The sequence below is a fragment of the Aquabacter albus genome, from assembly GCF_040049275.1.
In the GTDB taxonomy this organism is placed as follows: Bacteria; Pseudomonadota; Alphaproteobacteria; order Rhizobiales; family Xanthobacteraceae; genus Aquabacter.
Window position 1 is genome coordinate 1 of record NZ_JBDZDT010000016.1, and the last position, 52238, is coordinate 52238.

The window sequence follows — 52238 nt, forward strand, 5'->3', positions numbered from 1 at the left end:
CGCCGCCGGCGCTCCACCGAGGTGATCACCTCCACTCGCGACAGGGTCAAATGACTACTCCTAGGATTATCCCTAGGACTTCACGTCAGCGCCTCAACCCGCAAGGCGGCCCGCGCCGGAGGGGTACGCAACATGCGGATGATGCATCTTTGATAAGCCGAGCCCACGGCGCGACGCCAGAGCGCTGCTGGTCGATACGGCGCCGATGAGAGCCGACCTTCCGACGATCCTGGGCATTAGAGCGGGCTGAACTGACCCGTCGGCTTGAACGGATACACCAATCTCCAGGCTTCACAGGAAAGGCTCCCGGCGGCCCGAGCCGCTGGAACATGTAACGGAGTGAGAGTGGGGGCGGTGCGGCCCGATCTGGTAGTGGAGGTGCGCTTTGATCATGTCACCGGCAATCGGTTTCGTCACGGCACGAAGCTGATCCGATGGCGCCCGGATAAGGCGCCTCGGCAATACACGCGCAAGCAGATTGCGCCTCTGTCGGGGGGCCGCGTGTCGAGAGTGCGTCGGGCTGAACGTCGCCATAGTTGACGGAAGCGCGGCGCTTTTTCCCCTCCTGGATCAGCTTCTCCCGCCGTCGAAATCACACCGTGCAGCTTGAGTTTCCCAATTGGCTTAGAATACCGGAATTTTATTTTCTTCCGCCCAGCGCGAAATATTGATTGAGGATAATTACAACGCCTCGGCCCCAAAGTATCGTAGTGGATGTGAGGCGCCATCATGGAACCGTTGGTATTAGGCAGTGTGCTAGCTGCCGGCGCGATATGCTGTGCTTTAATGATGTGGGTCGCACTTACACGATGAGGTGTGTTCGTGAGGTGTGTTTAACGGCCTCTTGAAGCTAGCTTCTTTACTTTGAGCATTACACCTCTTGGCATCCGCTGCGGGCAGAAATCTCTATGACCCGCGGAAGCGCATGCCCGGAATCTCGTAATCCGACCCGCCTGTTCATCTGGATCAATTCACGGGCGAAAATTTTGCAAAGTTCACAACAATCGCCTCTACGCTAATGGAGAATAAAATGGCTGAAAAGAATCTTGAGAGCCTATTTCAAGATACACTCAAGGATATCTATTATGCCGAGCGCAAGATCCTGAAAGCACTTCCGAAAATGGCGCGCGGTGCACAGTCGCCGGAGTTGAAGGCAGCCTTTGTGAAGCACCGCGACGAGACCGAAATACATGTCGAGCGTTTGCAAGAGGTCTTTGAGCGGCTTGGCAAGCGCCCCCAGGGCAAGACCTGCCCGGCGATCGAGGGAATCCTTGAGGAAGGGGAAGAAATCCTCGAGGAGTACAAGGGAGCGCCGGCTCTGGACGCTGGCTTGGTCTCGGCCGCACAGGCTGTCGAGCACTATGAGATTGCGCGCTATGGAACTCTCCGGCGCTGGGCTGAAGAACTTGGTCTAAATGATGCCGCCTCCCTTCTGGCCCTGACCTTGGACGAAGAGGTCAAGACCGACGAGGCGCTTACCGCCCTCGCAGAAACAGCGGCCAATCAAAAAGCAAAGGCGGCCTAACAAACGCGAAGCCGTCTCTCGGCGTGCTGTGGTTCCGCGGAGAGACGGAGGGTTCGTGATAGTAGCCGCGCGGGTGGATGGTGGATCCTATACCCCGAGCCGCCGCACGCTTCATTGATGTCTGCGGACCGTTATGGTGACGCTGAGCGGTCCGATTCTCCGAGGGCCAGGACCCAAATCCGACCAAGGGGACCGAACATGACGACCCGCGCCCCTTGAAGATTCTCAACCCCACTTGGTCGAAAACCCGTCTCGCGCGTTGAACTCGCGAATGCGCAAGGGAGAGCGCCATGACCAAACGCGAGCTTATCGATACCGGCAGCGATAAACGCTACGTCCGCCGCGACGAGAAGGGCCAATTCAAGGAATCCGACGACGTCGGCAAATCGCTGGCGCAGGATGTGCGCAAATCGGCCAAGACGAAGGTGAAGGCCGGCGAGGGCGACAAGGGCGATCGGAAACGTTAGCTCTGCCGTGATGAAGATCGGGACCTTCAACGTCAACGGCGTGAATGGCCGGATGCCCGTGCTGCTGCGATGGCTGGCCGAGGCGGAGCCCGATGTCGTCTGTCTCCAGGAGCTGAAGTCGCCGGACGCGCGTTTCCCGCACCGGGAGATCGAGAAGGCGGGCTATGGCGCGATCTGGCACGGCCAGAAAAGCTGGAACGGCGTGGCCATCCTTGCGCGCGACTCGGAGCCGATAGAGACCCGGCGCGGTCTTCCGGGGGATCCGGATGACAGCCACAGCCGCTATATCGAGGCGGCAATCGGCGGCCTGCTCATCGGGTGTCTGTACCTGCCCAATGGCAATCCCGCACCCGGGCCGAAGTTCGACTATAAGCTCCGCTGGTTCGAGCGCCTCACCAGCTACGCGTCAGAGCTGCTGGAGCTCGACGTCCCGGTGATGCTGGTTGGCGACTACAATGTCATGCCGACCGACCTCGACGTCTATAAACCGGAGCGCTGGCGCGACGATGCGCTCTTCCGGCCCGAGGTCCGAAGTGCCTTCCACACGCTGGTCGAGCAGGGGTGGACCGACGCGCTGCGCATACTGCACCCGGACGAGCGCATCTACACTTTCTGGGACTACTTCCGGAATGCGTGGGGCCGCAATGCAGGCTTGCGGCTCGACCACTTGCTCCTGAGCCCTGCCATCGCCGGCCGTCTCAAGGCCGCCGATGTGGATCGGGCCGTGCGCGGCTGGGAGAAGGCGAGCGATCATGCGCCCGTCTGGATTGAGCTCACCGACACGGATGCGAGATAGCGCACTATGAACGTCTCCGACCCCTATGACTTGCCGCGCTTCAGAACGGCACAACAGCCTGTCTTTGAGGCGGCCCTCGCCGAACTGCGTGCCGGTCGCAAGCAGACACACTGGATGTGGTTCATCTTCCCCCAAATGCGAGGTCTCGGGCACTCGCCGACTGCGCAGTTCTACGGGATATCCTCCATCGACGAGGCCCACGCCTATCTTGAAGACCCGATCCTCGGGGAACGCTTGCGACTCGCCACCGCGGCAGCGCTCGTGGTCGAAGGTCGCTCGGCGCACGCAATCTTCGGCTCGCCCGACGATACGAAATTTCGATCCTCGATGACGCTGTTCGGCCTCGCCGCGGAAGGAACGGCCGCCTCTCCGTTCCAGGCGGCGTTGGATCGATTTTTCGAGGGCGAACCAGACCCTCAGACGCTCGACCTCCTCGAGAGACGAAAGCTCTGATGGCCGGATAAGGCCTGGTCGTGATGAGCAGGGAGCTCTTGCCAGTTCAATACGGAACCTGTTCTCACGCCTCGCATTCTTGGCTGAGGGGCGATGCCCTGAAGCCCGAGGTCACTCATGCCAAACGACAAGCTCACGACCTACAAGGCCAAGCGGGATTTCCGGCAGACGCAGGAGCCGAGCGGTCAGGGGAACGTGACTTCGTCGAACCGCCGTCGGTTCGTCATCCAGAAGCACGACGCGACCCGGCTCCATTACGATCTGCGGCTCGAGCTCGACGGCGTCTTCAAATCCTGGGCTGTGACGAAAGGCCCTTCGCTCGACCCCCATGACAAACGCCTCGCGGTGGAGGTCGAAGATCATCCCCTCGACTATGGCGACTTCGAAGGCACGATTCCCAAGGGACAATACGGCGGCGGCACGGTGATGCTATGGGACCGCGGCTATTGGGAGCCGGAGGGAAACAAGAGCCCCGAGCAGGCCCTGGCGAAGGGCGATTTCAAGTTCACGCTCGACGGCGAACGGCTGCATGGCAGCTTCGTCCTGGTCCGGATGGCCAACGATCGGGAGCGCGGAAAGCGCACCAACTGGCTGCTGATCAAGCATCGCGATGCGTTCGCGGTCGAAGCGAACGGCGCTGCGATCCTCGACGAGAAAGCCACCTCAGTGGCATCCGGCCGAGCGATGGACGCAATCGCGGCTGGAAAGGGCCGCAAACCGAAGCCCTTCATGCTTCGTGGGGGAAAGGTCGAGGCGGATGCCGTATGGGACAGCCGCACGGGCCTCGCTGCCCAAGAGCGCAAGGCAGAGGCTGCCGGGAAGAAGCCTGTCGCGACCGCCGACCTCCCGGATTTCATCGCGCCACAGCTTTGCGAAACCCTTGACCGCCCGCCATCCGCGCACGGGTGGATCCACGAGATCAAGTTCGATGGCTACCGCATCCAGATGCGCGTCCAGGACGGCGAGGTGACCTTGAAGACCCGCAAGGGCCTCGATTGGACCGCCAAATACCCGGCGATCGCCCGCGCCGCCGGCAAGCTCCCGGACGCCATCATCGACGGTGAGATATGCGCCCTGGACGAGAACGGCGCACCGGACTTCGCGGCCCTCCAGGCGGCGCTCTCGGAAGGCAAGACTGACGCACTGGTCTATTTCGCCTTCGACCTGCTGTTCTCGGGCGGTGACGACCTGCGGGCCCTTCCGGTGGCCGATCGAAAGGCACGATTGAAGCAATTTCTCTCCGAGGCCGGGGAGGACGCCCGTCTTCGCTTCGTCGAGCATTTCGAGAATGGCGGGGAAGCCGTCCTGCGCTCAGCCTGCCGGCTGTCATTGGAAGGCATCGTGTCGAAGCGCGGCGATGCGCCTTATGTCTCCGGCCGCACCGACACCTGGGCGAAGTCGAAGTGCCGCGCGGGCCATGAAGTCGTGATCGGCGCCTACGCGACAACGCAAGGCATATTCCGGTCGCTTCTCGTCGGCGTCAATCGCGGGGACAACTTCGTCTATGTCGGGCGGGTCGGGACCGGCTACGGGGCGGAGAAGGTCAAGGCGCTGCTGCCGAAGCTGCGCACGATCGAGACGGCGAAGTCCCCCTTCACCGGCATCGGCGCCCCGAAGAAGGAAGCCGGCGTCGAGTGGCTCAAGCCAGAACTCGTGGCCGAGATCGAGTTCGCTGGTTGGACGGCGGACGGTCTCGTCCGCCAGGCGGCGTTCAAAGGCTTGCGTGAAGACAAGCCGGCGGCCGAGGTGGAGGCTGAAAAGCCGGCGCCCCCGACGAAGACAGACGTTCCTCAACCGGCCGTTCCGGCGTCATCGAAGCCCGCCCGCCGCGGTGGGAAAGTCGATGTCATGGGCGTGCTGATCTCCAACCCCGACAAGCCGCTCTGGCCGGACGCTAACGACGGCAAGCCGGTCACGAAGGAGGATCTGGCCCGCTATTATGAGGCGGTCGGGCCCTGGCTGATCGAACACATCCGAGGGCGGCCGTGTTCGATCATCCGCGCACCGGACGGGATCGGCGGGGAGGAGTTCTTCCAGCGACACGCCATGCCCGGCTCTTCAAACCTGTTGGAGTTGGTGACGGTCTTCGGTGACAAGAAGCCCTATCTCCAGATTGACCGGGTGGAAGGCCTTGCCGCCGTCGCCCAGGTCGCCGCCCTCGAACTGCATCCCTGGAACTGCGAGCCTCATCAGCCGGACGTCCCGGGACGGCTCGTCTTCGATCTCGATCCCGGCCCGGACGTCCCGTTCTCGGCCGTGATAGAGGCCGCACGGGAGATGCGCGACCGCCTCGACGAACTCGGTCTCGTCAGCTTCTGCAAGACGACGGGCGGGAAGGGACTGCACGTGGTCACGCCGCTGGCAGTCGCCAAGCGGAACAAGCTTTCGTGGCCGGAGGCAAAGGGCTTCGCGCATGACGTCTGCATGAAGATGGCTCGAGACAACCCGGACCTCTATTTGATCAAGATGACGAAGAGCCTTCGGGGCGGCCGCATCTTCCTGGACTATCTGCGCAATGATCGCATGGCGACGGCGGTGGCCCCGCTCTCTCCCCGTGCCCGGCCCGGCGCCACCGTGTCGATGCCGTTGACCTGGTCACAGGTCAAATCCGGCCTCGACCCCAAGCGTTTCACGATCCGCACCGTGCCCAAATTGCTCGCGAAGACCACCGCCTGGCAGGACTATGGCGATGCTTATCGCCCGTTGGAGCAGGCGATCAAGCGGCTGTCGAAGTCGATGAAGCAGGCGGCCTGATCGGACATCCGGTCCCGGCGGCTCCGCGAACCCGCCAGCTTGGTGACCGCCGCCTAGCGCTTGCGGGGACGATCCTCCGCCTCAACGGACTTTCGCAGCGCATCCATGATGTTGATGACGTTGTTCGGTGTGGCTTTCGGCTCGGATGACTTCGCCTTCGTCGGCCGCTTGGTCTTCTTCCGTTTGGCCTCGATGATCTCCAGGAGCTTGTCCTGAACCGGGTCCGCCACCAGCTTGGGGTCCCAATGGCGGGTCTGTTTCTTGATCAACTGCTGGATGAGCGGCATTACCTGGGAATCGGATGGGGCATCGTCGATGCCGGAGAAATAGGCCTCCTCGTCCCGCACCTCATCGCCGTAGCGTAGCGTCCAGAGGACGATGCCCTTCCCGCGCGGCTCGAGCATGACCGCGCGCTCGCGCCGTGAGATCACGAGGCTGGAAATTCCGACCATGTCCTCGGCGGCCATGGCGTCGCGGATGACCGAGAACGCTTCCTGGCCCACTGGATCGTCGGGAGACAGGTAATAGGGGGTGTCGAGCCAAATCCACTCGACGGAATCGCGCGGCGAGAAGACGTCGATGTCGATGGTCTTCGTGCTGTCGAGCGCGACGTTCTCCAGCTCTTCGTCCTCGAGAATGATGTAGTCGTCCTCGCCGCGCTGATAGCCCTTGACCTCGTCTTCGTCCTTGACCTCCCTGCCCGTGACGGCGTCCACATAATGGCTGACGACGCGATTGTGCGTGGCGCGATTAAGCGTATGGAAGCGGACCTTTTCGTTCTCCGATGTTGCCGGCATCATCTGAACGGGACAGGTGACGAGCGAGAGCTTGAGATAGCCTTTCCAGTACGGACGCAAAGCCATGACGCCCTCCGATTAAGCTGCTCGTTTGGAGCGGGAGGGTCGCTTTGCCTTCGGTGGGCCATCGCCGGCATCGGCCTTTGCGGAGGCGCGCTTCGGCTTTGCCGGCGACTTCATTCCCGCGCTCTGCCGCAGCGCTTGGAGAAGGTCGCTCTGCTTCGATGGCGGCGGTGCCTTCCTCTTCGGTAAGCTGCGACCTTCGATCTTCGCCTTGACGAGCTCCGCGACGGCGGCGTCATACCGGTCGTCGAAGGCCTTGGCGTCGAACGAACCCTTCTTCGTGGTGATGATGTGCTTTGCTAGATCGAGCATCTCGCCTCCGATCTTCAAATCCGGCAGATCATCAAAGGCCTCCTGCGAAGAGCGCACCTCATAATCGAAGTTCAGCGTCGTCCCAATCAGGCCGTTCCCATGAGGGCGGATCAGGACCGTGCGCAGTCGCCGGAACAGGACGGTCTGCGCCAACGCGGCGACCTTCGCTTGGCGCATGCCATCACGAAGCAGCCTGAAGGCATCCGTACCCATTTTGTCGGGCGCCAGATAATAAGGTTTGTCGAAATAGACGTCGTCGATCTCGTTGCAGGGGATGAATGCGTCAATCCTCAGGGTCTTGTCGCTGTCCGGGATCGCGGCCGCGATTTCCTCGGGCTCCAGCACGACATAATTGCCGTTCTCGACCTCATACCCTTTGACCTGCTCGTCGCGCTCGACCGGATCGCCGGTCTCGCTGTCGACGAACTCGCGGCGGACACGGTTTCCGGTGGCGCGGTTCAGAGTGTTGAATGCGATGCGTTCGGACGATGAGGCGGCCGTGTAAAGTCCCACCGCGAATGCGACTTCGCCGAACTTGATGAAGCCTTTCCAGTTTGCCCGCGCTGTCGCCATCTCCCGCTCCGATGCAACTATCGCGAGTCAACCAACCGCTTTGGCAGCATCCTTGTTCCGGGACAAAACGAATCTGCATTCAAGGACTTAACCAGTTACGCAGGCTGTGCATTCGCCCCACACACCGGCGTAGCCCTAGCTGCAGCCATATCCAGGGGACCGCGACGCCAACGATGTACCCTCTGCCGACTTCGCTCTTTATGCTCAGCGCGCCGCGAGCAGAGGCCAACGATCCCGCAGCGGTCCGAGTCCGCCGAAGTCGGGCCAACCCGCGCGCCGATTGCCGGCATCATGCCGACCTGGTGGCTACCAAAGCTCGCGCAGGCGCGAGCGGATGGCAGCATCACTATCCGCCTCGCGCTGGTACTGGAAGCTCGACCGATCCACCCCGATTAGCCTGCAGGCCCGGCGCTCCGAGTAGCCGTGATCATCCATCACGCGCTCCGCCCAGACGGCTTTGGAAGAAGAAGCTTAGGTCACCCCGCGGGGTGGCGCGCCATCGAGGCCTTGCCCAGGCAAGTAGACACACCGAGGTGGAGCGCGACTATTTGATTTTCCTTCTTCTTTTTCTCTTTTTCTTTTTCTTTTTCCCTTTCCCTCTAACTTTGGAGAACGCTGGGGGAGGCCGTCTTGCGGAGCAAGGCTTCGCCGGTCCGGCGGCGAAGCCTTGGATGCCGAAGGTTGGTCAAGGTTTCTAACCCCGGAGCCACGCCGTCGTCAGCCGTCAGATCGGAGGTGCAACCTTGTTACAGGCAGGCCGGGGCTGGGCTGTCGGCCTTTCCGCACCGCTTCCGCTCGCGAGAGCGCCAGCGCGGACGGACTTCGCCCTTCCGATCTGTAGTGGGCTCGGTCGTCCAGGAGGGTTGGGGCTACCCGTTCCTCCATCCTGCGGATCAACGATCCGCTTGCTTCCGGTGCCTTCCGGAAATTGACCCGGTATTCTCCGCCCCGCCTGGCTAGCGGTGGAGACTCGGATGCCCATGAGGGGTCTGGCTATTGCCAAATGGGGACTGACCACCTGTAGAGCAGATAGGGCCGGCCGCTATGGGGAGGTCCGCCGAGCGCCAGAAGCGGAAGTTCACCGCGGTGGCAATCAATGTCTGCTTTGGGGTGGGAATCGGACAGTCAGTTTATGGTCGGAGCGAGAATAAAGCTGCCGCTTGAAGGTACCAAGCCAGAGCCAGCCCCGACACTCTTCACAACAGGTTAAGTTATCAAAGGATGATGGTCATGCACGCGTGTACCTCGGAAACCAGCCTATCGACTTCCTGTGTGGAGGTGGGAAAACTGCCTGCAGTGTGAGCGTATTTGTTACGAGGGTGGGCGATGGAGGTAGAAAAGGCGAGGGCTCCGGAGTGGTTCAGATAGCCACGCGTCGCAGGGGGCAGGGTGCGCAGTTGGTGGAGCATCTGCCCGATCCCGGACTGCGGAGTCTTGCCGTGAGCGCGAAGTATCGACCCGAGGCAGGTGTCGAAAGCCCGGCTGGCATGAATAACCTGAAGGAGGCGTTGACGCGTCACCGGCTGGAGCCGAAGGCATCGACCGAGTTCTTGGAGTTCTCTGTCCACCGCCTGCATAAGGGGGTCTGTAGTATAAGTCGGAGCGCCTCTCACCAGGGCCTGCATTAGCAGATGGCGGGACTTTCGAGCGCTCACTTCAGCCTCGCATATCGTTCGATCAGTACGGCGACATCGTCAAGGGACCTCATAGATCGTGACGGTGCCAGAACCCAGCCCGCGAACGCGGCGGCTCGGAGCGCCTTGTCGGGATCGCCCCTGACTTCCGGATAGTCGGGCACGAAAATCGCGCTGGCCGTCACATTTCGCGGTTCCGCCTCGCCATCGACGATATCATACCACCGCCCAGCTTCCGACATCGCTAGGCTGTTCATGGCCGCCAGGGTGGGCGTCGCCAAGAAAAACGCGGCGTCCACCCCATTACCGATCCGATCACGCAACGGGTTACGCGAGGCCGGCCCTCCGCGTTCCTGCCCTTCTTTCGCCTCGAAACCGCGTCGCAGAACCCGGGCGAGGCGGTAGGTGTTTGCGAAGCGCTCTTCCGATCGTTTCTGGGCCTTCTCGGCGCGGTCCCGATGTCGGGAGTGCGCGGGGGCGTTCGCGATGCTAAGGAGCGCCGGCTGGGTGCCACGAGCGCCAAGTTCGAGTTCGGCGGCGAACGCATTGTCCGCTCCGGAGGGTTCATCGTCTTCGTGCACGAGTCTCACGAAAGTGGTGTGCGGGGGAAGCGCCATCATGTTCAGTGCCAGTCGCGCGGCGAATAATGCAGGCTGGCGACGTTCCTCCGCGGTCGACATCATGACTGCGGTCAGACCGGACCGTCCTCCGATTAACAAATCCACCGAGCGCAACACCAGCGGGTGGTCCGGTGCCGCGACGACCACAAAGTCATTGGTCAAGGACTGCGCCAGTCGCCGTGCGAGCTCATTACGACGTTCCACAACCGACGGGGCCATAAGCTCCTCCTGTTCGATTACTTCTCATGACACGGCATGTTCGTCGGGTGAAGAGGGTGGCGCTCGGCGACGCAAACGGCGTTGGAACCCAAGATCGCCTACCTCGCACTCTGACTTTCGGCCAATTCCAAAAGGCTGGCATGGATGGGTTCCGCTGGTCCGATATTGAGTTGCATCGCGTGGAAGTGGATTTCATCTCCGTACCCGCTCACAACCCATGGGGGAAGTTCAGAAGGTCCGCCGGTGGGCGCCTTGATATGCCCGCTACGGGCGAATGGCCAAAGCTGCCGGACCGCCTTTAAGAGCGCTACTGATTAAATTGGACGGCCAATGTTTCGCGTCTGAGCGTCAGCACCGGGACCTAAGCACTTATGAAAGCGTTCGCGTACGCGACTTCAGAACCGTCGACTGAAAGCGGCGCTTACATGGTTCGGAAGTCCAGTGTCGCCGTCCGCGGCTATATCGTTAGCGGATTTCCGACGAGCGCGGATTAGAACATCCAGAATTGTTTAGTGCACGATAGGGGACGACGTTGGTTAAGGGAAGCGGAGGGGCGTCGTCCGGGACGCCAAGAGCTGGAAGCAAGGCTAAGCCTAGCCGTAATTCACCCTGCTGGTGCAACTCCGGCAAGAAGTACAAATACTGTCATTACCACTCGGATCGCGACCGTATCGTCAGCATAGATGCCGGATTACATCCGCCCGGTACTCCATCTCAAATTAACTACAAAAATGATTTCGCGAACATCATGGCATCCTTCCATGGCCCGCTGCATCGTTTTTGTCAGGAAAACGATTTCTACTTGTTTGGATCGACACTGACCGTCGGCGACATGGAGACCGCCTACAATCATTTGATGGCCGGCACGCTCACCAAACAGGAACTGCTGGACGCCGTCATTAAGCGCTCACTCCGGCACGTAGTTGAGGGATACGTCAAGGACGCTTGTGCGAAGTTCAGCAGCTTCGCGGGTCGCGAAAAGATCCTGCTCGACGCAGTCGAAGCGCACTTCGCAGGCAAATATACGTTGTCCGTGCCAGTGTTTTTTGCTCAACTTGAAGGCATCCTGCGCCAGATCGGAGCTCTGACTTACAAGGACAACATCAAGCCAACCATCAAAAGGGACATTTGGGGCAACCGCCTCCTCTTTGCGATAGAGGACGCCGTGGGGGCTTTCAATGCCTTCATATCGAAACTGTACGAAGGGCAAAAGAACGACGGCTTCAACCGTAACCCGGTGCTGCACGGGATGAACCTGACCTACGACACCGAGGAATATTCGCTCATTTTGCTGCTCGCGATCTGTGAGGTGAGAATCTTTCTCTGGTTCGAAGAGAACACCAAACGGGTCGTGTAGGCGTCGGCCAACTTCTGATAGCGGGTACTGTTCACCTGGCCTAACTGCTCGACCACGTTGCGCTCCCAGGTCTCCTCCGGCTAGGCCGGTTCGGCGAAGCACGACGCCAGCTCTCGTTTGGCTCCCAATATTGGCTTTCGCGAAATGTCGTAACCGGCCTAGGTGACCGCCATGGGCACGCTGCTGAATGTCGGTCTCTGCCGAGGGGACACCGACAGTAATCCACCCCCCGAGCCGAAGATATCGTTCGGCAAGTGAATGGCTGCTTTCGGCTAGACGTGCCGGCGATCTGTACGGCGCAAATGGGGTCGCAAGCCGACATAATGAGAGAGCAGCCGAATGGCCGCTATGGGTCAGAAAACGACGTTCACAAGCAGAAGAATTCGTCATTGCTGCGCTGCGGTTCGAATGCGTCTCGGCTTGCACTCAGTTTAAGTGGCGGGGCGGGCTGCGCCGTTGCCGCGACAAAGCAATCCTATGTCGAAGTTAAGATCTATAGCCTCAATACCCTTCTTCAGCTGATCGAGGGTCGCGCCCTTATTATAGCGTGCGGTTTCTCCGGGCGTGGCGTGGCCCGTCAGTTGATCTATCAGTGCGTTCTCCACACCGGCCTGGCTCAGTAGCGTCGTAGCCGTGTGACGAAATGAATGAAAATCCAACTTCTCCCGATAGAGATCTACATCTCGGCGATATCGCGTAAACCACTTAGTATAGCCGTGACCTAGTCGACCGTCGGCACCACCGGGCTCGAGCTCCGGAAAAAGCCTTTCAGAATTCGCCGCCTTCATGGAGACGACATAGTCAAGTAAGCCGAGCTCAACAAGCTTGGAATGTATCGGCACTCGCCTCATCGCATTGGCATTCTTCAGCTTGCGGGGAGGGGCTTCATTGATGTCGATATAGTCGATACCGCTTTCGCGGCGAATGTCGCTGACATGAAGCTGGCAGATCTCCTCCTGCCGCATGCCGGTAAACACAGCCACCAACGGCAACCAGAACTTGGCGTCCTTGATGATCTCGTCACCGGGCGCTGACCTGCGAGCGTATGAGCGGCAGCCTGTCCAAACCGGCGAGGCAAAGAGGGCCTTCAGTTCGGCGGTGGTCCACATGTCGCGCTGTTCACGCGCCTTCTTTGCATTCGCGAAGCGGAACCCGGAGAAGATGTTATTGGCCACTTCCTCAGAAGGAACCTTGGCCGCCCAAAGCGCCGAGAGAGCGGAGAAATGCCGTTTGACGGTGGTCTGCGAGATCACGCCACCGCGCGTGTCAGGCGATGCAGCACCGAAGACCGCCAGGATCTGTGCGACAGTCATGCTTTTGTAAGCGGCTGCCTTGCCATAATCGCTTGGGAGGCGTTCGATCTGCTCCCGGAATTTGCCCGCATCCGCGCGCGTATATTCCGCAAGAGGTTTATCCCCGCATACTTCGATGAACAGCCGGTAGGTGGCTCTTGCCTGTAATGCGGTTTGTGCGTCCCATGCTTTCGTGAGGACCTGTGCCTCGCGAAACGTCTCCCCCACCTTTGACAGTGGCTCCCCAAGGGCAGGCTTCGGTGCGGGCCCGGTAACTTCAACGAGGTCTTTCTGGGGAGGGCTGGCTGCGTCGGCCGCTTTGAGCTCCTGCCGAAGGAGCTTGTCCTTGGGCTCGTAGTTGAAGTCGCCGTTGTAGCGCGCGGTCAGGGCCTCCGCGAGGTCGATACCAGCACGCAGCACCGCCTGCTGAGCTTGGGCGCGTTCAACCCGGTCGAGTTCAGCCACCGTCATGCCCTGCTTGTGGAGCATCGCTTCGGTAACCACGCGGCCGGCATCAAGCCGGTTGCTGCCTAGGTCGGATCGAGCTCTTTCTGCGACATTCGCATAATAGTCGCGCCGCTTGATCCGGGATTCGTCGTCAAGATAGCCCTGATTGAGCCGGGCGAGGTTTTCCCGGTCCAGGATGGTCCGATAAAAGTCCTGCACCAGACGGGCAAGCTGGTCGTCGTTGAGCATAGGCGTCGAGCGAATCTTCGCAAAAAGGGTTTCCGACGCGACATATAGCTGAGCCGCCCCGAGCTTGGCACTGCAGCTCTCACGCGTACGCAGGCTCACCATCAACTCACGGCGCCGCATTTGCCGACGAAGCGCTTCCGGAACGGCCCGCCTGAAGTGATAGACGCCGCCCCGGCGCGTCACATTCGCAATCGCACTCATGCTGCTCCCAATGAGCCCGCCGAGGGCGGGCTTTGTAGCAGCGGATTGTAGCAACAGGCCCAATCCGCAGGTGCGGACCGGCCGAAGTGTTGGCAACGAAGGCTTCGTGGAAAGCTGGCTGGGGGACTAGGATTCGAACCTAGATTGACGGAGTCAGAGTCCGCAGTTCTACCGTTGAACTATCCCCCAAGCGGGCCCGAGCAGGGCAGCCGGAGGCCCGCGGGCGCGAGGCCGGCGGGCGAGGGCGCTCTATACGCAATTCGAGCCTGCGGGTCCAGAGGTCATGTGAAAGAGTTTGGGGGCAATTCCTGCCGGCTATGGAAAGGGGAGGGCCACGCCCCCGCTGACGTGCGTTCCAGCGTGGTTAAACGATTCCTACCTTGGTCGGCGGTATACCACGCCCGCAATGGTGCCATGCACAATCGTCTATGTTGCAATGCAAACTCTTCCCTTATGTAAGAGGACGAAAGACGGAGGCACCTATGACCACGATGACTGCACACCCGGTTCGCGAAACCAGCCTGTTCGGCCGGTTCGGCACGTTGGTGTCGGATTTCGTCGCTGCGGTCGGCGAGGCCCGCACCATGGCGGCCCGCTACGAACACCTCTCGCGGCTGTCCGACGCCGATCTGGCGCGTATCGGCATCGCCCGCGATGAGATCCCGCAGGCGATCGTCCGCGCCCACTGAGGCAAAAAGGCTCCGGCACCACGGGATAGACCGCGCACGCGCGGCCCCTCCCGGCCGGAGGAGTTAGTTCAGGGTCCGGCTTGTTCCGGGTCCGCAGGCACGCTTCCGGGCACCGGCAGCAGGACCCGTGCGCGCAACACGTGAATATGCCGCCGCCCGATGCGGGCGATGAGACGGCGCTCCGCCGCCAATCCGGCGGGATGGCCGCCGATGCGCTCATAATGCCGCTTCGAGATCAAAAGCCCCTGGCCCGGACGCGGCCGGCCGAGCACCGCAAGGCGCGCCGCCGCCACAGCTTCCCCGAGGCGCGGGCCGAATCCATAGCCGTCCACGGACAGGCGGAAGGTCGCCGTCGCGCGATCGCCCATTCCGCACCGCTCCACCATTTCCAGGAAACTCGACACTTCGCGCGCCCAGCCTTCCTCCAGGATGGAGGCCGGGCTGAGGAATAGCAGCCAGCGCCCGCGCCCCTGCGCCGCGCCCTGCCGCAGGCGCACGCCGGGATCATTGATTCCCGGTAGGAAAACGCAGCCCGCCGCATCTGCGATGGCGGCCGTGTCGTCGCTCGACCCGCCATCCGCCAGAATCACGTCGCGCAGAATGCCGCCCGTCACCCCCTGCACCAAAGCGGCGAGGGTCGGGACCAACTGGCGTTCCGAATTCTGCGTGGGGATGACGATGGAGATCAAGCGGCAGCAACCCTTACTTACCTAAGCTATAATGCCCTGGGGATCGCGCGTCGATCCTTGCAGCGCAAGAGTTTTGCCCCGGCCGAAGAAGCCGGCGGCCATCAGGGAGGGGCCGAAGATGGCGTTCGAGGACTGGGACAAGGACGAGGCGGGCCGGCTGAAGGTGTGGCCGCTCCAGGCTTTTACAACGGCGGTATTCGACGGTAGGGCCGGGGGCATACGGTTCGAGGTCGGGCTGCCGCGCGGCCCTGGGCTGCCCTCGCCCGCGGTGCAGATCTCGCTTGATCCCCAGCAGCTTCGCGCGCTCGCCGAGGCGCTGAACGAGGTGGCCGAGCATATCGAGAAGGGCACGCGGCCGAGCTGAGGAGGGTCAGATGCGCGCGCGGACCGCTTCGGGACACGGCAGCCTGCCACCGCGCGCATGGGGCGCGTGCGCGCTGCTCGCGGGCTTGCTTTTCGCCGGCCTGCCGGCACGGGCGCAGGATGCGCCCATTTCCAATCTGTCGCAGCTCGGCGCCAGCTTCCAGGCCTGCTGGAAGGCGCCGCCGGGCTCGGCAGGCTCGCGCATCACCTTGCGCTTCGGCCTCACGGCCAAGGGCGAGCTGAAGGGCGCTCCGCGTGCCACCTATTCCCAACTGATGGGGGACCGGGATGCGCAGCGCGCCTTCGTGGCCGCAGCGCTGACCGCACTGTCGAGCTGCACGCCGGTGCGGATGAGCCCGGATCTGGGGCGCGTGGTGGCCTCGCGGGTGCTCACCGTCACCTATGCGTCGGGGGGCGGGCCGAAGGGCGTCGACATCTGAGCGGCGTACAGGCTGTGAATGGTGCGCAGAGGCTGCGTGGTTCGCTTGACAGTGTAGGGGTCGGGACTCTAAATGGCGCCTCCCACGGTTCGGGGCCGTAGCTCAGATGGGAGAGCGCTGCAATCGCACTGCAGAGGTCAGGGGTTCGATTCCCCTCGGCTCCACCAGCAACTTTCCATATCGTTCTGATATGTTTGCCTTTCCTATAGCGGCGACAGAGCGCTGAGGATCCAGAGTCGGCTCTGGCGGCGTGTGACGACGTCTCATCACATCACGGTTGCGCCGCTTACGCGGCAGCAGGAACGGCCAGCGCCTCGCTTTGCCGCACGCCATCCATAGCCGCGTCCGTCGGGCAGATGAGGACGACAGAGTTGGGAATGGCCTGCTGCAGCTTCGTGGTCATTGCGTTGATCCGCTGCTGCACGCATCCCATGGCGAGCTCGGGGTTATAACCCAGCATCAACTCGATGAAGTTGACCCCACCGGCACGGCGGGTACGGATGCCGTGGAGCGCATCATAGTCGTCGTAATGGTTGGCCAGCACGCGCAGGAGGGCAAGCTGAAGGCGTTCTTCGAGCGCCCGGTCGAGGAGGTCGCAAACCGACCCCGACACATGCCCCAGACATGGAAGACGAAGAAGCCGCAGAGCGCGATGGCGGTGAGCGGGTCGATATAGGCTGCCCAGTTATAATCCTTGAACCAGGTTCCGAGCGAGATGGGAATGACGAGGGTCAGGCTGTCGGCGATGCCCATCAGATAGAAGCGGCGTTGGGCGTCGATCACCGGCGATTGCTGGGCTTTATCAACCTGCCGGACCCGCCACCACATCCAGGCGAAGAGGGCGACCGACGCGGTGTTGAGGATGATGGCGGCGGTTGTGCCCTCCAGCGGCACCGGCCGCCTCAGCCCTTTGATCGCCTGCGCCAGGACCAGCCCCACGAACACGAGATTGGCGAGCGCCAATCCAACGGCCAGAAGGTTCTCGAGCTTGTCAAAACCGTAATTGTAGTTTTCGGTGCGACCGTGTTCGAGCCGCCGAACCACCAGCCATGAAAGGAACATGGCGCAAGTATCCATCCCCAGGCCGAGAACATCGGCAAACACGGCAGATGAGTTGCTGACGATCGCGGCATAAGTCATGGGAACCAGCAAAGCTAAGCTGGCAAATAAGTCCTGTCGCGTCAGTCGATCTTTTTCGCTGATGGACGCCATTTTCGCCGATTACCAAGTTTGAGCTTGGCGGTAACTCTTGGTTCCGATCCGTGTCACCTCAATGACCTTGACCTGACGCGGCCATAAATCGCCATCCCCGAGATGGCTGGCTTATCCCGTCCGGGCCACCGCGCTCCCCGACGGTCTTCGCGAGGAAACCGGCCTATGTCGCTCGCGCCACAAGGATATCCCGCTCGATCGCCGCAGATCCTGCGCTCGACCGGACGATGGGGCGGGGCAGGACGCCGGAATTCTGCCCGCCGGCGCTAAGGGAAGCTCATTTGACAGGGCTGGCTCGCGACGTAACTATACAGTTAGATAAATGCCAAACTCCGCTGTCCAGGTTGCGCATCGGGCCTGCGAAGCGGCTGAGGGGCGGCTATCATGGAAGGGAAGGGCAACCCTTCGAGACGACGTCCCACCGCGCCAAAGGTGGGGCGGAGAAGCACCAGAGAACGAGACGCGCTTCAGGCGCGCCGCCATCATCACGGGAGGAAGACATGAGGCTGAAAGCAAGGCTCGGCGGGTTGCTGTGTGGCGCCGCGGCGCTTCTCGCAAGCACCCTGGCGGCATCCGCCGCCGACAAGGTGACGCTGCTGCTCAACTGGTACAATTATGGTGAGCACGCGCCCTTCTATCTCGGCATCGAGAAGGGCTATTTCGCGAAGAACGGCATCGAGCTGGAAGTCCAGGAAGGGCGCGGCTCGGGCATCACGGTGCAGGCCACCGCGGCCGGCTCGGCCACTTTCGGCTATGCGGATTTCGGCACCATGGTGAAGGCCGCCGTGAAGGGTGCGCCCATCAAGGCGGTCGGCATCATGCTCCAGAAGAGTCCCATGGCGGTGGAGGGCTTCGCGGACAAGAACATCCGCACCCCTAAGGACATGATCGGCAAGACCGTGGTCTATACGCCGGGCGACAGCTTCTCTCAGCTGTGGCCGGCTCTGCTGAAGGTGAACGGCCTCCAGGAGAACCAGGTCAAGGTGATCTCCGGCGATGCGGCCACCAAGCGCAATGCGGTGATTTCCGGCCAGGCGGACTTCCTTCTGGGCAATGTGAACGACCAGAAGCCGCTGATCGAGGAGGCCACCGGCAAGCCGGTCTATGCCATGCTGTTCGCGGACTATGGCGTGAACACCGTGAACGGGGCCTTCATCGTGAAGCCGGACCTTCTCGCCAGCAATCCGGACCTCGTGAAGCGCTTCCTGAGCGCCGTGCAGGCCTCGGTGGAGGACGCGAAGAAGAACCCGGAAGCAGCGGTGGATGCCATGCTGAAGGTGAACCCGAAGGCCGGCAAGCGCGAGACGCTGCTGGCGAGCTGGACGGTGACGCTGCCGCTGCTCCACACGGCCCTCACCGAGAACAAGCCGCCGCTCTGGACCGACCCCAAGGACATTTCCGGCACGCTGGACATCCTGTCCAAATATAGCGGCGTGGAAGTGGACCCCGCGCAGGGCGACAAGTTCTACACGAATGACTTCCTGCCGAAGTAAGGGGCGGTTCCGAGGCAGGCTGTCTCATCTCCGTACACCAGTCGTCATGGCCGGGCTTGTCCCGGCCATCCACGTGGCTCCGCCGGGCCGGAGCCAATGGACAAGCGTGGATGCCCGGGCCGAGCCCGGGCATGACGGCTGTGTCAGGCGACGGTCGTCGCTTCTCCGCGAAGGGGCGCCGGGCAAATTGACAGGCCGGGCACACCCCCTTAAACACCTAACTAGATAGTTAATAAGGAAGCGCGCCATGGTCGCCGGCACTGCCCGTCTCTTTGCCATCATCGGTGATCCCGTCGGCCATGTGCGCACCCCTATCGTGTTCAACGCCTATTTCGCCGAGCACGGCATCGACGCCGTCTGCGTGCCGATCCATATCCGGCCCGAGGACCTTGAGGCGGGGATCGCCGGCCTCAAGGCCATCGCCAATCTCGACGGCTTCATCGTCACCGCCCCCCACAAGGCGCGGGTGATGCAGATGATGGACCAGCTCGGCCTCGACGGGGAGCTTGTGGGCGCGGTGAACACCGTGCGCCGGGAGCAGGACGGCTCCTATACCGGCACCATGCTGGATGGCCACGGCTTCGTCACCGGGCTCGCGCGGGCGGGCTATGAGGTGCGCGGCAAGCGCGTCTACATGGCCGGCGCCGGGGGCGCCTCGAGCGCGCTTGCGTTCGCGCTGGCGGGATCCGGCATCAAGGCGCTGACCATCTTCAACCGCACGCGGGAACGGGGTGAGGAGTTGCTGGCGCGCGTGAAGGCCGCGTTTCCCGCGGTGGAGGTGGCGTTCGGCACCCGCGACCCGCGCGGCCATGACCTTGCGGTGAATGCAACGCCCCTCGGCCTTGAGCCCCAGGACGGCTTCTCCTTCGACGTGGAGAAGGCGGAGCCGCCCATGCTGGTGGCCGAGGTGCTTATGAAGCCTGAGACCACCGCTCTGCTCCATGCGGCCGCCGCGAAGGGCTGCCGCATCCACCAGGGCAAGCACATGCTCGACGGCCAGCGCGATCTGATGATGGCCTATTTCGGCCTCGCCCGCCCCGCCGCTGCGGCCTGATCTTTCCAAACGAGATTTGCCCAAGCGAGATTTGCCATGGCCTATGTCGTCACCGAGAACTGTATCCGCTGCAAATACACCGACTGCGTGGAGGTCTGCCCGGTCGATTGCTTCTATGAAGGCGAGAACATGCTCGTCATCCACCCCGACGAATGCATCGATTGTGGGGTGTGCGAGCCGGAATGCCCGGCGGACGCCATCAAGGCCGAGGGCGATGAGGGCCATGCGGAATGGCTGGACCACAACCGCACCTTCGCCGCCCAATGGCCGAACCTGACCAAGCGCCTGCCGGCGCCGGGCGATGCGGACATCTGGAACGGCGCCCCGGATAAAGCAGGCGAGTTCAACCCCGCGCCGGCGCCGCGATGAGCCCGGACGCCGTTCGCGCCCTCGCGGCGCAGCTCCATGCAGCGCGCCGCGCCGCGGTCTGGGCGACCGTGGGCGATAGGGTGCCCGCGAACCCGGATGAAGCCTATGCCGTCCAGGCCGAGATCGTGCGGCTGTCTGGCGAAAAGGTGCGCGGCTGGAAGGTGACGGCGCTGAAGCCGGCCGACCAGAGCGCCTATGGCGGCGAGCGCCCCGTGGCGGGGCCGCTGCTGGCGGGGGCGGTGTACGCGGCGCCGACAGAGCTGGCCCTTTCCCATTTTCTCGCCCCCATTCTCGAATGCGAATTCGCCTTCCTGCTGGGGCGCGATTTGCCCGCGCGGGCGGCGCCTTACACGCTGGACGAGGTGGCGGATGCGGTGGCGGCCATGGTCCCGGCCTTCGAGATCGCGGACGGCCGCGTGCCATCCCAGGCGCCGGGCGCGCTGCGGCTTGCGGACAGCATGGGAAACGGCGCGTTCGTTTACGGCGCGCCGCTGAGGGACTGGCGCAGCTTCGACCGGGCAGGGACGGTCTCGCTGAGTCTCGACGGCGTGTTCGTGGGGGAGGGGAGTGGCGGGCGCATCCTTGGCGACCCGCTGAAGGCGGTGCAGGCGCTGGCCAATGCGCAGCCTCTGTCGAGCCCGCTTCTGGCCGGCCAGATCGTCACCACCGGCTCCGCGACGATGCCCTTGCGGGTCGACAAGCCTTGCCTCGCAATGGCCGATTTCGGGCCGCTGGGGATGATTTCGCTGAGACTGACAGCATGACCGAGGCCGCAGCCGGATTCCCTCTCCCGGTTGCGGGAGAGGGTTAGGGAGGGGGAAGGAGGCGGCCGTCCTAGGTGCCGAGCGTTGGTCTGCTTCACGGCCCCCCCTCCCCAGCCCTCCCCCGCAAGCGGGAGAGGGGCAAACAGCACCGAAACCTACTCCCCGAACTTCGCCGTGCGCTTCTCCTGGAAGGCGGCGATGCCCTCATGGCGGCCGCGATCGGACATGCAGATGACGTGCAACTCGTTCTCGTGGCGGATGCCCGCTTCCAGCGGCATGGAGAGGGCGGCGCGGGTGGCGGCCTTCACCGTCTGGGTGGCGATGGGGCTGAAGCTCGCCATGCGCTGGGCCAGCGCCATCACATGGGCGTCCAGGTCCGCATCCTCCACCACCTCTTCCACGAGGCCGATGCGCAATGCCTGGGCGGCGTCGATGGTGTCGCCGGATAGCAGCAGGCGCATGGCCTGGCCGTAGCCCACAAGGCGCGGCAGCATCTGCGAGGCGCCCCCGCCGCCGACCCAGCCACGCGTCACTTCCGGCGCGCCGAGCTTGGCGCTGGCCCCGGCGATGCGGATGTCCGCGCCAAGCGCGATCTCAAGCCCGCCGCCCAGCACCCAGCCGCGCAGGGAAGCGATGACGGGCTTCCTCATGTCCCGCACCACGGCGGCATATTCCACGCGGTTGCGGAACGCCCAGAGGTCAGTGATCTCGCCCAGCGCATTCATGTCCGAGCCGGCGGAAAAGGCCCGCTCGCCGCCGCCGGTGATGATGACGATGCGCACCGCCTCGTCCGCATCCAAGGCGGCGCAGCTCTCCCCCAGGCTGCGGGCCATGGGCGGCGTGATGGCGTTGTGCTTGCGGGGGCGGTCGATGACGATGCGGGCCACATGCCCGTCCGTTTCCACCCGCACCACGCCGTCGGTGTTCTCGGCCATCTGAATTCTCCTATGGGCGCGCGGAGCGCCGCGCCACTTCCTCGAACACGGCAGAGACGTCGCGGTCCGTCCCGCCATTGGCCATCATGTCCGCGAAGATGTCGGTCATGGTGTCGAGCAGGGTCAAAGACAGGCCGAGATCAGCCGCCAATGCCTGCGCCGTGCGCAGATCCTTCAGTTGATACTGCGCCGGGGAGCCGGGCACGAAATCCCCCGTCGCCATGCGGGCGCCGTGGATGTTCAGCACCTTCGAATCCCCGAAGCCACCCATGAGCGCCGTGCGCAGCCCCACAAGGTCCGCGCCCCCCTTGGCGGCGAAGTTGAACGCCTCGGCAATGCCCACCATTGCGGCGCCGACGATGATCTGGTTGGCGAGCTTGGCGAGCTGGCCCGTGCCCACCGGGCCGATGCGGGTCGGCCGCCCGAGCGGCGCGAAGAGAGGCGCGAGGGCAGCGATCACCTCCGGTTCCCCCCCGGCCATGATGGCAAGCGTGCCCTCGCGCGCGCCCACTTCTCCCCCGGAGACGGGCGCATCCACATAAGCAATATCCCGGGCGGCGCAGATGGCCGCCTGGGCGCGGCAGGTCTCCACGGGAATGGAGCTCATCACCACCAGCGTTCCACCGGGCCCGAGCGCCGTGATGGCGGGGGAGGGGCCGGAAAACAGCACCTCGTCCACCACCGCGCCGGTGGAGAGCATCACCACCGCCACCCGTGCCCCCGTCAGCGCCGCCTGCGGTGTCGCGGCAATGGTGGCGCCGTGCTCCGCAACGCTCTGCGCCTTGTCCGGGCTGCGGTTCCAGGCGGAGACCTTGAACCCCGCCTGCGCCAGCCGGCGGGCCATGTGCCCGCCCATGATGCCGGTGCCGAGAAACGCCACCTTCGCGCCCGGTGAGACTTCCTCCATGGCGGTTTCCTCGAATTTTATCAGGCCGTCTTCGCGGCCTTCTTGATGGCGGCGAGCTGCTTGAACTCGTCCGACTGCTTGTAGAAGGAATCGAGGGGATAGCAGCCCGAGACGATGCCGTTGCGCGGCGCCGTGGTGCAGTCGGAGAAGGTGCGGCAGATCTTCTTCTTCTGCGCCCCGCGCCCGGCCAGGATGTCCATGGGCAGGTCCGGATAGGACAGCACCATGCGGCCGAGGCCCACCATGTCGGTCCAGCCCTGCCGCACGACGGCCTGGGCGACGTTGGGCAGGAACTCCTGGAGATAGGTGTAGCCCGAGCCCAGCAGGGTGAAATCGGGGAAGCGGGCCTTCAGCTCGCGCACCACGTCCAGGTGCCGCATCACGCCCATGAGCGGGTCTTCCGGCGGGTGGTAGCCGTCGGAGGGCGGATAGCTCGCGGGGCGCGTGACGTGCGGGTTGTAATAGGGGCTGCCCAAAGTGATGTTGACCAGCCGGATGCCCAGATCCCGCAGCACCTCGAACAAGGCGAAGGTCTCAGTGAGGTCATAGGCGGTGGGGTCTTCGGGCATGGTGCCGAAGCCATACTCATAGGGCAGGGCGCCCGTGTCGTCGTCGGGCACACCGGGCCCCAGCGCCCCGGGCAGCGAGCGCGCCGGGTCGGGCCTGAAGGAGATGAGGTCGATGGCGCTGATGCGGCTCGCGAGCTTGAGGCCCGGGCAGGCCGCGCGGATGCCGGCGGCCAGCTCGCGCAGGAAGCGCGTGCGGTTCTCCAGCGGGCCGCCGAACGGGCCGGGGCGGGTCTTGGCGGAAAGGAATTCGTGGCCGAGATAGCCGTGGCAGTGCTTGAGATCGACGAAGTCATAGCCGCAGGCCTGCGCCCGCTTGGCGGCGAGGATGTAGTCGTCGATCAGCCGCCAGATATCGTCGTCGGAGAGCACGGGATAGTCGGCGGGGATGCCGAACTTCCGGTCCAGGACGGGGTGGCGGTAGAGGATGCGCTGCTCGAACTTGCGGTTGTCGTTGGGCTTGCAGAAGCGGCCCGAATGGGTGAGCTGGAGGCCGATGACGAGGCCGTCGTCGGACCCGGTCGCCTGCCTGTGCGCGTCGATGACGGTCTCGCGCAGCGCGGCGATGGCGCCCTGGGTGTCCTCGGTCATCACCAATTGAAGGGGGTTGGCGCGCCCGTCCGGGCGCACCGCCACCGCCTCGCCGCCATAGATGAGCTTCGCGCCGCTCTCGCCGAACCGGCGCCAGCGGCGCGCCGTGTTCTCTGAAGGCGCACCGTCCCGCGTGCCGTCCCAGCCTTCCATGGGGTGGATGGCGAAGCGGTTGCCGATGGTCATGCCGTCCACGGTGAGCGGGGCGGCCAGCGGCGAATCCGGGCCGCCGGCGACGATGTCGTCGCACGGCATGTCGATGCCCAGTTCGCTGAGATGCGCGCGGAAGCCGGCGACACCGCTCAGCGAGGTGATCTTCGGGAAATCCCCATACTTCATGGGCGGCTCCTTGGACGGCGGGGCTCTGTGCCTCTTTATGTAACTAGTTAGTTAAAACATGGGTTTCCGGCTGTCAATGTGGTCTGGAACGGCTCCACGCTGAAGAGGTTTCATTGTCGGCCCGCGCCGGTGGCCGTCGTGCCCAGGCCCACCTTCTTCTTTTCCGTCATGGCCGGACTTGATCCGGCCATCTCCTTCAGGGCCGGGTGCGCCCGGATTCCCAAGAGATCCCGGGGTCAAGCCTGGGGATGACGGCTGGACGGGGTGGCTTATGAGAGGGCGCTGTGTCTCCAGCGCCCCTATCCCCGCCGTTTCCGGCGGGGTGGAGGGATGCGGGAGCGGCCGGCACGCCGGCAGGCATGCCTTGGGAGTACAGGTGACGTCGGAGCCGGTGCTCCGTCCGCTCCCGCGCGGGGATTTATGGCGTGTCGGCTGCGCCGCGTGGGTGATCAGTCCTCCCCATCACCACCGGCCGGACCAGCGCCGGATCGGTGCGCAGACCCCTTCGGCCTCCTTTCTCGCCCGGCGGAGTGCGTTACTCCCCACCGGGTCGGACACCCGCTGCCCTGCACCACCCGTCAGGCCGCTCCGGACGCGCCCCTCCTTGGTGCAAGGTAAGGGGACCATAGCAGGGGTTCACGCAGAAAGGAATATAGTCCTTAGGATTATTTTCGTGCGCGGGGTTGCGCCTCGGCCGCCGTCTTCCCCTCTCCCCTTGCAGGAGAGGGTGCCGAGTGCAGTGAGGGGGCGGCACCGCCGGGTGGAGTCCTGGAGGTCGAGGCCAGCGCAGACGCCCCCTCACCCCAGCCCTCTCCCGCAAGGGGAGAGGGGGCGCGTCGCCCCCCTCGCTACCGTCATGCCCGGGCTTGTTATGCGAGGGTCTCGATGCGCCGCCGCGGGGATAAAGCCATTACCGTCAGAACTGATCCTCAAGCGGAAACGGCGTCGGCTCCCAAAGGTGCGCGATCTTAAAGGAGCGCACTGTTTCCGCCTCCCACTCATGTAAAAGCTGCGCGAGCCCCGTCCGGTTGTTCGCGACAAGACGCGCGCACAACTCCCGCAGCCGGTGGTAATTTGCTTTATCGTAGGCGTCCAAATGAGAATGATCTATTGACCAATAATCGATTTTTCTTTTACAGATCTCTTTGGCGGGTTCAAGATTACCTATTGCTATATCTATGATAATTTTACGACTCGGCCTTTCAAATAGATGATTCCAAAATGTATGTCCTGCAACGAATTTCAGGTAATCATCGAGTATTTTAATCGATCTCAAGTTTGGAAGCGCGACTTTCTCGACCTCTTCTATAAGTGAAAGTTGTACATCCGTGTCCGACATGCTCCAGATCCCCGGGTAAGGGGATCGCCGGTTGGTCAGGTCCCCTCCCCAACTCATGATGTGGTGCTGGTGAATCTGAAATAGATGGAGCACGGCCCACCGCGGGTGGAACCGCTCCTTGTAATAGCCGCGATCGATAAGGATTCCGCGAGCAAAGTGATGGATCGGCTTCAAGTAGAGCCAGCGGCCGACGAGTGCGAGATCGGGATGGCGTTCGAGCAGGGGCTGCACCATGGCCCTCGCCTCGGCTGCTGTCGTCATTAGTGCGGCCCCACTTCTGTGGCGATGATTTGCTGCGTGCCCGGTCAATAATGCTGGGCCGGCCTCGCCCGCGCTGCAGTCTCGAAGGAGCGGACCGCAGCGCGCAATCGCGTTGCGCTGAAGCCTGCGTCTCAGCCGGCAGAAGCCATCGCCATCAAAACAGCTCTTCGATGGGAAATGGCGTCGGTCTCCATAGATGCGCTATCTTCAAATTCCGAACCGATTCAGCCTCCCATTGGCGCAAAAGTTGCACAAGCCCGGCCCGGTCATCTAAGGCAAGGCGGGCACATAATTCCCGTAGGCGACGGTGCAAAGCCTTGTCCTGTTCATCGAACTGCGTATGTTCCGTGGACCAATATTCAATATTATCATCACGTATTTTTCGCGCATTCTCCAAATCTCCGATGGCAATATCATATATTATTCTGCAATGTGGCCACTCAAATAATTGATGATAGAATGTATTATTCCTAACTAAATTAATGTATTCATCAAGTGTTTTAATCTCTCGTAATATTGGTAGGGCCTGTTCCTCGACTGCCTCGATAAGAGAGAGTTGCACGTCGGGGTCGAAAGTTCTCCAGATTCCGGGAAGAGAAGAGCGTCGATTGACAAGCCAACTCCCCCAGCTCAGGGTAAAGGAGGTGCGCAACTCAAAAAGATGGATCACCGCCCACTGCGGATTAAAGCGCTCTTTGTAAGCTGTGCGATCAATTAAGACCGCACGTGCAAAATGCTGCACCGGCTTTAAATAAAGCCAGCGCCCAACAAGCGCGAGATCCGGATTTCGATCAAGCAACGGCCGCACTATGGCCTTCACTTCTGCTGCCGTCGTCATCAGTGCGGCCTCACTTCAGTGACGATGATTTGCTGTGTACCCGGCCAATAATGCTGGACCGTGCTTGCCAGTTCGACAGCGCGGGCTGGCGAGAGACCGCTCTTGCCAGTCTTGATGTCGTAGACGCACACGGTGCCATTCCCCGGATTTTCGAGCACGTCAACTCGCTTCGAATTTTCGCTACCATAGGTTGTGTAATTAGATTTTGTCAACGATACTTCGGCCCGGAAATCTGGATCCTTCGGATACTCGGGATCCGGTCCGTTGACCGATCTTTCGATCCATTTGTGCACCGCCGTACCGTATTGTGCCGCAGAGGTGTACATATCACGGCTGACGCTCCCGACGGCCTCGTCGGTTATGCTCTGCACTTCCGTGTGGCGGGGACAAGCCTTGTCCACTTTATCCTTGGTCAAGGACCCGACCCAGATGGCATTATTCTGCGCCTTCGCTCCCGGAACATAAGCGTCAGAGCGAAATGCAAAGACCGCGGTCTCATTGGCCGAGTTCCGGCTCGACATCATATTGTAGAGGGCAACGGCCCCGGCGATGACCGTTATCGCTGCCCCGACCGGGTTGAGTAAGGGCACCGGCGGCACGTAAAGCGCCAGTTGCACCGTCGCCTCGGGCTCCAGTCCGTTGTCGGTCCAGACCGTGCTGCTGATGACGTTGTGGTTGGTATCAAAGACAGTTTGCGAAAGCCCTGAGGTCTGGAACGTCGTGAAGGTGCCATCGGGCATTTGCACCGTGTGGCGCTCGTCCCAATCAGTGGAGTCGGTCGGAGCGGAGAATTCGGAGTGGATCGCAGTCTTGTCGTCGCGATTGACGACGGTCTGCCGGGACAGCGAGCCGTCGGCGCGACGGATGGTTTCCACCGCCTTCCAGGGCTGCTCCCCGGCTTCATCGCGCATGGTGTCTCGCGCAGAGCGATCGCTCCCAATGCGGCCGCTGCGTCCGCCGGCGCTGACAAAAGAGCCAGCAGCGCCGCCTTCGTCGGTCCACTGGCCGCCGTCGGGATGGCCGGCGGGGACGCGCAACTGTGCGGGATTGAACTTCCGCCGAACCATCTCATATCGGGCCAAGGCGAGCTGAAGCTGCTGAAAGGCCAGGTTCGATTCAATCCGGCGCATCTTGATCCGGCGCTGTTCGGTGGGTGGAAGGGGCTGCAGGAGCCGCAGGGCCCGTTCGCCGGAGGCGATCGACCGGGTGAGGAGCTGGATGTCGTTTGCGGGTGTCGAGGAGGGAAACATGGGGCGCGCTCGATGGATTTAGGTAATTAATCCTATATCGCGTCCGCGCCGATTGCAAGATTAAATTCCTATATAAGTGCAGGGTCCCATAGCGCGCCGCCCAAACATCCTCGGCCGCGACGGCGCAGCATCACGCGTGGCGGGAGCGTGTCGGATCGAAACCGGGACAAAGAAGAGAGGTTTTTCAGCCAGCCTTGATGTAGTGGCTCACCACATCCACCACATGCTTGCGCCTGATCTCCCGCTCCTTTGGCGTCGCGAGGTTGCGGCCGAAGGCGGTGGACAAAGTGGGGGTGTTGGAGAAGTAGAAATAGCTGACCGCGGAAATGGTCATGTAGAGGTGCAGCGGGTCGATGCCCGGCCGCACCGTGCCGTCCTTCTCGCCATGGGCGAGGATGGTTTTGAGCCGCTCAATAAGAGAAATCTGCATCTCCCGCAGCCGCGTGGAGCGGCGCAGATATTCCCCGCCCAGCATGTTCTCGCCGTTCAGAAGCGTGATGAGGTGGGGGTGGGCGGCGGGATAGTCGAACTTGAACTCCACGAGCCGCGTGATGGCGTCCAGCGGCGGCAGGTCTTCCAGTTCCAGCCCGGCCTCGGCAATGCGCATGTCGGTATAGACGCGCTCGAGGACCGCCACATAAAGGTCCTCCTTGCTGCCGAAATAATAATAGATCATGCGCTTGTTGGCGCCGGCCTCCTCGGCCACGAGGTCGACGCGCGCCCCCGCGAGCCCCTTGCGGGCGAATTCGGCCTCCGCCGCTTCCAGGATCTTCAGCCGCGTCTTGTCGGCATCCCGCGTCGCCACTTCCCTGGCGGGAGCGGCGGCGGTCTTGGTGCGGGTCGCCTTGCGGGGGCTGAGGGTGGGGGCGGTCATGGGACTTCCAAAAACGCCCCGCTTGCGCCGGTCAGGCGCTGAGTCGGGGCCGCGCTGCGCGATCCGGACGTTGCGACACCTTCAGCCGCTGTTCAAGCCCGATTGAGCCGGGGCGGAACAGGCTGGCATCCATGAGGCGCAAGTCCGGGGCGATATCCGGCCTGAGTTCCATCTGGGCGAGCACGTCGCGGTCGAGATCGATGCCGGGGGCGATCTCGATCAGCTCCAGCCGGCCCGCCCCGTTGCGGCGGAACACGGCGCGCTCGGTGACGTAGAGCGCCTCCTGGCCGATCTTCGCGGCATAGAGGCCGCTATAGGTGAGCTGCTGGAGGGTCTCGACGAACTTCTTGTCCCGTCCCTCGCGGGCGATCACGGCCTTGCCGTCCGGCCAGGCGATGTCCAGGGCGCCGGAGGTGAAGGTGCCGGAGAACACCACCTTCTTGGCGTTCTGCGAGATGTTGATGAAGCCGCCGGGGCCGATGATGCGGTCCGAGAAGCGCGAGACGTTGACCGAGCCGGTGGCGTCCACCTCGGCGAAGGAGAGGAAGGCCACGTCCAGCCCGCCGCCATCATAGAAATCGAACTGGTAGGGCTGGTCGATCATGGCGTGGAAGTTGCGGCTCGCGCCCACCTCGTTGCCCGAGGCCGGTGCGCCGCCGATGAGGCCTTGCTCGTTGGTGAGCGTGATGGCGTCGAGGCAGCCTTCCTCCGCCGCCACGGTGGCGATGCCGGTGGAGATGCCCGAGCCGAGATTGCACACCGCGCCTTCATACAGCTCCAGCGCTGCGCGCCGGGCGATGACCTTGCGCGGGTCGAAGGGCAGGGGGGCGATGGCGGACAGCGGGATCTTCAGTTCGCCCGCATAGGCCGGGTTGTAGTCGGACACATAGGTCTGGGTCTGGGCGGGGTCCACCACCACGAGATCCACGAGGATGCCGGGGATCTTCACCTGCTTGGGGTTCAGGGTGCCGCGCTTGGCGAGCCGCTTCACCTGGACGATGACGGTGCCGCCGATGCGCTTGGTGGCCTGGGCCATGGAGATCATCTCGCCGAAGATGGCCTCCTGCTCCATGGTGACGTTGCCGTCCTCGTCCGCCGTGGTGCCGCGCAGGAAGGCCACATTGGGCACGAAGGGCTTGTAGAAGAGCCATTCCCGGCCGGCCAGCTCCACCACTTCCACAAGGTCTTCCGTGGCGCTCGGGCTCTGCCGCCCGCCGCCGAGGCGCGGGTCGATGAAAGTGTTCAGCCCCACATGGGTGACGAGGCCGGGGCGGCCGGAGGCCATCTCGCGGGTGAGCTGGGAGAGGGCGCCCTGGGGCAGGGTATAGGCCTCGACGCGGTCCTCCAGCGCCATCTTTTCCACCGGCGGGGAATCCACCAGCGTGCCGCACACCACGCGCTTCAGGAGGCCGTCATGGGCGAGGTGGCCGACGCCGCGGGTCTTGCGGTCGCCGAGGCCCACGGGGTGGACGGTGGTGATGTTGCGGGGCGCGCCTTCTTTGAGGAAGCGCTCGGCCACCGCGGCGATGAGGGTGTCGGGCACCGCATGGCCGCCGCCGGACCCGCCGATGAGGATCGTGTCGCCCGACTGCACCACCCGCGCCGCGTCCTCGGCGCTCACCACCCGCATCGCCATCTCGATCCTCCCGGTTCGGGCCTTCTGAAGGGCCCGCGGACGCCGCTGCGGAAGCTTGCCTCGCGCTGCGTGCCTTGTGTAACTCACTAGTTAGTTATATAACTTGCGCCATCGATCCGTCAAATCGTCCGGCCCCACCGGACGCGCTGTCATCGTGCGCCCCGCATCCAGAACCCCGAGCGCCCCATGAGCAATTTCGACCACGAAGAAGTCCTCTCCGTCCACCACTGGACCGACACCCTTTTCAGCTTCCGCACCACCCGCAGCCAGAGCCTCAGGTTCATCAACGGCCAGTTCACCATGATCGGCCTGGAAGTGGACGGGCGCCCGCTGCTGCGCGCCTATTCCATGGTGTCACCGAACTATGACGAACAGCTCGAATTCTTCTCCATCAAGGTCCAGGACGGCCCGCTCACCTCGCGCCTCCAGCATTTGAAGGTGGGCGACCGCATCCTCGTGGGGCGCAAGCCCACGGGCACGCTGATCCACGACAATCTGCTGCCGGGCCGGCACCTTTACCTCCTCGGCACCGGCACGGGCCTTGCGCCCTTCATGAGCATCATCCGCGATCCCGAAACCTATGAGCGGTTCGAGAAGGTGGTGCTGGTGCATGGCTGCCGCACGGTGGGGGAACTAGCCTATGGCGACCTCATCACGCGCGCGCTGCCGGAGGACGAATTCCTCGGTGAGGCGGTCAAGGAAAAGCTCGTCTACTATCCGACCGTGACGCGCGAGCCCTTCCGCAACACCGGTCGCATCACCGACCTCATGCTCTCCGAAAAGCTCTATTCCGACGTGGGCCTTGCGCCGCTCGCTATGGACGCCGACCGGGTGATGATGTGCGGCAGTCCGGCCATGATCCAGGATATCCGCGCGTTGCTGGATGAGCGGGGCTTTGCCGAGGGCAGCATGTCCGAGCCGGGGCATTATGTGATCGAGAAGGCGTTCGTGGAGAAGTAGCTCGGGGAAAACTCCCTCCCTCCTTGCGGGGGAGGGTCGGGGAGGGGGGTATGGTGCCGCTTGGCGCGTCATGCGTCGCGCGAGTGGAAAGTGTTTCACCCCCCCAACCCTCCCCCGCAAGGGGGGAGGGCAAAATCCGAGGGGTTCGTTCAAGCTAAGCCGCCACCCCATGCGCCGCGAACACCGGCCGCGCCCGCGCCGCCGCAAGATCTGGATCCCGCAGCAGCCCGGCGGCATCCGCCAGCCGGAATAGGTCCGCCAGATGCAGCGTGGAGCGGGCGCTTTCCTGGCCGCCCACCATGGTGAAATGGTCCTGGTGGCCGTTCAGGTACGCCATGAAGACGATGCCCGTCTTGTAGAAGCGCGTGGGCGCCTGGAAGATGTGGCGCGAGAGCGGCACGGTGGGCGCGAGGATGCGGTGGAACGCACTTTCATCGCCCTTCGCCAGCGCGGTGAGCGCGGCAGAGGCCGCCGGCGCGATGGCGTCGAAGATGCCGAGCAGCGCGTCCGAATAGCCCTGGTCGTCGCCGGCGATCAGCTCCGCATAATTGAAGTCGTCGCCCGTATACATGCGCACGCCTTTGCCGAGCCGGCGGCGCATGGCGATCTCGAAATCCTTGTCCAGCAGCGAGACCTTCACGCCGTCCACCTTGGCGGCGTTGCGGTTGATCACGTCGATGGCGGTGTCGAGGGCGGCGCCAAGGTCGCGCGTGCCCCAATAGCCGGCGAGCGCGGGGTCGAACATATCGCCCAGCCAGTGGATGATCACCGGCTCCCTCACCTGGGAGAGCACGCGGTCATAGACCCGGCCGTAATCCTCCGGGCTCTTCGCCACGCGGGCGAGCGCGCGCGACGCCATGAGGATGATCTTGCCGTCCACCTTCTCGATGGCCTCGATCTGCTCCTCATAGGCGCGGATCACGTCGTCCAGCGAGCGGGCGGCCTCGGGGGCGAGATGGTCCGTGCCGGCCCCGGAATAGACGCCCGCGCCCCGCGCCTTGGCGGCGGCGACCGAGCGGCGGATCAATTCCAGCGAGGTGGGCCAGTCAACGCCCATGCCGCGCTGGGCGGTGTCCATGGCCTCGGCCACCGAGAGGCCGAGGTCCCACAGGTGCTCGCGATAGGCGATGGTGCGGTCCCAGTCGATGGCGGTGTCGACCCAGGGATTTTGCGCGCGCAGCGGGTCCGCAACAATGTGCGCGGCGCCAAAGGCGATGCGGTTGAACGGGCCGGCCTTCCGCGTGGGGAAGGGCGAGGGATCGCGGGTGCGATAGGTCTCGATGCTGCCGGAGGCGGTGGGCAGATGGAGCGTGGGCATCAGTCAAACCATTCGTCGTGAGGATCGAACGCAGGGATCGGGATGTTCAGGATGCGCATGCGGCCGATGGCGCGGTGGCGGCATCCCGGCTTGATGAAGATGGAGGTCAGAGGCGACACGGGCACCCGCTCGCCATCCAGCTCCATCTCTCCCTCACCCTCCAATATGACGTAAATCTCGGTCATGTGCTTGTGGTAGTGGACCTGCGCATCCTCGGTGATGTCCGTGAGGTGCACTGTGGCCAGCTTGTTGTCGTCCGTGCCGAAGGCGCGGCGGGCAAAGCCGCAGGGGCAGGGCACCGCCGGCACCTCGTCCAGGCGCGCGATCATGTAATTGGGCGGTTGGCTCATCTGTCTTCCCCGGCAAAAGCGGGCTCGCGCGTCTTGAGCGGTGCAAGGCGCCCCCAGTCCGGCAGCACGGCGGAGGCGAAGCCCGGCACGGCGAGGGTGGCGATGTGGAAGGCGCCGTCCTTCACGTCGAGCCGCACGTCGCCATCCGAGCGCTCATAGAATTCGGGATGGGCAGCGAGAAAGGCGTCCGCCTCCGGCGCGCCGGAAAAGCCGTCGGCATAATGGTGGCCGTTGCGCTCGGCATGGGTTAGGCCGAGGAAGGCGACCAGCGCCGTATCCTGCTGCACGGCGAGGCCCGCCTGGCAGGTGAGATCCTCGGCGGTGAGGAACCCGCCATTGGCCTGGGCGCGCGCGCCATTGACGAGGGACTTGTAGAGCCCCTTGCAGGATTTGGAGGAGACGCCCGCATAGCCGAGCGCGCGCGCCGCCGCGAAGGCGCCATAGCCGTCGTCCGCCTCGTCGATTATGACGTCAAAGGGGATGGCGGCCAGCGGCTCGTCGAAGGTCTTCTCGCGGGGCAGAGGCTGCTCCAGATAGAGCAGGCGGTCCCTGATGGGGGCGAGGTCCGGGTCGCGGGCGATGAGGTCCGCAAGGGCGGTCAGCGCGGCCGCGTCGGCATATTGCTCGTTGGCGTCCAGCGTCACCCGGCTGTCCGCCGGCAGGCGCGCAGCGATGGCGGCGAGGCGTTGCCGGTCCGCATCGAGGGTGCCGGAGAGTTTCAGCTTGAAGAAGCCCACCTTCTCGCGCTCGCCCAAAGCCGCGATGCCCTCGGGGCCGTCCAGCGGGTCCATCATGCCCACGGTGTGGCGCAGCGCGACGCGCCCGGCCGGACGGCGGGAGGAGAGGAAGGCCGAGACGGCGGCGTCGGAGATATCAGGCGCCAATCGCGCGTCGAGCCCCATCACATTGGCCGAAAAGCCCTCGAAGACATTGAGCCCCAGCGCGCGCAGGAGCGCGTCGAGAATGGCCTTGTCCATCTCCGCCGGGCCGAAGGCGGCGGCGAGTGCGGGAAGGCCGGCATCCGCGCAGCGCGCCATGTGGGCGGAATAGCACGCGGCGCTGAGGCCGAAGGCGGTGTCGCGGCCGGCGGCGAGATAAAGCTCACGCGCGCTGTCGAGTGCGGCGCGCAGTTCGTCCACCGTGTCCTCTACGGAGAGATGGGGCCGCTTGTCGAACCATTTGGGCACCATCAGCTCGGCCGTGCCGCCCATGGCGCGGCGGCCGTCTTCCAGCTCCACCTCCACCCGCACGAAGGCCTGGGAAGCGCCTTCAACAGTGACGGCGCCGAAGCGGAACGGCGTGCGGAACTCCACCCGGCGCTCGAACAGCGCGATGTCGCGCACCGCGAGGCGGGGGGCGTCCATCAGTCGAGGCCGCCATGGGCGTAGAAATGGTGGCGGATCTTCTGGGTCAGCGCCACGAAGCGCGGGTCCGCCATCACGTCGAGGGTGCGGGGGCGCTCCAGCTCCACGTCATACACGGCCGCGATGGTGCCGGGGCGCTCGCTCATCACCATCACCCGGTCGGCCAGGAACACCGCCTCGGGAATGGAATGGGTGATGAACAGCACCGTCTTGCCCGTGGCGCGCTGAATGCGCTGGAGTTCCACGTTCATCTTCTCGCGCGTCATGGCATCGAGCGCGCCGAAGGGCTCGTCCATGAGCACGATCTTGGGGTCGTGGACCAAAGCGCGGCAGATGGAGGCGCGCTGCTGCATGCCGCCGGAAAGCTGCCAGGGATATTTGCGGGCGAAGTCCTTCAGGCCGGCCATCTCCAGAAGCTCGTGGGCGCGCTTGCCGTAGACGTCCTTGTCGAGGCCCTTCACCTCCACCGGCATCATCACGTTGGAGAACACGCTGCGCCAGGGGAGTAGCAAGGGCTGCTGGAACACCACGCCCACCCCCGAATGGGGCTGGACGATCACCTTCCCCTGCACCCGGATCTCGCCCGTGGAGGGCGGCAGGAGGCCAGCCACCATCTTCAGCAAGGTGGACTTGCCGCAGCCGGATGGCCCCACCACCACGAGGAACTCGCCCTCATTGATGGTGAAGTCGATGGGCTTCAGCGAGGGCACGTCGCCGTCGCGGGTGCGGTAGGTCTTGGAGACCCCCTTCATCTCGATGATCGGGCGTGTGCTCTGTGGCATGTGGGCTTCGCTGACAAGCCGCAATTGGGTTCGGGCCATTTCAGGACATCCTCGAAGAACGGTCCGGTTTCACGGGGCTCAGGCCGCGACCACGAAGTCGTGCCTTTGGCTCGCATGCCAGGGAATGGCGACGCGCTCGATCACGTCCACCAGCCAGAACAGGATGACGCCGATGAGCGACAGCACCACCAGGGCCGCGAACATCATGGGCAGTTCGAAATTGCCGATGGAGCGCTGGAGCACGAAGCCGATGCCGGAGTTCGAGCCCACGAACTCGCCCACCACCGCACCCACCACAGCCAGCGTCACCGACACCTTCAGGCCGGCGAAGATGGCGGGGGTGGCGAAGGGCAGGCTCACCATCCGGAAAGTCTGGAACCGTTTCGCCTCCATGGCGCGGGCGAGGTCGAGGAGGTCAGGGTCCACGGACTTGAAGCCCTGCACGGCGGAAACCACCACCGGGAAGAAGCCCAGGAGGAAGGCCGAGATCACCTTCGGAAAGATGCCGAAGCCGAACCACACCACGAACAAAGGCGCGATGGCGATCTTCGGGATGGACTGAGAGAAGACGAGGAGGGGATAGACATAGCTCTCCACCGTCTTGGACGAGGCGATGAGCATGGCGACGGGGATGCCGAAGGCGGCGGAGAGCAGGAAGCCCGCAATCGTCGCCCCCGTGGTCGGCATGGCCTCGCGCAGCAGCAGGGGCCATTCCTTGTAGAGGGTGATCACCACGTCCACAGGCGAGGGGACCTGATAGGGCGGGATGTTGAAGACCCGGATCGCTAGGTCCCACACCACGATCAATGCAATGAGGAACAGGACCGGACGAATCCAGGGGCCCTGCAGAATCTCGCCGACCGAAAGGCGGCTTTTCGCTTGCGCCATGGCGCTCCTCCCTGGAGCTATGCAGTCTGTATTTTTATTAACTCGATAGTTAATAGAAGCGCGTCCGGGGCGTCAAGCGCGCACCCGCGGTTTCAGACTGCGAGCGCTGCGCCACGCCTGGTGCGCGACCTCACGGCCGGGTGAAGACTTGAGCGGAACCGTTATGGTGAACGGGTCGTTTCTGCCGAGAGAGACAAGGACCGGGGAAGAATGACAAAGGCGCAGGCGGTGCCCGAATTGGCGGGGCGGTCGAAGGCCATCCTCGTCGTCGAGGATGAGGCGCTCGTGCGACTCGTCATCTGCGAGGCGTTGCGCGAGCAGGGGTTCACCGTGGTCGAAGCGGCCAGTGCGGAGGAGGCGGAGGCGGTGCTCGCCTCGGGCCTCGCCGTGGATCTCGTGTTCACCGACGTGCATATGCCGGGCACGTTCGATGGCCTGGAACTGGCCCGGCGCCTCAGGCTGCGGCGTCCCGACCTGCCCGTCCTCGTCACGTCCGGCCGCCTGGACCAGGCCGGCGCGAACGGGGCGACGGGCTTCCTGCGGAAACCCTATCTGCCCGCGGACGCCCTCGCCTTGATCTTTTCCCTCATCCGGAAGGAGGCAATGGAATGACATCGGAACAGCCGCGTCCCGAACCGCGCCCCTGCGTCCTTCTTCTGGACGCCGACGTGGTGGTGCGCCACGTGCTCGCCGAATATCTGCGCGCCTGCGGCTATCAGGTGGTGGAGGCCGTCTCCTCCGACGAGGCCCTGGCGATCCTCACCCATGGCGAGCCGCGCGTGGACACCCTGCTGGCCGATGTGACCGCGCCGGGCGCCACCATGGGCTTCGCGCTGGCGCGGCATGTGCGGGAGTTCTTTCCTTCTGTCGACGTTATCCTCGCGGGCACGCCGGCCCGGGCGGTGGACGAGGCGGCGGACCTCTGCGAGGAGGGGCCGACCCTGGCGCGCCCCTACGATCCGCAGCTTGCGTTGAACGAGATCCGGCGGCTGATGGCGGCACGGCAGAGCGCGCGCCTGCCGGAGACCTGACGGCTCACTTGAAGGCGTAGCGCAGGCCGATGCGGAACTGCTGCTCATCGATCTTGGAAAGCGTCAGCGCCCAGGCCGGCGACGGGGTGCTGAAGGCCGGCGCGCCCAGGTTGAGGTAGCGATAGCCCATATTCAGGGTGATATCAGGCGTCAGCGCCCAGCCGACGCCCGCCATGAGGGCCCAGGCAGGCTGCCAGTCGTCGCGGTCGAGCCCGGAAATAAGGCCCACGGGGGCGCGGGTCGAAAGCGAGATGAAGCCCATGCCGAGGCCAGCGCCCACATAGGGCGTGACCTTGCCCCAGGTGGCGAGATCCCAATAGACGTTCGCGAGGTAGGCGGCCTCATGCACCCTGTTGTGGCTGATATAATCGGCTGTGACGTCGAGGCGAAGCTGGGGCAGGACGCGATAGCCGATGCCGCCGCCCACGGTCCAGCCGCCGCCCCCGCTATAGGGCCGCGACGCGGGGCCGAATTTCGCCATTCCCTCGCTGACGCGCGAGCCGCCGCCATCGAGGCGCAGATACCAGCCCGACAGCGGCCCCTCATCCTCAATTTCCGGAACCTCAAGCGTGAAGTCACCGGCGCGGCCGGGGGCGGACACATCAGGATCGGCTGCGTGCGCGGGCGTGCGCAGAAGCAGCCCGGCGATCAGCGCGGAGGCAAGGAGGAGGGCCGGGCGGAAGCAATACGACATACGTGGCGTCCGTGCGCCGCGGGGGTGTCGCGGCTTCGGCAAGCTCGCATGGGACGCTTAAGCGCCGGTTAACCCTAATGGATTGGAAACGGAAAGCCTTTTGGGGACCGGCTATCTCGGGCACCTGCTTGCTCAGGCCTGCTCGAACGGGAAGATGCGCTTCCAGTCGCTCTTCATGCTGATCACCGTCCAGCCCCTCGAGCCCGCTTCCTTCATCAGATCGTTGGAGAAGGTGCCTACCCGCGTGTCCGGCAGGCCGCCTGCGGGGCCATAGGCATACTCGCGCTCCTTATCGTCGTGCAGAACCAGCATGCCGAGCCGTGCGCCACCACCGACCTGGGTGTATTCCAGCATCTGCCGGTCGCCCGTCGAATTGCCGAACGCCGCCTGGGGCCGGCGGCCGATGAGGAGGTGAATTCCTTCGGGCTTGCCCGCATTGTTGTCGTTCAGCAGGAGTCTGGGCTCCTTGGTGAGGAGCGGCCGCCCCTTCGCATCATAGCCGTAATGGGTGCCGCCCGCCGTGCCCACCACCTGCTCGGGCGGGGTGCCGTAGACATCTCCGGAGTAGACGCGCACGAAATCCTGGCCGCCGCCGGTCACGATATAGGTCCGGTAGCCATTGGTGCGCAGATACTGCATCAGTTCGAGCATCGGCTGGTAGACCAGCTCGGTATAGGGACGATCCCAGCGCGGGTGCCTCGCCTTCGCCAGCCACTCCTTCACCTCGGAGCCGAACTGCTCGACGCTCATGCCCGAGAGCGTCACGGCGAGGATCGTCTCCAGATCGCGCATGGACAGCTTGGCGATCGCCGCGCGGTTGCCGGAGAGCACGGTCTTGAACGGTTCGGCGCGCTTCAAGGCCGGCTTCTCCGCCGCCACAGCCGGGACGCGGTCCAGGCAGTAGACCACCTGGGTGTACATGGGGTGCTCCACCCACAGCGTGCCGTCCTGGTCGAACGTGGCGACGCGCGCTTCCGCCGGCACGAAGTTCGCGCTTGCCCGGTCCGTAGTGGCCTGCACGAACGAAAGGATCGCCCGCTTCGGCGCCCCGTCATTCCAGGCGGGAAGCGGGTCTGTCGTTGTCGTCTGCGCCAGCGCGGAGACGGGGCCAAACACGTGAGGAAACGCCGGGAGAAGCGCCAGGGCCGTAAGCAGGCTTCGGCGATTGAGGCCGGTGGCAGGAAAGGTCGGTTTCATCGTCGTTTCCTTTGCCTGGAAATGACGCCGTCAGCCGGCGGCGGGCTCCGGGCGCCCGCCGAGGAGCGCCCGTTTCGATCCCCGCTGCTCGGGCACCACTATTCACTCGGGTTGCGGTGTCCGTTCTTTTTCAGCTCGTCGAGAACCTGGGAGAGGTTGTAGCTCGCCGGATCCTGCATGGGCGGGAACTGCTGGTAGGTCTCCAACTCCTTCAGCCACAGCGCCTGGCCGATGGGCAGGATGTTCCAGTCATAGACGTAAGCGGTCACCGGGCCGCCGAGCGCGCCGCTCATGCCGAACATGGTTCCCTGATCAAAGCCGACGGCGGTCTCGAAGGGATCGCGCCGGATATTGTCCACTTGGGCCCATTTGTAGTTCTCCACCCCCTTCAGGCCGCAATTCGCGCAGGCGCCCGCCATGGAGAAGTAGATCTTCCAGTTCTTGTAGCGCACCGCCGAAGGCGTCGCGCCGGTATAGTAGAAGAAGGTGTCGCGCGCCGATGTCTCCGACTTGCCTTCGAGATAGTCGCGCTGGTCGACGCCATCGAGGGTGGTCTTCACGATGCCGGGATACTGGCCGGCCTCGATCTGCCGCTTCAGCCCGTCACCCTTCGGCCCGCCGGCGATGTCGACGAAGGTCGGCACCCAGTCGAGGGACGCGAAGATGTCGTTCTTGATCGTGCCGGGCCTGATGACGCCGGGCCAGCGGATCACCATGGGCGCGCGCATGCCGCCCTCCCAGGTGGTCAGCTTCCCGCCCTTGAAGGGGGTCGTGCCGCCATCGGGGAAGGTGATCACCTCGGCGCCGTTGTCGGTGGTGAAGACGACGATGGTGTTGTTGGTCTGCCCCATGTCCTCGATCTTCTGGAGGACGAGGCCGATATTGTCGTCCATCTGCTTCATGCCAGCTTCGTTGATGCCCCAGTCCTTCCCGCCAGGCTGACCCACCATGGCCATGTACTTGTCCGACAGCACCGTCGTGATGTGCATGCGCGCGGGGTTGTACCAGACGAAGAAGGGCTTGCTGGTGCGGCGCGGATCGTTGCGGTCGAGGAAGTCGATGACCTTGGCCGAAATCTCCTCGTCCACCGTCTTCGAGCGCTCCAGTGTCAGCGGGCCCTGGTCGCTGCACCGCTGGTTGGCCGCCGAGCCATCAGAGGAGGTGCAGGCGATGACCGGGCGCGGCGGCGTCAGGCAGATGGTGGTCCGGGGGTCCACGGCGCCGGGAACCTCCGCAAGGCCCGGGATGGGCGTGTTCCGGCACGGCGGGGCGATGGTCTGCTCGGTCGGGGTCCTGTTGATGTCGGGGAAGCTCACGCCCTGCATGGCATCGAGGTGGTAGAGGTAGCCCCAGAATTCCTGGAAACCATGGGCTGTGGGCAGAGCGTCGGTGTGGTCGCCCAGATGGTTCTTTCCGAACTCTCCCGTGTTGTATCCAAGATCCAGCAGGAATTTGGCGAGTGCCGGCGTGCCGGGCCGCAGATAGGAGGGGCTGCCCGGCAGTTGGGGCGGGATCATGCCGGTGCGCAGCGGATGCATGCCGGTGAAGAAGGCGTTGCGGCCGGCCGTGCAGCTCTGCTCGGCATAATAGGTCATGAAGATCGCGCCCTCCTGACCGATGCGGTCGATATTGGGCGTCTCTCCCACCATCAGGCCGCGATGATAGATGCTCGGCTGCATCCAGCCGATATCGTCGCCCATGATGAAGAGGATGTTGGGCTGGGAGGGCTGCTGCGCGGACGCCGGGCCCGGCAGGCCCATCAGGCATCCAATGGAAAGCCCCGCCGCCAGTGCGGCGTGCCATGTCCCGGAGCGGCTTGGGGTTGCCATGTTGCACCTCCTTTGGGGTGCCCCCTCAACCCCCGCCCTCATTCTTATTGGGTATGCCTAGTTCTTATTCGCCGTTTGCTTGTTGTCCCTGGATGAGATCTCAGGCCGCACAAAACTCATCCCAAAGAGCGGGTAACCGCAAATTGGAGATTCAATTCTTGGACTGTGCCTTGAGGTAATGTTCGCTGCCGAAATGATACGCTTCATCCCTTGAACTGAAAATGATGCGATCGGGCAATTTTTTAAGTTGCGGAAGCATGGTGTCAGCTCGCCAGCTTGCGCTCCTTCGCGAAGGGACTGAGGCCGAGCCAGGCCTGCATGTCGGCGGTGAGCATGCGATCACCGGTCAGCATCAGGCGCCGGCCCTTGATCGCGTTGTGGACGGTATCAAGGCCCATCCAGATCGCCGTCATGGTCCGAAGGTCAGTGGAGACGTAAAGATCGACGTCGAAGCCGGGATCGATCCCGCAGAGGTCGACGTCGGCGCCGGGAGCGACCACGAGCCACCAGGACCGCTGTGCCGCAGACAGTTCAGGATACTGGAACTTGATCACGCTGCGCCGTGCCGGCATGGGCGTGGGGTCCAGATTGCGGCGCATGTCCCACATGAGCAGGGACACGTCGAGGTGCTGAAGCGAAAGCTCGGTTTCGACCCAGCGCTGGCCCCAGATGCCGAACGCCTCCACCAGCGGCTTCAGTTCCTGGCCGGCGGCGGTCAGGCGATATTCGGACACCCCGGCTTCCGTGCGCGAGGGCGTGCGGGAAATGATGCCGGCGGCTTCGAGCTCCTTAAGCCGCTGGGATAAAAGCGCCGGCGACATCCGCGGCACGCCGCGCCGCAGATCGTTGAAACGGGCCGAGCCGGCAACGAGCTCGCGCAACAGAACCACGGTCCAGCGCGTGCACAGAATCTCCGCCGCCATCGCCACCGGGCAAAATTGCTTGTAGCTGCCCTGGGTCATTTCTTTCCCTGCGGAATAGAAAATGAGAGTAAGCTAATGGCTCGAAGGAGCCAAGTTCATTTTCTGTATTGGCGAGATTCAGTTCCTGAACTTGCCGCACCAACCCAGCCTTGGAATGCTTGTCGGCGGGAGTGAGTACTGCGGTACTACCCAGTCGGAGGAAGCAGATGGCAATTGAACCTATGGCAAAAATCGAACCGGCCCCCATTGATTGGGCGGCCCGCAGCGCGCGCCTTGCCGGGGAATTCGGCGTGGGGGCGGCCGATCACGATGCGAACGACAGCTTCGTGTTCGAGACCTATCAGAAGCTCAAGGACGAGGGCTTCTTCAAGGCCCTCGTTCCCGTGGAGTTCGGCGGCGGCGGCGCCACCGTCACGGAGGTCTGCCAGGCCATTCGCCGGCTTGGCGCGGGATGCGGCTCCACGGCGCTCGCCTTCTCGATGCATTCCCATTTGGTAGCCGTCGCCGCCTGGCGTTGGCGGAACCAGAAGGCGCCGACGGAAGGGCTCCTGAAGCGCGTGGTGGCGGAAGATCTCATCCTCGTCTCGAGCGGCGGATCGGACTGGCTCAAAAGCGCCGGCACGGCGGTGAAGAGCGAAGGCGGGTTTCTGGTCAATGCGCGGAAGATCTTCTCCAGCGGCAGCCCCGCGGGCGACCTTCTGGTGACGAGCGCGGTCTATGACGATCTCGATGCCGGGCCGACCGTGCTGCATTTCGCCGTTTCGCTCAAGGCGCCGGGCGTCACCATTCTGGATACATGGCACGCGCTGGGCATGCGCGGCACCGGCTCGCACGAGGTCCTGCTGAAGGACGTGTTCGTGCCGGAGGCGTCTATCTCCGGCCGGCGCCCCCAGGGCAAATGGCACATGCTGTTCCACATCATCAGCATGATCGCGTTCCCGCTCATCTACTCGGCCTATGTGGGGGTCGCAGACGGCGCGCGGGCGAAAGCTTTGGAGATCGCGCGCAAGAAGCCGGACGACGGCAATCTGGCCTATCTCTTGGGCGAGATGGAGAACGCCGCCGCCGCCACCGCCATGGCGTTCGACCACATGGTCCAATGCGCCGAAACGGGCACGCCCGGGCCGGAGATGACGAGCCGCGTCATGATCGGCCGCACCTTGGTGGGCAAGGCCGCGATCGAGACCGTGGAGCGCGCCATGGAAGTGGTGGGAGGCGCCGCCTTCTATCGCGACCTCGGGCTTGAACGCGCCTTCCGCGACGTTCAGGGCGCGCGGTTCCACCCGCTCCAGGAAATGCCGCAACTGCGCTACACCGGGCGCGTCACGCTGGGGCTGGACATCGACGGGTGAAGACAAGCGACCGGCCGTGAGGGATCACGGCCGGTCGCTGAACTTTTCTGGGCTTTGGCGCGAAGCGCAGGAGGTGGCCGGGTCAGGCCCTGCCACGCCCCTTTGGTGACATCACGCCGCCACGCGCTGGAGCGCGTCGATCACCTCGTCCACCACCGTCTCCACCAGCTCGCGGTCATCGCCTTCGCCCATGACGCGGATCACCGGCTCGGTGCCGGAAGGACGGATGAGGAGGCGGCCGTGATTGGCGAGGCGGCGCTCGGCATCCGCGATGGCCGTGATGACCGCCGCATTCTCCAGGGGCTGGCCGGACTGGTAGCGCACGTTCTTCAGGATTTGCGGCAGCGGCTCGAAGCGGTGGCAGACCTCGGACACCGGGCGCTTCTGGCGCGCCACCACCGCGAGCACCTGGAGCGCGGCGAGGAGGCCGTCGCCGGTGGTGGAATAGTCGGACAGGATGATGTGGCCCGACTGCTCGCCGCCCACATTGTAGCCGTCGCTGCGCATGCGCTCGAGCACATAGCGGTCGCCCACGGCGGTGCGGGACAGGGTGAGCCCCACGTCCTTCAGATGGCGCTCCAGGCCGAGATTGGACATGACGGTCGCAACGATGCCGTCGCGAGAGAGGCGGCCGTCTTCCTTGAAGCTCTCGGCCACCACGGCCATGATCTGGTCGCCGTCGATCACGTGGCCCTTCTCGTCCACGATGATGACGCGGTCCGCATCGCCGTCGAGGGCGATGCCGATGTCGGCGCGCACTTCGCGCACCTTGGCGGCGAGCGCCGCGGGGGAGGTGGAGCCCACGTCGCGGTTGATGTTGAGGCCGTCCGGCTCGGTGCCGATGGCCACCACGTCCGCCCCCAGCTCCCACAGCGCCTCCGGCGCCACGCGGTAGGCGGCGCCGTTGGCGCAGTCCACCACCACCCGCAGCCCGTCGAAGGACTGGTTCCGGGGCAGGGTGCGCTTGGCATATTCGATATAGCGCGCATGCACGCCTTCCAGGCGCCGGGCGCGGCCGATCTCGGCGGGCTTGGCGAGCTTCTTCGCCAGCTCCTGGTCGATCAGTTCCTCGATCTCGTGCTCGATGGCGTCGGAGAGCTTGAACCCGTCCGGGCCGAACAGCTTGATGCCGTTATCGTCGTAGGGGTTGTGGGAGGCGGAGATCATCACGCCGAGGTCGGCGCGCATGGAGCGGGTGAGCATGCCCACCGCCGGCGTCGGCATGGGGCCGAGCAGGAGCACGTCCATGCCCACGGAGGTGAAGCCGGCCACCAGGGCGGTCTCGATCATGTAGCCGGAGAGCCGGGTGTCCTTGCCGATCACCACCCGGTGGCGGTGCTCGCCGCGGCGGAACACAAGGCCGGCTGCCATGCCGACACGCAGCGCAAGATCGGCCGTGAGCGTGGCGTTCGCGCGGCCGCGCACGCCGTCCGTGCCGAAATACTTTCGCGACATTCTCTGCTTCCCTCTCAGGACGACACCCGCTCAAGGCGTGAATCGCCCCCGAACCTATGCGATTCGCCCTTTACCCATTCCAAACGGCTTCCGCCGCTCAATTTTTATGAGCGAAGGTGACATTGCGGGGGTTCGCGGCCTTTTCAAGCGGAATTTGCGGCTTTGCCGGCCAAGGGGCGCCCGGCTGCGTTGCCCCGATGGTGGAGGCAGTGCTAGGGCTGCGCGTCCTTTTGCCTTGCACGCCTTATCTGGAGCTGCGCGCCCGTGTCCACCGCGACCCTCGATGTCCTCACCATCGGCAACGCCATCGTCGACGTCCTCTCCCGCGCTGAGGAGGACTTCCTCCTCGCCCAGGGGATGCCGAAGGGCTCCATGACCCTGATCGACGAGGCGCGGGCCGAGGCGGTCTACCAGGCCATGGGGCCGGGCATCGAGATCTCGGGCGGGTCCGCCGCCAACACGGCCGCCGGTGTCGCCTCGCTTGGCGGACGCGCGGGCTTTGTCGGGCTGGTGCGCAATGACGGGCTGGGCGGGGTGTTCGGTCACGACATCCGCGCCGCTGGCGTTGCCTATGAGACGCAAGCCGCCGCGGACGGCCCGGCCACGGCGCGCTGCCTCATCCTGGTGACGCCCGACGGCGAGCGCACCATGAACACCTATCTCGGCGCGGCGCAGAACCTCACCACCGCCCACATCGACCGCGCCTTCGTAGAGAGCGCGTCCATCACCTATCTCGAAGGCTATCTGTGGGACCCGCCGCCGGCCAAGCAGGCCTTCCTCGCCGCCGCCGAGATCGCCCACAACGCGGGCCGGCAGGTGGCGCTCACGCTCTCGGACGCCTTCTGCGTCAGCCGCTACCGGGCGGAATTCCTCGATCTGCTGCGCAAGGGCGTGGTGGATCTCGTGTTCGCCAATGAATCGGAAGTGAAGTCGCTCTACGAGACCGCCGATTTCGACGCGGCTCTGGTGCAGCTGCGCGCCGACGCCAAGCAGGCCGTGGTGACGCGCAGCGAGAAGGGCGCGCTCTTCACCACTGACGGCGCCGCAGTGACCGTTCCCGCCCATCCGGTGGCCGAGGTGGTGGACACCACGGGCGCGGGCGATCTGTTCGCCGCCGGCTTCCTGTTCGGCCATGCCCGCGGCGTCGATCCCGCCACCTCGCTCCGGCTCGGCGCGCTGGCGGCGGCTGAGGTGATCTCCCATATCGGCGCGCGGCCCCAGAAGACCTTGGCGGACCTTGCCAAGGAGGCCGGCTTCATCACGTGAGCACGGATGTCGATCCCGGCGCGGGCGCGGCGCGCGCGCTGCGCCACATCGAGGCCGGCGCGGGGACCATCATGGTCCTGGGCGGGGCCGGCACGGGGAAGACCACTTTCCTGCACGAGCTGCGCAAGACGCCGCGTGGCCGCCAGGTGTTCCTGGCGCCCACCGGCGTCGCCGCGCTCCAGCTCGGCGGCCAGACCATCCATTCCTTCCTCGGCATCCCGCCGCGCATCCTTAATCCGGACGAGGTGAAGCCGCGCGTGCAGGTGCGCCGGCTGGCGAAGAAGCTGGACCGCATGGTGATCGACGAGATCTCCATGGTGCGCGCGGACCTTCTGGACACGGTGGACCGCACCCTGCGCATCGCCCGCGACACGAACGAGCCGTTCGGCGGTGTGCAGATGCTGCTGGTGGGGGATTTCCTCCAGCTTCCGCCCGTGGTGCCCCTCGCCGAGCAGGAGATGCTGGCGCGCATGGGCTATGGCGGGCCGTTCGCGTTCGACGCCAAGGCGCTGATGGAGCGGGAGGTGGCCCGCGCCCCCTTCACCAAGGTGCACCGCCAGTCCGACGATGCCTTCATCGCCATCCTCGGGTGCCTCAGGCGCGGCATCAGCCTGCGCGAGGCCATCGAGGCGCTGAACGCGGCCTGCGTGCGGCCGCATCGGGCCGGCGCCCTGCCGGTGCTGTTGACGCCAACCAATGCGCGGGCGGACGCCTACAACCAGCAGGGGCTTGCGGCGCTGGGCGGGGCGGAGCGCACCTTCGCCGGCCTGCTGAAGGGCGAGTTCGGCCTGGAGGGCGACCGGCTGCCGGTGCCCGAGCGCCTCGTGCTGAAGCCCGGCGCGCGGGTGATGGCGCTGCGCAACGACCCCGCGCGACGCTGGGTGAACGGCTCGGTGGGCACGGTCGCGGGCATCGGCGCCCATTCGGCCCTGGTGCGGCTCGATGCGGGGCCGACCGTGGAGATCGAGAGCTTCACCTGGGAACGCACGCGCTACGGCTGGGACGAGGCGACGGGGCGCATCGAGGCGCAGGTGGTGGGCACCTACAGCCAGCTTCCTTTGGCGCCCGCCTGGGCCATGACCATGCACAAGGCGCAGGGGCTGACCCTGGAGGATGTGCGCATCGACTTCGAGAACGGCGCCTTCGCGGCGGGGCAGGCCTATGTGGCCCTCTCCCGCGCCCGCTCCATGGAGGGGCTGTCCCTGGTGCGGCCCATCCGGCATTCGGACATCAGGTTCGACCGGCGGGTGGCGGCGTTCGTGGCGGCGTTCGAGGCCGAGGCGGACTGAGGCGCGTCGGAACCGACGTGCCCGGCGCGAACCGCACATCCGTCAGACCGGTGTGCATGATCTGGCCAAATACCCAAAAGGAGGAGGCCTTACCCTGCATGGCCGCAAGTCAATGCCAGCGAAGCGGCCAGCCTCCACACTTACGCATCATGGGATGACCCGTATTTTGCCCGATGGCCGAATGCAGCATTCGGTACTCTGTCGCACCGATATTTGCGCAACTCCGGGATTGAACCGCGCGGCCATGTCTGCACATCGGCACGGAGGTGATGCCAATGGAGCCTCAACATCGCGACAATGTCCTCACCAGGCTGCGTAAACTCCTGTTCAGCCCCCACATGCCGGCGCGCTATCAGCTTCTGCGTGCCATTGATCGTCGCTTCAATGTGCTGAGCTATCAGCGGAAGCTGGACTATCTGACAGTCGAGCGCCCCTTTTACGGCGTCGGCCTGCTGCAGGCCGCGCTTTTAGCGAAGAAGCTGGGGAAGAAGACCATCTCGGCGATCGAGTTCGGCGTGGCGGGCGGCAACGGCCTCGTGGCGCTGGAGCAGCATGCCGAGGCGGTGAAGGCCGAGACCGGCGTCGCGGTGACGGTCTATGGCTTCGACACCGGCACAGGCATGCCTCCGCCGCAGGACTATCGCGACATGCCCTATGTCTTCCAGCAGGGCTATTTCGAAATGGATGTCCCCGCCTTGAGGGCCAGATTGACCTCGGCGCAGCTTGTTCTCGGTGACGTCGCGCAGACCCTGAGAGACTTTGCCGACCGTGACGATGTCGCCCCCGTCGGCTTCATCTCCTTCGATCTCGACTATTACTCTTCCACGGTGGCCGCGCTGAAGATATTCGACATGGACCACCACAGGCTGCTTCCGCGCGTCATCTGCTATTTCGATGATACGGTGGGTCCCGTCGACGAGGCCTACAACGAATTCACCGGCGAACTTCTCGCCATCAAGGAATTCAACGCGGCAAGCGAGGCTATGAAGATCGCGCCCGTGAACGGGTTGCGCTTCTACGGCGACCATATCCCCCAATGGTGGCACGAGCAGATTCTCGTGGCCCATCTCTTCGGGCATCCCGAGTATTGCACGCCCATCAACACGCATACCCAGCTCCCGCTGGCCTCCGGGCGCCCCAGTCAGAGCCAGAAGAGGGCAGCGGCCGCGATGCAGATGGCGGAGAAGAAGGTCTGAGCGCGGCGGAGGCCTACTGCTTCTCCTCGCATTGCACCGGCTCGGCCTTTTCGCCCTTGCGCACGTCATAGAGCGCGGCGCTGTTGCCCTTGGTCCACCAGACATAGGGCCCGGCGGCATAGCGCACCCCCGAGCCGGACAGCACATTGGCGAACACCAGCGGCCGGCCATCCACCGGCAGCAAGGCCAGCGAGATGTCCCCCGCCGTCACGTATTCCGCCGTGAACGGGCCGATGCCGGGGCAGACATAGCTCGCCTTCAGGCGTTGGACCTTGGTGCCCTCGGGCATGGGCACGGTGAGGTCGTCCGCCGAAGCAAGGGTGGGGGCGGCGCACAAAAGCGCGGCGAGCGCGATGGATGCTGTCTTCACCTGTGTCTCCCAGCCCTTGGCAAGGCGCCTGTTCGGGCATCCGCAATATAGCGCGTGGCGAGGCGAGGCGGTTCCGGCAGGATCGCCTCCGCCCGGCCCCATGCTCGCCCTCGGCGATGACAGAAATATACATGCGATGCGGGGGATAACGCAGGGACCTGACGCAGCGCAGCTCACGATAACGCCTTAATCGTGCTAGCATAACATGTATCCAGGTGGGCCATTCGAGGCGCTGAGACGCAGCCGAAATGGCGACCTCCGCCCGCGTTTCGTCTGGTAGTTGCAGGTCCATGAGAGGGTCGAGGCCGGAAACGGCAGGGTTGAAGGATACGGCGCCGGAGCGGTCCCGCCCCGCTTTGCCGAGGATCGCCCATTTCCTGTTCACCGGCAGCTTGGCCGCGGCCTTCATCGTCATGCTCGTGGTGGGCGTCACGCTCTGGCAGGCGCGCGAGGATGCGTGGGAGCGGGCGGAGCATTCCTCCGAGAACCTGCTCCACGGCGTGGTCGGCCATATCGACCGGCACATGCGCCTCTACACCTTCGCCCTCGACCTTGCCGTGGGCGCGCTCAGCGATGCGGAGGGCGCGCTGCTCTCGGACAGCGCGAAGCACCGCATGCTGGCATCCATCGCCGCGAGCGCCGACTATGTGGGCTCCATGCTGGTGCTGGATGCGAACGGCAACATCCAGCTGGATTCCGGCTCCGACATTCCGCGCTCCGCCAATTTCGCGGATCGCGACTATTTCTGGATCCAGCGCGACAATCCGGACCTCGGCCTGTATGTGAGCGAGCCCTTCCGCAGCCGCCTGCGTGGCGGCGATCCCAGCATCGCCTTGAGCCGCCGTCTCAACAATCCTGACGGCAGCTTTGCCGGCGTCATCCTGATCGCGATCCGTCTGGCTTATATCGATGCCTTCTTCGCCAATCTCGACATGGGCCGGAGGGGCGCGCTCCTCCTTTTGAGCACAGAGGGACGCATCCTCACGCGGCAGCCGCCCAAGGACGGGCAGGGCGATGTGGGGACGGACCTCTCGAAAAGCCCGAACTTCCAGCAGATGCGCACCAAGGTTTCCGGATCCTTCGTGGGCACGGCCTCGGTGGACGGGGTGGAGCGCTTCTACACCTTCGCCCGCGTGCCGAACCAGCCGCTGATCGTGGACGTCGCGCTCTCCACCGAGGACATTTTCGAAGATTGGTGGTGGCGCTCCACGGTCATCGGCGCCATCACGCTGCTCGTCTGCCTCGCCATGGTGGTTCTGGCGGTGATGCTGCGCGGAGAGCTTCGTCGCCGCGTCATCGCGGAGGCGGACCTCGCCTTCCTCTCCGTCACCGACGGGCTGACCGGCCTCGCCAACCGCCGGCGCTTCGATGAGGTGATCCAGCGGGAATGGCGGCGCACCGGCCGCACCGGCGCGTCCCTCGCGCTGCTGATGATCGACGTGGACCGCTTCAAGGAGCTGAACGACAAATACGGCCACTCCAGGGGCGATGAGGTGCTGAAAGCCCTGGCGCGGGTCATCGACGAGAGCATCCGCCGCCCCGGCGATCTCGGCGCGCGCTATGGCGGGGAGGAGTTCGCGGTGGTGCTGCCGGACACCGACCACAACGCCGCCATGGGCATCGCCGAAACCATCCGCGCCAGATCCTGCGAGATTGCCGGCCTCGATCTGCCGAAATTCACCGTGAGCATCGGCGTGAAATCCGTGCGCCCCTCGCAGGACCAGTCGGTGAACCAGCTTCTGGAGGCCGCCGACCAGGCCCTCTACCGGGCCAAGGACCAGGGCCGCAACCGGGTGGTGCTGGCCGCCTGAGGTTTTGGGGTGATTAGCAGCATTGCCTTGATCGGCCGCTTTCGGCCCATGTCGGACGTTTGGAAGGTCCGCTCTCAGGCGGCTCGTCTTGCGCACCCCGCTCGTCAGCTTGGGGCGCGGAGCAGGCGAACAATGTGGCCGATGGCGTCCTCGTCTGCGAGCCCTTCATCGCCGGTGACCGCCAAGGCCGCGCGAATCTCAAGCTGGCTGTCAAGCAAGAACTGTACCAGAGCACCGCCCATGATCGCGGCGAGGCCGGGCGGCAAGTCATTGCGGATAAAGCCAGCGTCTTGGGCTCGTTGCATGAAGGCGACGACCGGCCGCGTCATTTGCTCGGAGCGGGACACGCGCTCATCCTGAAGGCCGTCCAACCGTCGCCAGAGGTTGAACCGGAACGATAACGGCCGGGCCTTCCAGAACGCCAGGTAGGCTCGAAGCATCGCCGTGACACCGTCACCCGGAGGTAGGGCCAAGTCCACGGCGTCAGTCATAAAGGCCATGAAATCGGCGGTGATCTGTTCCCCAACCACACGCCACAACGCTTCCTTGCCCCCGAAATGGTGATTGAGCAGCGGCTGGGAGACGCCCGCCGCCTGGGCGATCTGGCGGGTGCCGGCGCCATGGAACCCCTCGGCCGCGAATACGGCGAGCGCGGCTTCAACGATGGCGTTGCGGGCGTCGCCTTGCGGAAAGGTGGGGCGCAGTTCCGGCATTGGCGGGTCTCCAGTCGAATCCATTGCGCTGATCGCATGATCAGCGTTGACTGATCAATCGATCAGCGATAGGTGGCGGGCGCCTTGAGGAGGTGCGCGTGACCACTCTGCCCCAGCCCGCCAAAACTTTCGTTCTCATCCACGGCGCGAGCCACGGCGGCTGGTGCTACGACCGGGTCGCTGCGATCATGCGATCACAGGGGCATGAGGTGTTCACGCCGACGCTTGCCGGGTTGGCGGAGCGCGCTTCCATGGATGCTCGCCGGATCAACCTGACCACCCATGTTGACGAAATCGTCGAGCTGTTCGAACGGGAAAACCTTGGCGACGTGATCCTGTGCGGCCATTCCTATGGCGGCATGGTCATAGCCGGCGTTGCAGACCGAATCCCGGATCGCATCAGAAATCTCGTATTCCTCGACGCCGTCGTGCCTGAGAACGGCAAATGCATGAACGACTATGTCTTTCCCGGTTGGCGGCTGCTGCCGATCCTGATTACGGTCTGGCTGTTTGGTCGCGGCTACAAGCTGACGCCGCCGCCACCGGCCTGGTATTTCAAGGTGAACAAGGCGGATCGGGCCATGGTGAACCGACGTCTCACGGCGCATCCGTACGCGACACTCCGCGAGAAGATCCGGATCGGAAACAATGCCGACCGCATCACAAACCACACCTATATCTACGCTGCGAGCTGGGGAAATACTCAGATCGCCAAGCAGTACGAACTCGCGAAGAAGCGCAAGGGCTGGAAGGTGTTCGAGGTCGAGTGCGGTCACGACATCATGATCGACGCGCCAAATGAACTGACTAGGATTCTTGTTTCAGCGAGCTAGGCGATCCTGGGGCGAGCGCGTGAACGAATATTCGCTTAGCCCTTTCTGAGGGCCGGTTTCCACAGCGTCCGCAACGTCCGTCTTCCACCCAAAGCCGTCATGAATTCGTGTTTTGCTCCATGTGGCCTGCCGCCGGTTTTGTGGACACCAGGTTAAGCTAATTTAGCTCGCTCCTCGAACTCGATCGGGCTCAGATAGCCTAGCGTCGAGTGCCTGCGTCGGCGATTGTAGAAGCGCTCGATGTAGTCG

The 52238-nt window shown here is 64.2% G+C and carries 50 protein-coding genes, 2 tRNA genes and 2 pseudogenes; 25 read left to right on the plus strand and 29 right to left on the minus strand.

Going from position 1 to position 52238, the window contains the following annotated elements; translation table 11 throughout:
- Positions 1-239: 239 nt before the first annotated feature.
- From ABLE91_RS27230 to ligD, 6 genes and pseudogenes are all read left to right on the plus strand, one after another.
- Positions 240-540, plus strand: a pseudogene (locus ABLE91_RS27230) (ATP dependent DNA ligase); the annotation flags it as partial.
- 490 nt (positions 541-1030) lie between these two features.
- Positions 1031-1525, plus strand: coding sequence for a YciE/YciF ferroxidase family protein (locus ABLE91_RS27235; protein ID WP_348935693.1), 495 nt, complete (start codon positions 1031-1033; stop codon positions 1523-1525).
- 290 nt (positions 1526-1815) lie between these two features.
- Complete coding sequence (locus ABLE91_RS27240; protein WP_348935661.1) at positions 1816-1992, plus strand: hypothetical protein; 177 nt, start codon at positions 1816-1818, stop codon at positions 1990-1992.
- A gap of 10 nt (positions 1993-2002) precedes the next feature.
- Positions 2003-2788: an exodeoxyribonuclease III gene (gene xth, locus ABLE91_RS27245; protein WP_348935694.1), complete on the plus strand. Its 786-nt coding sequence runs from the start codon at positions 2003-2005 to the stop codon at positions 2786-2788.
- Positions 2789-2794: 6 nt separating this feature from the next.
- Entirely contained in the window at positions 2795-3241 is a 447-nt protein-coding gene (locus tag ABLE91_RS27250; RefSeq protein WP_348935695.1) for a DUF1810 domain-containing protein, read from the plus strand.
- Positions 3242-3358: 117 nt separating this feature from the next.
- Positions 3359-5995 (plus strand): DNA ligase D, encoded by a 2637-nt coding sequence (ligD, locus tag ABLE91_RS27255; RefSeq protein WP_348935696.1) that lies wholly within the window; start codon positions 3359-3361, stop codon positions 5993-5995.
- 53 nt (positions 5996-6048) lie between these two features.
- Here the strand turns inward: ligD and ku (ABLE91_RS27260) are convergent, their stop codons facing one another.
- The 3 genes from ku (ABLE91_RS27260) to ABLE91_RS27270 form a co-directional block, all read right to left on the minus strand.
- Complete coding sequence (ku, locus tag ABLE91_RS27260; protein WP_348935697.1) at positions 6049-6858, minus strand: non-homologous end joining protein Ku; 810 nt, start codon at positions 6856-6858, stop codon at positions 6049-6051.
- A gap of 12 nt (positions 6859-6870) precedes the next feature.
- Positions 6871-7740: a non-homologous end joining protein Ku gene (gene ku / locus ABLE91_RS27265; RefSeq protein WP_348935698.1), complete on the minus strand. Its 870-nt coding sequence runs from the start codon at positions 7738-7740 to the stop codon at positions 6871-6873.
- Between the two features lie 1651 nt (positions 7741-9391).
- On the minus strand, positions 9392-10213 hold the full coding sequence (locus ABLE91_RS27270) for a hypothetical protein (protein ID WP_348935699.1): 822 nt from the start codon (positions 10211-10213) through the stop codon (positions 9392-9394).
- A 532-nt stretch (positions 10214-10745) separates the two neighbouring features.
- Between ABLE91_RS27270 and ABLE91_RS29005 the strand changes: the two are divergent.
- Positions 10746-10865, plus strand: a pseudogene (locus ABLE91_RS29005) (SEC-C metal-binding domain-containing protein); the annotation flags it as partial.
- A 96-nt stretch (positions 10866-10961) separates the two neighbouring features.
- Positions 10962-11570: a hypothetical protein gene (locus ABLE91_RS27275; RefSeq protein WP_348935700.1), complete on the plus strand. Its 609-nt coding sequence runs from the start codon at positions 10962-10964 to the stop codon at positions 11568-11570.
- Between the two features lie 431 nt (positions 11571-12001).
- On the opposite strand, the gene ABLE91_RS27280 is transcribed toward ABLE91_RS27275, so the two are convergent.
- Positions 12002-13759: a tyrosine-type recombinase/integrase gene (locus tag ABLE91_RS27280; protein WP_348935701.1), complete on the minus strand. Its 1758-nt coding sequence runs from the start codon at positions 13757-13759 to the stop codon at positions 12002-12004.
- Positions 13760-13874: 115 nt separating this feature from the next.
- Positions 13875-13948 (minus strand) — tRNA-Gln (locus tag ABLE91_RS27285).
- Positions 13949-14241: 293 nt separating this feature from the next.
- Between ABLE91_RS27285 and ABLE91_RS27290 the strand changes: the two genes are divergently transcribed.
- Positions 14242-14448 carry a DUF1127 domain-containing protein gene (locus ABLE91_RS27290; protein WP_348935702.1) on the plus strand — a complete coding sequence of 69 codons (207 nt, stop codon included), beginning with the start codon at positions 14242-14244 and terminating at the stop codon, positions 14446-14448.
- Positions 14449-14516: 68 nt separating this feature from the next.
- Here the strand turns inward: ABLE91_RS27290 and ABLE91_RS27295 are convergent, their stop codons facing one another.
- Positions 14517-15137, minus strand: coding sequence for a glycosyltransferase (locus ABLE91_RS27295; protein WP_348935703.1), 621 nt, complete (start codon positions 15135-15137; stop codon positions 14517-14519).
- Positions 15138-15255: 118 nt separating this feature from the next.
- On the opposite strand from ABLE91_RS27295, the gene ABLE91_RS27300 reads away from it, so the two are divergent.
- The 3 genes from ABLE91_RS27300 to ABLE91_RS27310 all read left to right on the plus strand — a co-directional run bounded on the left by ABLE91_RS27300 (position 15256) and on the right by ABLE91_RS27310 (position 16107).
- Positions 15256-15501: a hypothetical protein gene (locus tag ABLE91_RS27300; protein ID WP_348935704.1), complete on the plus strand. Its 246-nt coding sequence runs from the start codon at positions 15256-15258 to the stop codon at positions 15499-15501.
- 10 nt (positions 15502-15511) lie between these two features.
- On the plus strand, positions 15512-15940 hold the full coding sequence (locus ABLE91_RS27305; RefSeq protein WP_348935705.1) for a UCP034077 family protein: 429 nt from the start codon (positions 15512-15514) through the stop codon (positions 15938-15940).
- A gap of 91 nt (positions 15941-16031) precedes the next feature.
- Positions 16032-16107 (plus strand) — tRNA-Ala (locus ABLE91_RS27310).
- Positions 16108-16226: 119 nt separating this feature from the next.
- On the opposite strand, the gene ABLE91_RS27315 is transcribed toward ABLE91_RS27310, so the two are convergent.
- On the minus strand, positions 16227-16400 hold the full coding sequence (locus tag ABLE91_RS27315; protein WP_348935706.1) for a hypothetical protein: 174 nt from the start codon (positions 16398-16400) through the stop codon (positions 16227-16229).
- Positions 16400-17152: a cation efflux transmembrane domain-containing protein gene (locus tag ABLE91_RS27320; protein WP_348935707.1), complete on the minus strand. Its 753-nt coding sequence runs from the start codon at positions 17150-17152 to the stop codon at positions 16400-16402. The genes ABLE91_RS27315 and ABLE91_RS27320 overlap by 1 nt, the downstream gene beginning before the upstream one ends.
- Positions 17153-17652: 500 nt before the next feature.
- Between ABLE91_RS27320 and ABLE91_RS27325 the strand changes: the two genes are divergently transcribed.
- The 4 genes from ABLE91_RS27325 (at position 17653) to ABLE91_RS27340 (ending at position 20832) form a co-directional block, all read left to right on the plus strand.
- Positions 17653-18645, plus strand: coding sequence for an ABC transporter substrate-binding protein (locus ABLE91_RS27325; protein WP_348935708.1), 993 nt, complete (start codon positions 17653-17655; stop codon positions 18643-18645).
- 247 nt (positions 18646-18892) lie between these two features.
- On the plus strand, positions 18893-19699 hold the full coding sequence (locus ABLE91_RS27330; protein ID WP_348935709.1) for a shikimate dehydrogenase family protein: 807 nt from the start codon (positions 18893-18895) through the stop codon (positions 19697-19699).
- A gap of 36 nt (positions 19700-19735) precedes the next feature.
- The gene (fdxA, locus tag ABLE91_RS27335; RefSeq protein ID WP_348935710.1) at positions 19736-20068 is read left to right on the plus strand and encodes a ferredoxin FdxA; all 333 of its coding nucleotides are present in this window, start codon (positions 19736-19738) and stop codon (positions 20066-20068) included.
- On the plus strand, positions 20065-20832 hold the full coding sequence (locus tag ABLE91_RS27340) for a 2-keto-4-pentenoate hydratase (RefSeq protein WP_348935711.1): 768 nt from the start codon (positions 20065-20067) through the stop codon (positions 20830-20832). The genes fdxA and ABLE91_RS27340 overlap by 4 nt, the downstream gene beginning before the upstream one ends.
- A 155-nt stretch (positions 20833-20987) precedes the next feature.
- Here the strand turns inward: ABLE91_RS27340 and ABLE91_RS27345 are convergent, their stop codons facing one another.
- The 8 genes from ABLE91_RS27345 to ABLE91_RS27380 all read right to left on the minus strand — a co-directional run bounded on the left by ABLE91_RS27345 (position 20988) and on the right by ABLE91_RS27380 (position 30368).
- Positions 20988-21767 (minus strand): enoyl-CoA hydratase/isomerase family protein, encoded by a 780-nt coding sequence (locus ABLE91_RS27345; protein ID WP_348935712.1) that lies wholly within the window; start codon positions 21765-21767, stop codon positions 20988-20990.
- A gap of 10 nt (positions 21768-21777) precedes the next feature.
- Positions 21778-22779, minus strand: a complete 1002-nt coding sequence (locus ABLE91_RS27350) for an NAD(P)-dependent oxidoreductase (protein ID WP_348935740.1) — start codon at positions 22777-22779, stop codon at positions 21778-21780.
- Positions 22695-24170, minus strand: coding sequence for an oxidoreductase (locus ABLE91_RS27355; protein ID WP_348935713.1), 1476 nt, complete (start codon positions 24168-24170; stop codon positions 22695-22697). The genes ABLE91_RS27350 and ABLE91_RS27355 overlap by 85 nt, the downstream gene beginning before the upstream one ends.
- A 916-nt stretch (positions 24171-25086) precedes the next feature.
- Complete coding sequence (locus tag ABLE91_RS27360; protein ID WP_348935714.1) at positions 25087-25743, minus strand: hypothetical protein; 657 nt, start codon at positions 25741-25743, stop codon at positions 25087-25089.
- A gap of 181 nt (positions 25744-25924) precedes the next feature.
- Positions 25925-26608, minus strand: a complete 684-nt coding sequence (locus ABLE91_RS27365; protein WP_348935715.1) for a hypothetical protein — start codon at positions 26606-26608, stop codon at positions 25925-25927.
- On the minus strand, positions 26608-27858 hold the full coding sequence (locus ABLE91_RS27370; protein WP_348935716.1) for a hypothetical protein: 1251 nt from the start codon (positions 27856-27858) through the stop codon (positions 26608-26610). Before ABLE91_RS27370 ends, ABLE91_RS27365 begins: the two co-directional genes overlap by 1 nt.
- A gap of 184 nt (positions 27859-28042) precedes the next feature.
- The gene (locus tag ABLE91_RS27375; RefSeq protein ID WP_348935717.1) at positions 28043-28732 is read right to left on the minus strand and encodes a TetR family transcriptional regulator; all 690 of its coding nucleotides are present in this window, start codon (positions 28730-28732) and stop codon (positions 28043-28045) included.
- A gap of 31 nt (positions 28733-28763) precedes the next feature.
- Positions 28764-30368: an acyl CoA:acetate/3-ketoacid CoA transferase gene (locus tag ABLE91_RS27380; protein ID WP_348935718.1), complete on the minus strand. Its 1605-nt coding sequence runs from the start codon at positions 30366-30368 to the stop codon at positions 28764-28766.
- 186 nt (positions 30369-30554) lie between these two features.
- Here ABLE91_RS27380 and ABLE91_RS27385 point away from each other — a divergent pair, with 186 nt between their 5' ends.
- Complete coding sequence (locus tag ABLE91_RS27385) at positions 30555-31328, plus strand: ferredoxin--NADP reductase (RefSeq protein ID WP_348935719.1); 774 nt, start codon at positions 30555-30557, stop codon at positions 31326-31328.
- A 154-nt stretch (positions 31329-31482) separates the two neighbouring features.
- Here the strand turns inward: ABLE91_RS27385 and ABLE91_RS27390 are convergent, their stop codons facing one another.
- From ABLE91_RS27390 to ABLE91_RS27410, 5 genes are all read right to left on the minus strand, one after another.
- Complete coding sequence (locus ABLE91_RS27390; protein ID WP_348935720.1) at positions 31483-32646, minus strand: dihydrodipicolinate synthase family protein; 1164 nt, start codon at positions 32644-32646, stop codon at positions 31483-31485.
- A complete protein-coding gene (locus tag ABLE91_RS27395; RefSeq protein ID WP_348935721.1) occupies positions 32646-32996 on the minus strand; it encodes a cupin domain-containing protein in 351 nt (116 codons plus the stop codon). Before ABLE91_RS27395 ends, ABLE91_RS27390 begins: the two co-directional genes overlap by 1 nt.
- Entirely contained in the window at positions 32993-34360 is a 1368-nt protein-coding gene (locus ABLE91_RS27400) for an enolase C-terminal domain-like protein (RefSeq protein ID WP_348935722.1), read from the minus strand. Before ABLE91_RS27400 ends, ABLE91_RS27395 begins: the two co-directional genes overlap by 4 nt.
- Positions 34360-35142: an ABC transporter ATP-binding protein gene (locus ABLE91_RS27405; RefSeq protein WP_348935723.1), complete on the minus strand. Its 783-nt coding sequence runs from the start codon at positions 35140-35142 to the stop codon at positions 34360-34362. The genes ABLE91_RS27400 and ABLE91_RS27405 overlap by 1 nt, the downstream gene beginning before the upstream one ends.
- A 78-nt stretch (positions 35143-35220) precedes the next feature.
- Entirely contained in the window at positions 35221-36030 is an 810-nt protein-coding gene (locus ABLE91_RS27410; RefSeq protein WP_348935725.1) for an ABC transporter permease, read from the minus strand.
- Between the two features lie 210 nt (positions 36031-36240).
- Here ABLE91_RS27410 and ABLE91_RS27415 point away from each other — a divergent pair, with 210 nt between their 5' ends.
- Positions 36241-36642 (plus strand): response regulator, encoded by a 402-nt coding sequence (locus ABLE91_RS27415; protein WP_348935726.1) that lies wholly within the window; start codon positions 36241-36243, stop codon positions 36640-36642.
- On the plus strand, positions 36639-37061 hold the full coding sequence (locus ABLE91_RS27420) for a response regulator (RefSeq protein WP_348935727.1): 423 nt from the start codon (positions 36639-36641) through the stop codon (positions 37059-37061). The genes ABLE91_RS27415 and ABLE91_RS27420 overlap by 4 nt, the downstream gene beginning before the upstream one ends.
- 4 nt (positions 37062-37065) lie before the next feature.
- Here the strand turns inward: ABLE91_RS27420 and ABLE91_RS27425 are convergent, their stop codons facing one another.
- From ABLE91_RS27425 to ABLE91_RS27440, 4 genes are all read right to left on the minus strand, one after another.
- Positions 37066-37755 carry an outer membrane protein gene (locus ABLE91_RS27425; protein WP_348935728.1) on the minus strand — a complete coding sequence of 230 codons (690 nt, stop codon included), beginning with the start codon at positions 37753-37755 and terminating at the stop codon, positions 37066-37068.
- A 132-nt stretch (positions 37756-37887) separates the two neighbouring features.
- A complete protein-coding gene (locus ABLE91_RS27430) occupies positions 37888-38952 on the minus strand; it encodes an HAD family hydrolase (RefSeq protein WP_348935729.1) in 1065 nt (354 codons plus the stop codon).
- A 98-nt stretch (positions 38953-39050) separates the two neighbouring features.
- Positions 39051-40712, minus strand: a complete 1662-nt coding sequence (locus ABLE91_RS27435) for an arylsulfatase (protein WP_348935741.1) — start codon at positions 40710-40712, stop codon at positions 39051-39053.
- 332 nt (positions 40713-41044) lie between these two features.
- A complete protein-coding gene (locus tag ABLE91_RS27440; RefSeq protein ID WP_348935730.1) occupies positions 41045-41743 on the minus strand; it encodes a winged helix-turn-helix transcriptional regulator in 699 nt (232 codons plus the stop codon).
- Between the two features lie 182 nt (positions 41744-41925).
- Here ABLE91_RS27440 and ABLE91_RS27445 point away from each other — a divergent pair, with 182 nt between their 5' ends.
- Positions 41926-43056, plus strand: coding sequence for an acyl-CoA dehydrogenase family protein (locus tag ABLE91_RS27445; RefSeq protein WP_348935731.1), 1131 nt, complete (start codon positions 41926-41928; stop codon positions 43054-43056).
- Positions 43057-43167: 111 nt separating this feature from the next.
- On the opposite strand, the gene glmM is transcribed toward ABLE91_RS27445, so the two are convergent.
- The gene (gene glmM / locus ABLE91_RS27450; RefSeq protein WP_348935732.1) at positions 43168-44511 is read right to left on the minus strand and encodes a phosphoglucosamine mutase; all 1344 of its coding nucleotides are present in this window, start codon (positions 44509-44511) and stop codon (positions 43168-43170) included.
- Positions 44512-44775: 264 nt separating this feature from the next.
- Between glmM and ABLE91_RS27455 the strand changes: the two genes are divergently transcribed.
- The 3 genes from ABLE91_RS27455 (at position 44776) to ABLE91_RS27465 (ending at position 48262) form a co-directional block, all read left to right on the plus strand.
- Complete coding sequence (locus ABLE91_RS27455; protein ID WP_348935733.1) at positions 44776-45777, plus strand: adenosine kinase; 1002 nt, start codon at positions 44776-44778, stop codon at positions 45775-45777.
- The gene (locus tag ABLE91_RS27460) at positions 45774-47066 is read left to right on the plus strand and encodes an ATP-dependent DNA helicase (RefSeq protein WP_348935734.1); all 1293 of its coding nucleotides are present in this window, start codon (positions 45774-45776) and stop codon (positions 47064-47066) included. Before ABLE91_RS27455 ends, ABLE91_RS27460 begins: the two co-directional genes overlap by 4 nt.
- Positions 47067-47341: 275 nt before the next feature.
- Positions 47342-48262 (plus strand): hypothetical protein, encoded by a 921-nt coding sequence (locus ABLE91_RS27465; protein ID WP_348935735.1) that lies wholly within the window; start codon positions 47342-47344, stop codon positions 48260-48262.
- Between the two features lie 13 nt (positions 48263-48275).
- On the opposite strand, the gene ABLE91_RS27470 is transcribed toward ABLE91_RS27465, so the two are convergent.
- Positions 48276-48632: an MliC family protein gene (locus ABLE91_RS27470; protein WP_348935736.1), complete on the minus strand. Its 357-nt coding sequence runs from the start codon at positions 48630-48632 to the stop codon at positions 48276-48278.
- Between the two features lie 320 nt (positions 48633-48952).
- Here ABLE91_RS27470 and ABLE91_RS27475 point away from each other — a divergent pair, with 320 nt between their 5' ends.
- A complete protein-coding gene (locus tag ABLE91_RS27475) occupies positions 48953-50443 on the plus strand; it encodes a sensor domain-containing diguanylate cyclase (RefSeq protein ID WP_348935737.1) in 1491 nt (496 codons plus the stop codon).
- Positions 50444-50547: 104 nt separating this feature from the next.
- On the opposite strand, the gene ABLE91_RS27480 is transcribed toward ABLE91_RS27475, so the two are convergent.
- Positions 50548-51156: a TetR/AcrR family transcriptional regulator gene (locus ABLE91_RS27480; protein ID WP_348935738.1), complete on the minus strand. Its 609-nt coding sequence runs from the start codon at positions 51154-51156 to the stop codon at positions 50548-50550.
- Between the two features lie 98 nt (positions 51157-51254).
- Here ABLE91_RS27480 and ABLE91_RS27485 point away from each other — a divergent pair, with 98 nt between their 5' ends.
- Positions 51255-51989, plus strand: a complete 735-nt coding sequence (locus tag ABLE91_RS27485; protein WP_348935739.1) for an alpha/beta fold hydrolase — start codon at positions 51255-51257, stop codon at positions 51987-51989.
- Between the two features lie 152 nt (positions 51990-52141).
- Here the strand turns inward: ABLE91_RS27485 and ABLE91_RS27490 are convergent.
- Positions 52142-52238, minus strand: a 97-nt coding sequence (locus ABLE91_RS27490) for an IS3 family transposase (protein WP_348930610.1), incomplete at its 5' end; no start/stop codon positions are given.

What these genes read in the sequence shown, in the direction of transcription:
- ABLE91_RS27340 (WP_348935711.1), top strand. Translation starts at nt 20,065, where the DNA reads ATGAGCCCGGACGCCGTTCGCGCCCTCGCGGCGCAGCTCCATGCAGCG.
- ABLE91_RS27385 (WP_348935719.1), top strand. Translation starts at nt 30,555, where the DNA reads ATGAGCAATTTCGACCACGAAGAAGTCCTCTCCGTCCACCACTGGACC.
- ABLE91_RS27250 (WP_348935695.1), top strand. Translation starts at nt 2,795, where the DNA reads ATGAACGTCTCCGACCCCTATGACTTGCCGCGCTTCAGAACGGCACAA.
- ligD (WP_348935696.1), top strand. Translation starts at nt 3,359, where the DNA reads ATGCCAAACGACAAGCTCACGACCTACAAGGCCAAGCGGGATTTCCGG.
- ABLE91_RS27275 (WP_348935700.1), top strand. Translation starts at nt 10,962, where the DNA reads ATGGCATCCTTCCATGGCCCGCTGCATCGTTTTTGTCAGGAAAACGAT.
- ABLE91_RS27305 (WP_348935705.1), top strand. Translation starts at nt 15,512, where the DNA reads ATGCGCGCGCGGACCGCTTCGGGACACGGCAGCCTGCCACCGCGCGCA.
- glmM (WP_348935732.1), bottom strand. Translation starts at nt 44,511, where the DNA reads ATGTCGCGAAAGTATTTCGGCACGGACGGCGTGCGCGGCCGCGCGAAC.
- fdxA (WP_348935710.1), top strand. Translation starts at nt 19,736, where the DNA reads ATGGCCTATGTCGTCACCGAGAACTGTATCCGCTGCAAATACACCGAC.
- ABLE91_RS27280 (WP_348935701.1), bottom strand. Translation starts at nt 13,759, where the DNA reads ATGAGTGCGATTGCGAATGTGACGCGCCGGGGCGGCGTCTATCACTTC.
- ABLE91_RS27315 (WP_348935706.1), bottom strand. Translation starts at nt 16,400, where the DNA reads ATGCTGGGTTATAACCCCGAGCTCGCCATGGGATGCGTGCAGCAGCGG.
- ABLE91_RS27420 (WP_348935727.1), top strand. Translation starts at nt 36,639, where the DNA reads ATGACATCGGAACAGCCGCGTCCCGAACCGCGCCCCTGCGTCCTTCTT.
- ABLE91_RS27365 (WP_348935715.1), bottom strand. Translation starts at nt 26,608, where the DNA reads ATGACGACGGCAGCAGAAGTGAAGGCCATAGTGCGGCCGTTGCTTGAT.
- ABLE91_RS27370 (WP_348935716.1), bottom strand. Translation starts at nt 27,858, where the DNA reads ATGTTTCCCTCCTCGACACCCGCAAACGACATCCAGCTCCTCACCCGG.
- ABLE91_RS27240 (WP_348935661.1), top strand. Translation starts at nt 1,816, where the DNA reads ATGACCAAACGCGAGCTTATCGATACCGGCAGCGATAAACGCTACGTC.
- ABLE91_RS27445 (WP_348935731.1), top strand. Translation starts at nt 41,926, where the DNA reads ATGGCAAAAATCGAACCGGCCCCCATTGATTGGGCGGCCCGCAGCGCG.
- ABLE91_RS27440 (WP_348935730.1), bottom strand. Translation starts at nt 41,743, where the DNA reads ATGACCCAGGGCAGCTACAAGCAATTTTGCCCGGTGGCGATGGCGGCG.
- ABLE91_RS27480 (WP_348935738.1), bottom strand. Translation starts at nt 51,156, where the DNA reads ATGCCGGAACTGCGCCCCACCTTTCCGCAAGGCGACGCCCGCAACGCC.
- ABLE91_RS27380 (WP_348935718.1), bottom strand. Translation starts at nt 30,368, where the DNA reads ATGGCGATGCGGGTGGTGAGCGCCGAGGACGCGGCGCGGGTGGTGCAG.
- ku (WP_348935698.1), bottom strand. Translation starts at nt 7,740, where the DNA reads ATGGCGACAGCGCGGGCAAACTGGAAAGGCTTCATCAAGTTCGGCGAA.
- ku (WP_348935697.1), bottom strand. Translation starts at nt 6,858, where the DNA reads ATGGCTTTGCGTCCGTACTGGAAAGGCTATCTCAAGCTCTCGCTCGTC.
- ABLE91_RS27465 (WP_348935735.1), top strand. Translation starts at nt 47,342, where the DNA reads ATGGAGCCTCAACATCGCGACAATGTCCTCACCAGGCTGCGTAAACTC.
- ABLE91_RS27235 (WP_348935693.1), top strand. Translation starts at nt 1,031, where the DNA reads ATGGCTGAAAAGAATCTTGAGAGCCTATTTCAAGATACACTCAAGGAT.
- ABLE91_RS27355 (WP_348935713.1), bottom strand. Translation starts at nt 24,170, where the DNA reads ATGAAGTATGGGGATTTCCCGAAGATCACCTCGCTGAGCGGTGTCGCC.
- ABLE91_RS27395 (WP_348935721.1), bottom strand. Translation starts at nt 32,996, where the DNA reads ATGAGCCAACCGCCCAATTACATGATCGCGCGCCTGGACGAGGTGCCG.
- ABLE91_RS27375 (WP_348935717.1), bottom strand. Translation starts at nt 28,732, where the DNA reads ATGACCGCCCCCACCCTCAGCCCCCGCAAGGCGACCCGCACCAAGACC.
- ABLE91_RS27435 (WP_348935741.1), bottom strand. Translation starts at nt 40,712, where the DNA reads ATGGGCCTGCCGGGCCCGGCGTCCGCGCAGCAGCCCTCCCAGCCCAAC.
- ABLE91_RS27330 (WP_348935709.1), top strand. Translation starts at nt 18,893, where the DNA reads ATGGTCGCCGGCACTGCCCGTCTCTTTGCCATCATCGGTGATCCCGTC.
- ABLE91_RS27320 (WP_348935707.1), bottom strand. Translation starts at nt 17,152, where the DNA reads ATGGCGTCCATCAGCGAAAAAGATCGACTGACGCGACAGGACTTATTT.
- ABLE91_RS27410 (WP_348935725.1), bottom strand. Translation starts at nt 36,030, where the DNA reads ATGGCGCAAGCGAAAAGCCGCCTTTCGGTCGGCGAGATTCTGCAGGGC.
- ABLE91_RS27360 (WP_348935714.1), bottom strand. Translation starts at nt 25,743, where the DNA reads ATGGTGCAGCCCCTGCTCGAACGCCATCCCGATCTCGCACTCGTCGGC.
- ABLE91_RS27425 (WP_348935728.1), bottom strand. Translation starts at nt 37,755, where the DNA reads ATGTCGTATTGCTTCCGCCCGGCCCTCCTCCTTGCCTCCGCGCTGATC.
- ABLE91_RS27345 (WP_348935712.1), bottom strand. Translation starts at nt 21,767, where the DNA reads ATGGCCGAGAACACCGACGGCGTGGTGCGGGTGGAAACGGACGGGCAT.
- ABLE91_RS27325 (WP_348935708.1), top strand. Translation starts at nt 17,653, where the DNA reads ATGAGGCTGAAAGCAAGGCTCGGCGGGTTGCTGTGTGGCGCCGCGGCG.
- ABLE91_RS27430 (WP_348935729.1), bottom strand. Translation starts at nt 38,952, where the DNA reads ATGAAACCGACCTTTCCTGCCACCGGCCTCAATCGCCGAAGCCTGCTT.
- ABLE91_RS27290 (WP_348935702.1), top strand. Translation starts at nt 14,242, where the DNA reads ATGACCACGATGACTGCACACCCGGTTCGCGAAACCAGCCTGTTCGGC.
- ABLE91_RS27270 (WP_348935699.1), bottom strand. Translation starts at nt 10,213, where the DNA reads ATGGCCCCGTCGGTTGTGGAACGTCGTAATGAGCTCGCACGGCGACTG.
- ABLE91_RS27390 (WP_348935720.1), bottom strand. Translation starts at nt 32,646, where the DNA reads ATGCCCACGCTCCATCTGCCCACCGCCTCCGGCAGCATCGAGACCTAT.
- ABLE91_RS27415 (WP_348935726.1), top strand. Translation starts at nt 36,241, where the DNA reads ATGACAAAGGCGCAGGCGGTGCCCGAATTGGCGGGGCGGTCGAAGGCC.
- xth (WP_348935694.1), top strand. Translation starts at nt 2,003, where the DNA reads ATGAAGATCGGGACCTTCAACGTCAACGGCGTGAATGGCCGGATGCCC.
- ABLE91_RS27300 (WP_348935704.1), top strand. Translation starts at nt 15,256, where the DNA reads ATGGCGTTCGAGGACTGGGACAAGGACGAGGCGGGCCGGCTGAAGGTG.
- ABLE91_RS27405 (WP_348935723.1), bottom strand. Translation starts at nt 35,142, where the DNA reads ATGCCACAGAGCACACGCCCGATCATCGAGATGAAGGGGGTCTCCAAG.
- ABLE91_RS27400 (WP_348935722.1), bottom strand. Translation starts at nt 34,360, where the DNA reads ATGGACGCCCCCCGCCTCGCGGTGCGCGACATCGCGCTGTTCGAGCGC.